The sequence below is a fragment of the Halorubrum rubrum genome (assembly GCF_024494685.1).
GTDB lineage: Archaea > Halobacteriota > Halobacteria > Halobacteriales > Haloferacaceae > Halorubrum > Halorubrum rubrum.
The window spans coordinates 164586-219894 of the sequence record NZ_JANHDM010000003.1; the positions used below are offsets into that span (position 1 = coordinate 164586).

A 55309-nucleotide genomic window follows, 5' to 3' on the forward strand; every position below is an offset into this window, starting at 1 on the left:
AGAGACGTAGTTTTCGAGGGCAACCTCCAGTTCGTCCGGCTCCGTGTCCTTCGCGTCCGCGATCGCCCCGATGAGTGAATCCAGAAGCATCGCTCGTCGTGCGCGTTCGGTTCTCGAGAGCAAGTGGATTTCGATACACTGCGGTGATCGCCGCGGTATCGACGGGCGAGCGCGTTCGCGCCGCCGGTTCCTCCCGTCGAACGGAACGAACCGGGAACGCCGGGGAACGAACGACCCGACCGGTCCCGCGAGCCGTCTCACCGCCGACGCGCCGCGACCCGCTCCTCGGCCGTCTCCGCGGAGACGATCTCGTAGAGCACCGCCCGGCCGCCGTCCGCCTTCGGCCGGAGGATCCGGCCGAGCCGCTGGGTGAACTCCCGCTCGCTGCCCGACCCCGAGAGGACGACGGCGACGTTGGCGTCGGGGACGTCGACGCCCTCGTCGAGCACGTTCGCGGCGACCACGCGGCTGTACGTCCCGTCGCGGAAGCGCTCGAGGACCTCCCGGCGCTCCTTCGCGCCCGTCTCGGCCGTGATCGCGGGGATCAGGAACCGCTCGGAGATCCGGTAGACCAGCTCGGTGTGGGCGGTGAAGACGATGACCCGGTCGTCGCGGTGGCGCTCGAGGAGGTCCCCGAGGCGTTCGAGCTTCCGGTCGGCGTTCATCATGACCTCGCGGGCCGCCGACTTCGCGAGCAGCGCCTCCCGCGCCCGCGGGTCGGTGCCCGAGCGCATCACCAGCTTCCGGTAGTCCTCGCCGGTCTCGAAGGTGATCCCCGCCTCGCGGACGTACTCGAGGAAGGTCCCCTGCTTCTCGTCGTACCGCTCGCGCTCCTCGGGGGTCAGCTCCACCTCGATCCGCCGGATGTCGTAGGACGCGAGGTGGTCGCCGGCGAGGTCGTCGACGTCGAGCGCGTAGACCCGCTCGCCCACCAGCTCCGCGACCGTCTCGTGGGCCCCGTCGGGGCGCTCGAACGTCGCCGTGAGCCCGAGCCGCGCGGGCGCGGCGAGCAGGCGGGCGACGTCCCGGTAGCCCTCGCCGCCGAGGTGGTGGACCTCGTCGAAGACGACGAGCCCGAACGCGTCGCCCACGTCCTCCGCTTTGAGGTACGCGGAGTCGTACGTCGACACCGTGATCGCCTCCCGGCGCTGCTCGCCGCCGCCGAACCGGCCGATCGGTACGTCGAACTCCGTCTCCAGCTCGCGTTGCCACTGCTCGAGGAGGTCGATCGTCGGGACGACGACGAGCGTGGGGACGCCCAGATCGACCATCGCGCGGATCGCGATCACGGTCTTGCCGGCCCCCGTCGGGAGCTCCAGGACCCCCCGGTCGTCCGCGTCGTGCCACGCCGCGAGCGCCTCGGCCTGGTACTCGCGGAGGTCGTAATCGGTAGAGAGCGCGAGTTCGGCGTCGTCGTGGCCGTCGTCGCCCGCTCTCGAGCCGGCCGGCTCCCACGCGGGAACCCGGTCGTCGACGGGGACGCCGGCGACCTCGAGGGCCCGGCGTATCGCCGCGTAGCGGTGGGCGGGGGCACGCCCCGTCCCCGATCGCGGATCGGTCTCGACGCCGGGAAGCGGGGGCAGGCCACCGCCGCGGGCGGGGGCGTCGCTGTCCGCACCGGCGGCACCGTTGTCCCCCTCCGGGTCGGCCTCGACCCGGATCGTCCCGTTCTCGTACGACAGCCGGACCGTCATCGGTCGGAGTTACCGACCGACTGATAAAGGGCCACCGCCTCGGTCCCCGCATGCGCGCGGCCGAACTCGACCCCGAACTCGCGGCGGTCGTCGACGAACTCGAGACGCTCGGGCTCCCGGAGTGGCACGACCTCTCCGTGGAGGCCGCCAGACGCCTGGAGGACGAGGTGTTCTCCGGCGAGCCGGAGCCGCCCGTCGCGAGCGTGCGGGACCTCGCGTTCGACGGGCCACACGGCGAGGTCCCCGTTCGGGTGTACCGGCCGGCGGCCGCGACCGACGCCGACGAACCGGCCGACCCCGACGCGGCGACCGACGTCGACGAACCGCCCGGTTCCGACGGATCGGCCGCCCGAACCCTCGTCTACTTCCACGGCGGCGGCTGGACGCTGGGGACGCTCGACTCCATCGACGGCCCGTGTCGCGAGCTGGCGGCGCGGACCGATTCCGTCGTCGTCTCCGTCGACTACCGGCTCGCGCCCGAGCACCCCTTCCCGACCGCCGTCGACGAGGCGGCCGCGGCGGTGGAGTGGGCCGCCGAGGTCGCGGACGCGTTCGGCGGCGACCCCGACCGGCTCGGCGTCGCCGGCACCAGCGCGGGGGCAACGCTCGCGACCGTCGCAGCGCTTCACGTCCGCGAGTTCGACGGCCCCGAGATCGCGGGCCAGTTCCTGTTGTACCCGATCGCCGGCCACGACTTCGAGACGGACTCCTACCGCGAGAACGCCGACGGACCGCTCCTCACCCGCGACGACATGAAGTGGTTCTACGAGCGGTACCTCCGGAGCCCGGTCGACGCCGCCAACCCCTTCGCGGTCCCGCTGCGGGCCGACGATCTGGGTGGGCTCCCGCCGGCGACGGTCGTCACCGCCGGCTTCGACCCGCTCCGGGACGACGGGCTCGCGCTCGCCGAGCGGTTCGCCGAGGAGGGCACGCCGGTCGAGAGCCGGCACTACCCGGCGATGGCGCACGGATTCTGTAGCCTCACGGACCGGGTCGCGGTCGCCGAGGAGGCGCTCTCGGCGGTCGCGGGCGACGTCAGGGAGCGGCTGTAGTCGGGGAAGCCTACGAGCGTTCCGATCGCCGCCCGGACCGTTCCTAGAACAGCGCCTCGCTCGCGTCGAGGACGTGCGCCGGGCCGCCGACTTCCCAGACGTCGGTGTCGATCCCGATCTCGGCGATCCGCGACTCCACCTCGTCGACGTGTTCCGCGCGGGTGTTGACGTACACCGACGCGCCGGTGTCGGTGGAGAAGTAGACGTCGACGCCCGACTCGCGGAGCTCGCGCACCGCGTTGAACACCGCGATCGTCTCCGGTTGCCAGTACACCCAGCCGGCGGGGCCGGTCATCGTCGTCGCCGTCAGCGACAGCGAGTCGTGCTCGGCGGTCCCGTAGATCCGGTCGAAATCGCCCTCTCGGAGGGCGTCGGTCATCTCCACGAGCTGGTCCTGGACGTGGGCGACGCGCGCGTCCATCATGTGGCTCGCGGCCGCCTCGCGGTGGGCCTCCTCGGTCTCCTTGTAGGCGGGGACGTGGGCGGCCACGATCCGGAGGTCCTCCTCGGGGTCGAAGCCGTCGTCGCCGACGCCGACGTCGAGCCGGCGCGAGCGACAGTCCGCGTCGTTGAGTCCGGTCGCGAGAAGCGAGTACGCGCCCGTCACGGCGCGGGCCGCGGAGGAGGAGCCGAGCCGGGCGACCGTCGAGACCTCGGGCAGGTCGAGGTCGAGTCCCGCAGCCTCGACGAGCGCGAGCGCGGCGGCCGCGAACCCGGACGACGAGGAGCCGAAGCCGATGTTCGACGGGAAGGAGTTCTCGCTCTCCAGCCGCACGGCGGCGTCGGTGTCCGCGCGCTCGCGGACCTCGTCGACGACCGCGGCGATCCGCTCGGCCGCGCGCCCCTCGACCGCCTCGCCGCCGATGACGTAGGTGTCCTCCGGGGCGTCCGGCTCCCACTCCACGGTGGTCGTGGTGGCGGTGGGGGCGGTACAGAGGCTGATGCTGTCGTGGTACGGGTAACGACGCCGCTCGTCGCGCATCCCGTGATACTTGACGAGCCCCTGGATCGGGTGGGCGCGCGCGGTGGCCTTGCCGGTCATACCTCGGAAAGCGGCCGGCGAGGGATTAGTCGTTGCGATGACCGGGAGGAAGCTCCTGAGGAAGAATACGTACGACGGTCAGTCCGAATTCCGAACCAAGAGGTAGATCACGACCACCAACAGCATCACGTCCAGCCCCGCGACCAGCGTCAGCGGAGTGCCGAACCCCCACTGCCACGCCCACTCGCTTCCCCGAGTCTTCGCGTCCCCGTAGATCCACCGCCCGAGCGTCGCCCAGAGGACGAGAAGCGCCGCGAGAAGGAACAGTTCGTCGCGGACGACGGTGACGCCCCAGAACCGATACGTCGGCAACCCTGCAACGGAGGGAGCGAGGACCATTGACGGGTTCGCCTTCGCGTCCCGTTTATAAAAAAAACCGACATCGGAAACCGACCGGAATCGGACGCACCGCGGCGCGTCGTGGTCACTTCCGACCCCGCGACGGCGACGGGATCGAGGGGAACCCTTTTTGACGGGTCGGCGGGTACTCCGCCTCATGACCGAGTACACCGTCGAGTTCGTCGGCACCGGCGAGACGATCGAGGTGTCCGACACGGAGACGATCCTCCAGCCCTGTATCGAGGAGGGGATCGCCCAGGAGTACTCCTGCCGGGTCGGCATGTGTCTCGCCTGTTCCGCGGAGATACTCGAGGGCGAGGTGACCCAACCGGCCGCCCGCGGACTCACCGACGAGGAGGCCGAGGAGTTCGCGCTCACCTGTATGGCGCGCCCGCAGTCCGACCTCAAACTCGACCGCGGGAGGTACCCGCCGAGCATCGAGGAGGACGCGGACGCGGGATCGGGCGGGCCGACCGCGACGGCCGACGACGACTGATCCGCAGACGACGACTGATCCGCAGACGACGACCGACCCCGGCTCCCGCTACGGCTCGGCTCGCCCTCGGCCGCTCACAGGTCCCGCGAGCGGCCCAGGTGGAGCAGCTCCCCGCCGCAGTCACAGCGCCCCGCGGTCTCCGAGCGCGAACCGCATTCGAAACATTCGTACACTTCCTCTCCCGCGTCCGTGGTTTTCGGTCTCATAGTACGCCAGAGCATGCCGAAGCGGATAGGCGTACACCTTATATCCATAGTATTGTTTGATCGGATACGAGGTGTTCCGATCGACGAACGGTCGGATCCGCGCCGGTCCGCCCCCTCGTCGACCGCGATACGCACTTCCTCGTCGGCCAACTCGGCCCTCGCGTGGCGCGTCGCCTTCTCGCCCCACTCGTAGAGGTGATACCGGCCGGCGGTCGTCTCCGGGATCCTCTCGAATTCTCTCGGCGTGACCGCGTCCATCGAGGTCGCCGGGGTGTCGACGCCCAATAGCCGAACCGTGTCCGTCTCCCCGTTCGGGAACTCGACTTCGATCGTGTCGCCGTCGACCACTCGGGTGACGGTCCACTCGGTCCCCGTCTCCGGACCGTGGGGCTCGGTCGCGGGTTCGTTCGAGTCGGGAACCGGCGAGGACCGGTCGTCGACGACGGTTCCGGCACAACCCAGAAGTATCCGATCAACGAGGTCGTCGGGATCGACACCACTGACCGGGAGAAAGTAGTAGGCTGCCCGATAAACGGGGGGATGGTGAGCGAAATCCGCTCTGGCGATAGCACGCTACATACATCGACCATCACCAATGGAAAGACTCAGAATCGACCCGAACACATACACGTCGGAGTCTAAGAGCACACGCAACATAATGGACCCTCAGCGTTACATCACTACCCTTCCGACGTTCATTGCCCTGGACAGCTACACAGTTCTCGCTGGCCAGAGACAGGGAGCGAGCGTCCAGCTCGACGAGACGTATTTCTCCGGGCAGTTACAAGCCTTTGAGGCATTTGACGGCGATACCCCTGAATCCTCGAACTCAAGTCGCGGACAACGGTCGCGAGATCTCCGAGAATCGAGACGCGCGTACAGAAGCATCAAGGTCGACGTGGATACACTCACGGAGGACGGTCTGTGGACTGCATCGACACAGTTTCGCCGAGAGTTACAGCGCATTCCCGAAATGAGTTATCTCGAGCGCCAGTTCCCGGGACAGTGTTTCGTCGTCCCGGAATGGCTTCGAACTGAAGGTCACCTCCACTATGGGGCACGCGTCTATTTCTTCCAGGACGACGACTCCACGACTCCGAAGGACGTGATACAGGAAAATATCGACGGGATTCTGAGTGACTCGTTCTCAAAATTCGAACGATATCAGGGACGGTTACACGGCTATCCGGACTGCTGTATCGACTTTTACCACGAACGCTCGTCGAACGCTCCCTCGCCCGAATGGCGTTCGATCGAACCATTCGCTGACCGAATCAACGAAGCTGCTCTCGGAAATGACCTCTCTGTATCAATCGACGATATGTTGCCACAGTTCTCAAGTTGGGATGATCGGTATGCGTTCTTCGCCCGGGAATTCTTTCCCGAGCTAGGTTGTGAGACTGCGCTGACGCAAGGGGAAGTGATCTTTGACAGCCTATCTTCTGAGTACCCCACTGCCCTTATCGAAGACTACTTCCGACTCAACTTCGGCTATAATTACCTGATAGCTCGGGCAGTCCATACTGGCGGTACTCACCGACCAGTTCCCGGAGAACTCGGAAAGGAGCACCTCATGTTCTATCTACCGCTACGAGAATTGTTGACAACTCCTCGATATTCTTGACATCCTCCCCGCCCTGAAGGACGGGGTTTTAGCCTCGCAACTTCGATAATCCCGATGCCAGAATATGCGTGGAGTGAGCGAAGACGGACAAATCCACAGCGGATGAGATGCTCCGTTGTTCCTCCGCTGATTCCCGACAGACGAGAAATTTGGAGGGGGGGTATATCCATCTGGCCATGCTATTACAATCCGAAGATGACCCGTTCACCTCTCACCAGGGCGGATAGACGAACTGTTCTCAAAGCACTTGGCGCCCTTTCGACCGTCGGAATAACTGGATTGGCCGGTTGTGCAGGCGATGGTAACGGGGACGGAAACGGTGCTGATACACTTCCGGGTAGTGACTATCCGGCCGTCGACGAGTGGATGACCGAGACGGACGTCGGTGATGCGGCGAAGAATTACGATGGGGAGATCGTGGATCTCCGCGAGGAGAGCGATGTGTCGATAGACGTCGGAGCCGGGGACGACGGGTTAGCGTACGGGCCATCCGCGGTAGCCGTTTCGGCCGGAACCGAGATCCGGTGGGAGTGGACCGGCGAGGGCGGGGCACACAACGTCGAGGCCGAAGCGGACGAACAGATCGGCGAAACCGACTACGAGTTCAGCTCCGGAGAGGCAGAGACGGGCGACGACATCGAGTACACCCACACCTTCGACGAGGAGGGAATCGCCCTGTACCACTGCGAGCCCCACCTCTCGTTGGGAATGAAGGGCTCGGTCGTGATTGAGGAGGAGGAGTGATCCGTCGGGCCTCCTCACTCGGCGTAGAGGATCCACGTAGCGAAATTGACATCCTCCCCGCCCTGAAGGGCGGGGTTTTAGCCGTGAATCTCCCATAACGTTCCTAAGGGAGGCGTAGCCGACCGTAAGCCGGAGGAGGGATTTGAACCCTCGGCCTATTCCTTACGAAGGAATCGCTCTGCCAGCTGAGCTACTCCGGCGCGCATCCGTCCATACCTCGATGACGAAAATAAGGGTTCCGAAACGGAGCCGTCGGGGGGAGCGTCGTTGCGCAGATCGACCTCGACCGGCCCGATCGGGCCCGAATCGAGTCGTTCCGATCCGTACAGCTATTTGAGTCATCTCTACCGGATCGTTTCATAGAACTCCATATCTTGGTATCTGTATAAGGAAAAAGCATAAATACTCGGTTGGACTTCCATCGGATGCCGAAAGACATCGGCCGCCTCGACGGCGGCGGGGTTCGGTCCCTCGACGGTGTCTGCCCGATCGGAGCCCGTATCGGGCGGCGACGACCGTGTCGGCAAGCGTGGCGCCGCGCGCCACCGGCTAGTCCCCACGAGTCGCCGGCGACCGGTCATCGGCTGTCAGCAACGACCGCGGTCGACGTGTGATCCACGTCTTCGACGTGCCAAGCGCGAGGTCGCCTCTGGCCCCGACGGTCCACGGCCGCGGACTCTCGTCATGTGACGGGCCGTAGCCGTCCGCCCCGACCGCCGCTCGGGGTCGACGGCGTTCTCCACGCGGATCGGAACCCGACGCCGAACCGATCGTTTCCTCATCCGAGCAGCCGCCGGACCGCGTCGACCGCGGCCGACAGGCCGCTCCAGCCGGCACCGACGAGACCCGCGAGGCGGACCTCCGCGGGGGCGACGCCGAGCCGACGCGCGAGCGGACCGGGGCGCGCGGTCGACCCGAGCACGAGGACGGTCCGCCCCCGGACGCGGATCTCGGTCGTGAGACCGGTCGCGAGCAGAAACCGCGTCGGGCCGGTCGTCTCCAGCCCGTTCGGAAGGCGACGGGCTAGCCGGAGCGCCGCCAACGCCGTCGGTACCTCCACGAAGACGCGGTCGCCGGTCGCCCGGACCTCCATCCGGACGCCGTCGATCGCGAGGCTGAGGTCGTCGGTGGTGATCGAGAGCGGGGCCGACGCGTCACTCCCGTTCACGGGTCGTGACCCGAACGGTGCCGTCGAGCCGCCAGCTGGCGTGCTCGACGTCGTCTCCGGTACCGCTCGGGACGTCGACGGTCATGTCGTCGAACTCGTAGATTATCTCCGCGTTTCGGCCGGTGAGGCGGTCGTACAGCCCGATCGCCAGATCCGGCCAGCTCGTCGTCTCGTCGATCCGTTCTTCGGGGTCTTCTGCGTCGCTCATGAGATCGAAGGTACGTGCTCGATCGACATATAATTATAGATTTTTGAAATTTCACGTGACGGACGGGCCCGATCACGGTTCGTTTTTTATCGCTCCCGCACCAGACGACGTATGCGTCTCACGCCCGCCACGATCGAGCACCGCACACGACGACAGGAACGTCCCGCGGACGACGGCCGGGGGGCCGTGAATCGATGAACCAGGTCGTCGTCCTCGCGCTGGTGGGCGCGATCGCGTGGGGATTCTGGGCGCTGTTCGCCGACGTGGCGACCCGGTCGATGCCACCCGAAGTCGCGATGATAGTCTCCTACTCGGTCGCCATCGCCGTCGCCGGAGTCTACGTCTGGTATCGCGGGACGGCGTTCCTGGGCAACGACCCGACCGCGCTCTGGTTCGCGGGGCTCGCCGGCGTCGCCTCCGGCGTCGGGGCGGTCGCCTACTACGCGGCACTCCAGGTCGGCTCCGCGGGGATCGCGACGACGATCACGGCGATGTACTTCGTCGTCGCCGCGGCGCTCGGCTTCCTCGTCTTCGGCAACGCGCCGGAGATCAGCGACCTGGCGGGGATCGCCGCGGCCGTCGTCGCGGTCGCGCTGATCGCGTACTGATCGGCCTTTGTCTCGCCGGACGTCGCCGGCCCGAACCCCGGACCGCCCTCACGTCCGGGTCAGCCGGACGTCGAGACAGACGTTGTACTCGTGGGGCGCGTACGACCGGACGACACGCTCGGTCTCGACGGCGACGTCGTAGGCGTCGCCCGCGGCCGCGCGGATCGCCCGCTCGCCGGGGCCGAACGGGTCGTCCTCGTGTTGGATGTCGTAGTAGTGGACCACGCAGTCGTCGCCCGCGAGCGACACGGCGGTGTCGAGAAACGCGTCGGCGGAGTGCGGGAGGTTCATCACGAGGCGGTCGGCCGACTCGGCGTACGCCGCGGTCGTCTCCCGGACGTCGCCGGCGACCGCGGTCACCCGGTCGGTCACCCCGTTGCGCTCGGCGTTCTCCTCGAGGTACGCGATCGCCGTCTCGTTGAGGTCGCAGGCGACGACGTCCGCGCCGCGAGTCGCCATCGGGACCGCGTACGGGCCGACGCCCGCGAACATGTCGACGACCGACTCGCCGGGGTCGACCCGCTCGATCACCCGGTGGCGCTCGGTGGCGAGCCGCGGGGAGAAGTACACCTCGGCGACGTCGAGCGCGAACTCGTGGCCGTACTCGCGGTGGACCGTCTCGGTGCCGTTTCCCGCGAGCACGTCCCACGCGCGGACGCGAAGCTCCCCCTCGATCGGCGACGCGCGGTTGAGGACGGTCGCGCAGGGGAGGTCGGAGGCCATCACGGCGTCGGCGATCTCGCGGGTGCGCTCGTCGTCGTCCTCGTCGAGGATGACGATGTCGCCGAGCCGCTCCAGCGACGGCTCGTAGCCGAGCAGGTCCGCGGGCGTCCGCGGCCGGTCACGCTCGGCCGCATCGCGCTCGACGATCCGGTCGGCGAGGTCGGCGGGGACGGCCGACGGGTCGACCACGGGGACGTAGATGGTCCCGTCGTCGACGGCGATCTCGTGGTCGCCGTCGAGGAGGTCGGCGTCGGCGAGCCGCGCGCGGACGGCCTCGCCGCGCTCGCGCTCGACGGCGACGCAGGGGACGCTCATTGCCGGACGGAGGAGGCCAGTCGGATAAAGCGTGACGCTTCGCGAGGGCGGACGCGGCGGAGGGACTACGCCGTGGCGTCCGCCACCGCGGCCAGCAGGTCCTCGCCGTCGACGTCGTCGGGGACCGTCACGACGCGCTCCGCCGCGTCCGCGATCCGACCGCGGGCGTCCGTCCGGTCGCGGTCGGTCCCGTTCCCGCCGACCACGACCGTGACGTCGGCGCTCGCGGCCAGTTCGCGCGCCGCCGCCAGCGGCTCGTCGGTGACCCCGGCGAAGGGCGGGACGGTCACGACCCGCGCGCCCGCTCCCGCATTCGCGGCGGCGACGGCGGCCGCGTCGCCCTCGGGAACGACGCCGAGCGAGACCGCGTGGCCGGCGGCCGCGAGCCGCGCCACGACCCGCGCCGCGTCCGGGCCCGTGCCGACGACGTGGACTCGGCGGGGATCGGCGTCCGACCGCGGGAAGGCGGTGACCGCGGGCGTCCCGGTCGCCAGATTGCGGCCGACGAACGCCTCCGCGTCGAACGCGTCGCGGACCGCCTCGGCGTCGAGCACGTCCGCGGGCGGACCGTCGGCGCGGACCCGGCCGCCGGCGAGGACGACGATCCGGTCGCAGTAGCGGGCCGCCATGTCGAGGTCGTGGATCGCCGCGACCGCGGCGCGGCCGTCGTCCGCGATGTCGCGGACGAGCTCCATCGTCGCCACGGCGTGGTTGACGTCGAGGCTCGCGGTCGGCTCGTCGAGCAGCAGCGTCGGCGTCTCCTGGGCGAGCGCCCGCGCGAGGAGGACGCGCTGGCGCTCGCCGCCCGACACCTCGGTTATCGACCGGTCGGCGAACCGCTCGACGCCGGCGGCGGCCATCGCCTCGTCGACCGCGGCCGCGTCCTCGGCGCCGTGGCCGTCGAACCGCCCGAGGTACGGGGTTCGCCCCATCTCGACGACGTGGCGCACCCGGAAGTCGAAGGAGAGCCCCGTCTCCTGTGGCACGCTCGCCACGCGGCGGGCGACCTCGCGGGCGGAGAGTCCCGACGTGGCGTCGCCGTCGAGGCGAACCGTCCCGTCGTCGGGCTCGATCGCTCCCGTCATCGCCCGAAGAACGGTCGTCTTCCCCGCGCCGTTCGGGCCGACGAGGGCGACGAGCGTCCCCGGCTCGACGGTCAGATCGACGCCGGAGACCGCCTCGAGATCGCCGAACGAGACGGCCAGGTCACGGACGGCGACGGGCGGGTCGCCTGAGGGGAAACGACCGGCGGCGTCGGCGGAGGCGGCGTCCCCGCTCACAGCTCGTACACCTCGCGGTTCATCAGCAGGTAGACGAAGAAGGGCGCGCCGACGGCGGCGGTGACGACGCCGACCGGGAGCTCCGCGGAGCCGGAGCGGGCGGCCGTGTCGGCGGCGACGAGGAAGGCCCCGCCCGAGAGCGCGGCGGTCGGGAGCAGCACGCGGTGGTCGGGACCGACGACGAGCCGGAGCATGTGCGGGACGATCAGCCCGACGAACCCGATTATCCCCGCGAACGCGACCCCCGCGGCCGTGATCAGCGCGCTCGTCGCGAGCAGTATCCGCTTCGTGCGCTCGACGTCGATCCCGACCCCGCGAGCCTCCTCCTCGCCCAGCAGCAGGACGTTGAGATCGCGGGAGTACGCCAGAAGCACCGCGAAGAGCGGCGGGACGACGAGCGCGGTGACCCCGACCTCGCTCCAGGCGGCCCCGGAGAGGTGCCCCATCAGCCACGCGACGATCCGCCGGAGCGACTCGCCGGCCTGTAACTGGAGGTACGAGATGACCGCGCCGAGGAACGTCTGGACGGCGACGCCCGCCAAGAGCAGCGTCGCGACCGGCGTCCGGCCGTGTCGCGTCGCGATGGCGTACACGCCGAACGCCGCGATCAGCGCGCCGACGAACGCGAACAGGCTCACGCCGGTCCCGTAGGAGACGCCGACGTCGACCGCGCCGAGAAGCGGGAGCGTCAGCGTCGTCGACAGCGCGGTCGGGAAGACGATGAACGCCACCGCGCCGACCGCCGCGCCCGAGGAGACGCCGATGATCGACGGGTCGGCCATCGGATTTCGGAAGAAGCCCTGCATCACGGTGCCCGCGGCCGCGAGCGAGAATCCCACGAGCGCCGCGAGCAGGATCCGCGGAAGCCTGACGAGCAACACGATCCGCCGATGGACGTCGTCGACGGGAAAGGCGAACGGCGACCGGTAGGCGAACTCGACGCCGGGCAGCGCAAGCGGGCCCGCGCCCGTCGCGCCGAACTCCACGCCCGCGGGCACGACCGCCGCGTTCAAGACGATCTTCGTCACCTCCGCGGGCGGGATCTGGACCGGCCCGATCCCGGCGCTGACGACGACGACGACCGCCAGTACGGCCGCTAGCGCGGTCGACCACGCCGTGGCCCGACGCCGGACTCGCATTCGATAGGCAACAAAACTTGTAGTAGGTAAATACTTATTGAACCGGGCGCGTCGATACACCGATGCGAGACAGCTTCGCGGTCGCGGTCGCCCTGCTCGTGACGACGGCCCTCGTGGGCGGCGTCGCGGGCGGAGCGGCGGGCGCACAGCCGACGAGCGGGATCGGAGACGCCCCGGAGGTTCGCCAGACGGACGGCTCCGACGAGTGTTCGTTCCCGCTCACCGTGACCGACGCGACGGGAGAGGAGATCACCCTCGAGGAGCCGCCGGAGCGGATCACGACGACGAATCCGTCGGCCGCACAGACGCTGTGGGAGATCGGCGCGCGCGACCGCGTCGTCGGCGTGACCCAGTACGCGGCGTACCTCGACGGGGCCGGAGAGAGAACGAACGTCTCCGCGGAGGGACTCGGCGTCGACACCGAGAAGGTCGTCGGAACCGATCCGGACCTGGTGTTGGCTCCGAACGCCTCCGCCGACGACGTGGAGCCGCTCCGGAACGCCGGGATCACGGTGTATCACTTCCCGGAGGCGACCGACGTCGAGGACATCGCCGGGAAGACGACGACCGCCGGCCGGCTGGTCGGCGAGTGCGAGGCCGCCGCCGAGACCAACGCGGAGATGAACGCCGCGGTCGAGGAGACCCGCGACCGGACCGCGGACATCGACCGCCCGGCCGCGCTCTACCCGCTGGGGAGCGGGTACGTCGCCGCCGGGGACACCTTCATCGACGAGCTCATGACGATCGGCGGGGTCGAGAACGTCGCCGCCGCCGACCACGAGGGGTACCCGCAGCTCTCGGCGGAGGTCGTCCTCGAGATGGACCCCGAACTCATCCTCGTCAACGGCCCCGACGCGCCGATCGTGAACGAGGAGCCGTACGCGAGCACGACCGCCGGACGGGAGGGGAACACGGTCGTGGTGGAGGTCCAGTGGCTGAACCAGCCTGCACCGCGCAGCGTGATCGAGGCGACCACGACGATCGCGGACGCCGTCGAGGAGTACAACGCGGCACAGGAGAGCGATGACGGGAACGGGACCGCCGACGCCGACGACGGATCGGCGGAGACCGACGACGGCGTTCCCGGCTTCGGCGTCGTCGCCGCGGTCCTCGCCGTACTCGCGACGCTCGCCGTCGGCACGACTCGTCGGCGGCCGTAGATCGCCGTGACTCGTCGGCGGCCGTAGACGGGGATCGGTTCGCGGAGCCGCGCCTCTCGATCGCCTCAGATCCCCTGTCCCATCAGGTGGCTCCGCAACACGTCGGGCGTCTTGAGTCCGGCGTCGGTGTTGAGGAGGACGACCGTCTCCTCGCCGTCGAAGTACCCGTCCTCCGCGAGTCCCCACGCGCCGGCGGGCGCGGCCCCGCCGGCCGCACCCATCTCGATCACCTCGTTCTGGGCGACGGCGACCGCGCTCGCGAGGACGTCCTCGTCGTCGACGGTCACCGCGGTCCCGCCGCTCTCCTCGATCGCCTCCAGGGCCGCGCGGCCGCCCGCGGGATCGGGGATCTCCAGTTCGCCACAGATGGTGTCGGGCGTCGACCACGGCTCCGGCTCGTCGAGCCCGCGGTCGAGCGCGGCCGCGATCGGGGCACAACCGCTCGCCTGGGCCGCGACCAGCCGGGGAGGCGCGTCGATCGCGCCGATCCGCGCGAGCTCGGCGAAGCCCTTGTACACGCCCGCGAGCACCTCGCCGGTGCCGGTCGGGACGACGACGACGTCGGGCGCGCCGCCGAGGTCGTCGACGAGCTCGAACGCGACCGTCTTCACCCCCTCGTGGCGGTAGGGGGTCGCGAACTCGTTCAGGTCGGTGTACTCGGTCTCCAGCTGGTCGTCGACGGCGGCGGCCGCGTCGGGGTAGCGACCCCCCACGACTCGCATGTCGCCGCCGTGGACGTTCGTCATCGCCTTGTTCGAGAACGCGCAGCGCGAGGGGACGAACGCGTACGAGCGCAGGCCCGCACGCCCGGCGTACGCCGCCATCGACTGCCCGGCGTTGCCGGGGCTCGCGCACGCGAGCGGCTCGACGTCACGGTCGCCCGCGACTCCCGCGACCGCCGTGAGCGCGACGGAGAGCCCCCGGTCGAGGACGGTCCCCGTCGGGTTCCGCCCCTCGTCTTTGACGTAGACGGATTCGACGTCGAGTTCCTCGGCCAGCCGATCGGTCGGGACGAGCGGCGTCGATCCCTCGCTCCCCGAGAGCGCGGCGGAGGCGGGAAACGGCAGGAGCGCGTCGAACCGCCAGTGGCCCGGCGCGGGGGTCCGGCCGGAGTCGTCCCCGCCGACCGAGGCCGCGTGCGCCCCGAACGGCGCGTCGGGATCGACCGACTCGTAGTCGTAGGTCGCCTCGACGCGGCCCGTCTCGTCCGGGAGCTCCGCCGGGTCCGCCGTCTCGTACACCCGACCGGACGCGCGACTCTCCAGCCCGCGGAACGTCTCCGTCGTCTCCATACGCGACCTTGCGGCGGGCCCGACTAATCGCTTCGCTTCCCGAGCGGCCGGCAAACGGTCACCGGCACGGGACGTGGCGTTCGCTCCGTCGCGCGGCCGCTTATTACCCGCCGGCCCGATGCCGAACGTATGGACGCAGAAGCCATCGTCGTCGGCGGCGGACTCGCCGGGCTCGTCTCGGCGGCCCGGATCGCGGAGGCGGGCGCGGACGTGACGCTCCTCGAACGCCGGCCGCGCGTCGGCGGCCGGGTTCGCTCCCGCGAGGTCGAGGGCTTCACGCTCGACCGGGGGTTTCAGGTGCTGTTCACGAGCTACCCGGCCGTGGCGCGCGAGCTCGACACGGACGCGCTCGATCTCCGGCGGTTCTCGCCCGGCGCGACGATCTGTCGGCCGGGATCGCGGGCCGTCCTCTCGGACCCGCTCCGCGAGCCGACCGCCGCGATCGAGTCCGCGCTCAACCGCGAGGTCCCCTTCTCCGATAAGCTCCGAACGCTCGCGCTCCGGTACGACCTCTCGAAGCGCGCGAACGACGAGTTCTTCGCGGACGACGGTCCCGACGCGTCGATACGCGACTACCTCGCGGACTGGGGCTTCTCGAGCGACTACGTCGCGAACTTCGTCGAGCCCTTCTACGGCGGGATCACGCTCGACCGGTCGCTGTCGACCTCGAAGGCCGTCTTCGAGTACACCTTCCGCGCGATGAGCCGCGGGACGATCGCGATCCCCGCCGGGGGGATGGCGGCGATCCCCGACCAGCTGGCCGAGCGCGCCAGGGACGCCGGCGTCGAGGTCCGCACCGGCGAGGACGTCGAGGCGATCGACGTCGGCTCCGGCGGGCGGTTCCGGCTCGGAGCCGGGGGGACCGCCGACGGCGCGCGCGTCGAACTCGCTGACGGTGAAACGCTCGACGCGGAGTGCGTCGTCGTCGCGACCACGCCGCCCGAGGCCCGGCGGCTGACCGGCGTCGGGTCGATCCCCGAGTCCGGCGTCCCCAACGTCACCGCGTGGTTCGCGCTCCCCGAGCGGTCGTCGTTCGCGACCGGGCGGCGGATCCTTCTCAACGCGGCCGGCGGGTCGCCGAACGCGGTCGTGCCGATCTCGGAGGTCGCAACCGAGTACGCGCCCCGGAACCGCCCGCTGCTCGCGGCGACGTTCCTCGGCGAGGCGGCGCTGGAGCGCGACGCCGACGACCTCCGTGAGAGCACCCGAGAGGCGCTCTCGGCGTGGTACCCCGAGCGCGGATTCGAGAGCCTCGAGACCGTCGCCGTCGATCGGATCCCCTTCGCGCAGTTCGCCCAGCCGCCGGGCGTCCACGCGACCCTTCCAGACCCGGACGATCCCGAGGGATCGGTGGTGCTCGCGGGCGAGTACACCGAGTGGTCGTCGATCCAGGGCGCGTTAGAAAGCGGGCGGGCCGCGGCGGAGACGGCGAGCGAGTACCTCTAGTCGCCCGGCTGGTCGTCCACGGGCTCGTCCGTGCCGTCGCCCGAGTCCTCGTCCGGCAGCGTGAGCACGTTCTCGCGACCCAGCCGGAACCCCTCCAACTCGCCCTCGTCGCGGAGCCCGGTCACCACCTGGCTCGTCTTGGCGGCCGTCCAGTCGAGCTCCTCGGCGACCCGCTTCTGTTTCATCCGACCTCCCTCGCGCTCGAGGAGCCGGAGCACCTGCTCCTCGTTGCTCAGAAGCTCCGCGTCGACCGGCGGCGCGTCCGCGTCGATCGAGTCGTCGGTGTCGGGTTCGTCGGTGTCCTCGGGTTCGCCGGGAGCGTCGTCCGCGACCGCCTCCGCCGGGGGTTCGTCGGCCGCGGCAGTCCCGACGGTCTCCGACTCGACCGGCGTCGCCTCCGCCGCCGCGGACGACGACTCCCGATCGCGTCGGGAGTACGCCGCGATTCCACCGAGGACGACGAGGAGACCGACCGCGACGAGGATCGGGAGCCCGCTCGGGACCGAGTCCACCACGGAGTCGGGACCCGCCGCGATGCGCGGCTCGCCCCCGGCGAAGTCGACCGGGCCGACCCAGACGACCGATCCGTCTCGCGTCTCCGCGGGTTCGGGCGAGGCCGACTCCAGGTCGTGGGAGTCCGGCCACGAGACGATGAGCGAGCTCTCCTCGTCGAGGAACATGCCGTCGACCGCGTCGCCGGCAGCGATCCGTCCGTCCTCGACGGTCGCAAACCCGCCCCAGCGGAACCGGTAGGTGACGACCCCGTACTCCTGGGGGATCTCCCGACGCTCCGCAGTCACCGACACGTTCGAGACGCTCATCTCTCGGCCCGTGGCCGACGAGGACTCGTTTACCGTCGTCTCCATTCGCCCCCGGAACCGATCGGAGTAGGCGTCGGGATTCGCTTCGAGGTCGGTCCGGAACTCCTCGAAGGCCCGTTCCTCGTCGCTCGTCGAGAGCCGGACCCGGTACTCGATCGTCCAGACCGCGTCGCCGTCGGCGTCGACGTCGACGGTGATCAACACGTCGTCGGGGTCGATCTCCTCCTGTTGGGCGAAGGGGTCCCCGGCGACCCCCGCGGCGCCGCCGGACGCGCAGACGAGCAGGCCGCCGACGAGGAGACCGACGACGAGGAGAGGACTGACGAGACGCCAGTCGAGCGTCGAGAGCGCCGTCGTTCGCTGCACGGCCGACACGACGCGGGGTCGGGCTAAATCGCTTCTCATGTCCGTGGTCGGCTCCGGTCGTCCGGCACCGACGCGAGCACGCTACGGGCCACCGCTCCGGTCGCCGCCGCTCGGTCCGTCCCCCGCACCCGAGCCCGGATCGGCCCCGGAGTCCGAACCGGAACCGCTCCCGGCGTCATCGTCGTCGCCGTCGCTCCCGGACGTTCCGTCGCCGCCCGGCTCGTCGTCGCCGTTCCCGTCGGTGACGTTCCCCCCGGTGCCCGTCCCGTCGTGGTCCGGTTCATCGCGTGTCGAGCCGTCGGCGGCGGACCCGTTCCGCGGTCCGGAGGCGTTGGCTCCGGGCTCGGAGGCGTCAGTTCCCGAAGGACCGCCTTCGGGGAGGTCGTCGATCGGACCGCCGCCGTCCGGACCGTCACTGCCGGGACCGCCCGGAGCGCCGACCCCGGATCCGGGCGGACCGCGGCGGTCGGGACCCATCGGCGCGCCGGTCCGGTTTCCACCTATCTCTCGGGCGATGGCGGCGGTCTCGGGACCGCTCAGTTCGCTCGCGCTCTCACGCAGGGTCCGGATCCGGTCGGCGTCGACGCCCCGCTCGACGAGCGTCTCCTCGGGCAGGCCCGCCGCGACCGCGGCGCTCCGGTTCGTCGTCCGATTCACCGTCGCCACGTGCGCCCCGATCGTCGCCGTTCGGGCGGCGTACGCGCCGGAACTCACGTTCCCCGCCTCCCGGCGTTCTCGAAGATCCCGTCTCCGCTCTCGCAGCTCCGTAAGCTGCTCCTCGTTCCGCTCGAGCTGCGCCGCGATCACGGCCGCGCGCTCCTCGTCGGTCTCCGCCTCCGCGAGCCGGATCTCGAAGGACCGCGAGGACACCTCGCCGTCGACCTCGGCCCCCTGGACGCCGACGACGCCGGAGAGCCGTTCGCCGGGGCTGAGGTCGTCCGCGGTGGATCCGCCGGAGGCGTTCGTGGCGCTCGTGTCGTTCGTGGCGTTCTCCGATCCGACCTGTGCGACCTCGTCGGTTCCCTCGCCGGCACCCGCGCCGTCGCCGGCACCCGCGCCGTCGCCGATCGCGGGCGGCGCACCGGGCTCGCCGGTCACCGCGGCTCCGAGCGGGACCATCGCGATCAGCCCCGCGACCGCCAGGGCTGCGACGAGCAACGTGATCCGTCGAGTCATACCTTCCGATCGGCGACCGACGCCTAAATACACCCGCACCCTTCGTTCCGGATCAAGCCCGATCAAGCCCGATTAAACCGGATGACGGCGTCGTGTCGGTTGAGCTGCCGGCTCGCGTGGACGTCGAGCGGAAACCGAGGCGGCCTGCTCAGTACGACTTCGCGAAGTACGCCGTCCGCTCGGCCGGGCCGCCACAGATCGCGCACGTCTCCCCGTGGCCCGCGCCGCCGTCGCTGCCGTCGTCGAGGTCGTCGTCGACGCCGTCGCCGACGAGCGGGTCGTCGTTCTCGAAGGGGACCATGACGATCTCCGCGGCCATCGGCTCCTTGATCGGTTCCTCGCAGGCCTCGTCGCCGCACCACGGCGTCTTCACGTAGCCGCCGTGCTGGCCGAGCGTGCCGAGGATCCCGGCGCGGTCGTCCGCCTCCCGAACCTCGCCGTCGAGGGTGTCCTCGGCGGCCGCGTACAGCTTCGCGTACACCGTATCGAGGTGGTCGCGGACGGTCTCGGCGACGCCCTCGCGGTCCTCGACGCGCTCTTCGCCGTCGGGACGGTGGTTCAGCGTCAGTTCGTCGTCTTCGACCTCGTAGGGGCCGATCTCGATCCGAAGGGGAACGCCGTTGAGCTCGTGTTCGTTGAACTTGAATCCGGGGTTGCGCTCGTCGCGGTCGTCGAGTTCGACGCGGATCCCCGCCGCCTCGAGGTCGTCGGCGACGCCCTCGGCGTACGCGAGCACGTCGTCTTTCGTGTCCTCCTGCCAGATGGGGACGACGACGACCTGGGTCGGCGCAACCGTCGGCGGGAGCACGAGCCCCTGTTCGTCCGAGTGGGTCATGATCAGCGCGCCGAGCGCGCGCCAGGAGAGCCCCCACGAGGTCGTGTGGGCCGTACGCTCGTCCTCCTCGGCGTCGGAGAAGGTGATGTCGAACGCCTCCGCGAACGACTGTCCGAGGTGGTGGGAGGTCGCGCCCTGGACGGACTTCCCGTCGGGCATGAGCGCCTCGACGGTCGTCGTCGTGTCCGCGCCGGGGAACGCGTCGTGATCGGGCTTCTGGCCCTTGAGGACCGGGATCGCGAGGAAGTCCTCGTAGACGGACTCGTACTGGTCGAGCCGCGTCATCGTCTCGTTCCAGGCGTCCTCGCTCGTCGCGTGGGCGGTGTGGCCCTCCTGCCAGAGGAACTCCTTCGTCCGGAAGAACGGCTTCGTCTCGGTCGCCTCCCACCGGACGACCGAACACCACTGGTTCACCCGCAGCGGGAGGTCGCGGTGGCTCCGCACCCACTGGCTGATGTACGGCGTGATGATCGACTCGGAGGTCGGTCGCACCGCGAGCCGCTCCTCGAGCTCCTTCGTACCCGCCTCGGTCACCCACGCCACCTCGGGGTCGAACCCCTCGACGATGTCCTTCTCGCGTTCGAGGTAGGACTCGGGGATGAACATCGGGAAGTAGGCGTTCCGGACCCCGGTGTCCTTGAACTTCGCGTCGAGGAACCCCTGGAGCCGCTCCCAGACTGCGTACGCTCGCGGCCGCGTGACGATGAAGCCGCTCATGCCCTCGGGGCCGTAGTCGGCCAACCCCGCCTTCCGCACGACCTCGGCGTACCACTCGCCGGTGTTGTGTGACTTTGACTCGGTGATGCCGAGCTCCTGGTCGTCGTCGCTCATTGTTCCTCACAGGGCGGGTCGCAGGCTTAAAAGGTCCGAAGGCGCGTGCGGATGCGGGGCGGGACGACCCTCCCGGTCGCCGCGGTCGGCCGATCCCGCTCGCCGGCGACCGGATCGGAGAAAGGTTAACTCCCCCGTAGGCCCTACGCTCCGGCATGGACCTGTCGGGGATCCGCCGTCACGCGTCACGGTCGCTCGCGGGCCGTCGCGAGGCGGCCGTACTGGCCCCGGTGATCGAACGCGACGGGGACGCCCACCTGCTGTTCACGAAGCGTGCCGAACACCTCGGGGAGCACCCCGGCCAGATGAGCTTCCCCGGCGGCGGCCGCGAGCCGGTCGACCGAACCCTCACCGACACCGCGCTCCGCGAGGCGAGAGAGGAGGTCGGCATGCGTCCCGACGAGGTCGACGTCGTCGGCCGCATCGACGACACGCGGACCAGCAGCGCCTACGCGGTCCGGCCCTTCGTCGGGGTCGCGCCCGACCGGGAGTACGTCCCCGACGAGTCGGAGGTCGCCGAAGTCGCCGTTCTCTCGGTCGCGGACCTCACGGACCCCGCGAACTACGAGTCGGAACGGCGGATCGGTCACCCGGAGTACGGGGACCACCGCGTCCACTACTTCCACGTCGACGGCTACACCGTCTGGGGCGTGACGGGTCGGATGGTCGTCCAGCTGCTCGAGCGCACCACGGACTGGCGCGCGCCGCCCGACCCCGACCGCGTCGTCGGCCCCGAAGCCGACTTCCCGATCTGAGCGGGAGAGGACGGGACGCTCCGGTCGGCCCGACCGCGAACGGCTGGATTCAAGTCCGCCGACCCGGAACCGGAGGGCATGCAACCCGGAGATCGCGTCCGCGTCGACCGCGGGGACGTTACGAACGAGGGCATCCTGTTGCCCTCGACGACGCGCGACCACCTCGTCGTCAAGCTCGACGGCGGGTACAACGTCGGTATCGACCGCGAGGCGGCCGACGTGGAGGTGCTGGAGTCGGGCGCGCGCGACGTCGACGACGCCGGCGACGCCGCGGGCGAGGCGAGCGAGATCACCTTCGACGACGACCTCCCGACGGTGGCGCTCATCTCCACCGGCGGAACCATCGCCTCGACCGTCGACTACCGCACGGGCGCGGTCACGGCCCGGTTCGACGCCGAGGACGTGTTGCGGGCGGTCCCCGACCTGGCGGGCCGCGCGAACTATCGCGGCCGCGTCGTCGCCAACATCCTCTCGGAGAACATGGAGCCGCGGATCTGGCGGGACCTCGCCGAGGCGGTCCGCGAGGAGGTCGAAGCCGGGGTCGACGGCGTCGTCGTGATGCACGGAACCGACACGATGCAGTACTCCGCCTCGGCGCTCGCGTTCACGCTCGACGTCCCCGTCCCGGTCGTGTTCACGGGGAGCCAGCGCTCCGCGGACCGCCCCTCCTCGGACAACGTGATGAACGCCGTCTGCGCCGTGGAGGCCGCGAAGGCGGACCACGCCGAGACGCTGGTGTGTATGCACGCGAGCCCCTCCGACGACGTCTGCGCGCTCCACCGCGGCACCCGCGTCCGGAAGAACCACACCTCCCGGCGCGACGCCTTCGAGACGGTGGGCGCGGAGCCGCTCGGGCTCGTCGACTACGAGGCCGCCACCGAGGCGGGAGCCGACGGCGACGTCGCCGAGGAGGCGATCGCCTGGAACCGCGACCCCGTCCCGCGGGGTGACGGGGAGGGTGAAGCGGACGAGAGGACGGGGGCAGACCCCGCCATCGCGGCCGACTTCGAGCCGGCCGTCGAGCTCGTCAAGTTCACGCCGGGGATGGACCCCGCGGCGTGGGACTACCTGGCGGGGAAAGCCGGCGTCGTGATCGAGGGGACCGGGCTCGGCCACGTCCACACCGACCTCATCCCGCGGGTCGAGTCGCTCGTCGCGGACGGGACGGTCGTCGTCATGACGAGCCAGTGTCTCGAGGGCCGGGTGTGCGACCGCGTCTACGACACCGGCCGGGACCTCCTCGACGCCGGCGTGATCGAGGCGGGCGACACCCTTCCCGGCACCGCGAAGGTGAAGCTCATGTGGGCGCTCGCGAACCTCGACGACCCCGCGGCGGCCATGCGCCGCGACCTCGCGGGCGAACTCACCGAGGAGTCGCGGCCCTGGCGGTGAGCGGCGAGCCATGAATCGGGTCGCGGTGCGGGCGGCGCGCCCCGCCGACGTCGACGCGGTCGTCGCCTTCACCGGCGACACGTGGGGCGACCGCTCCGACGACTACGTCCCGCGGGTGTTCGCCGACTGGGTCGCGGCCGACGACGACGCGCGGCGGACGCTCGTCGCGACGGTCGCCGCGGACGACCCGGCGCTGCCCGAGGACGACGCCACGCTCGTGACCGGCGACGGGACCGGCACGGCGGCCCCCGGCGAACCCGAGGCGGTCGTCGGCTGTATCCAGGGCGTCCGCCTCTCCGAGTGGGAGGCGTGGGCCCAGGGGATCCGCGTCCACCCCGCCGCCCGCGGGCTCGGCGCGGGCAGCCGGCTCACCCGAGCCGTCCTCCGGTGGGCGCGCGACGCAGGCGCGACCGTCTGCCGCAACATGGTGTTCTCCTGGAACGTCGCCGGCCTCGGCCAGTCGCGGGCCGCGGGGTTCGAGCCGACGACGGCGTTCCGGTTCGCCCATCCGGAACCCGCGTCGGAGGCGGATCGCGACGCCCCCGCGATCGCGGCCGTCGACGACCCGGACCCCGACGCGGCGTGGGCGTTCTGGCGGGGCAGCGACGCCCGCGCCCACCTCGACGGGCTCGCGCTCGACCCGGCCGAGTCGTGGGCGTGTTCGGAGCTCACCAGGGAGCGGCTGGCCGCGGCGGCCGCGGAGGGACGCCTGATCGCGGTCGCCGACGGCGGGGTCGCGGGCGTCGCCGTCCACGCGCGGATCACGGCCGACGAGTCGATACGCGCCGGCGACGACGCCGGCGGAACCGGCCGCGACGACGGCGATGGGGCCGACGCCGGCGGAACCGGCGACGACGGCGATGGGCCCGACGCCGACGAGGCCGACGGCGACCGTGAGGCCGACCGGACGGCGGTCTACGGCGTCGCGGCGTGGCGGGACGCGGCCGCCGCCGGCGAGCTGTTCGGGGCCATCGCCCGCGACGCGGCCGGGCGCGACGCCACGGCCACCCGCGTGCTCGTCCCCGAGACCGTCGAACACGTCAGCGACGCCGCCGTCAACCGCGTGCGCGTCGCGGCGGAGCCGGACTTCGTGACGACCGCGGACCTCACGGACCCGGCCGTGAACGGCGACCGAGTCGCGTGACCCCGGATCTGACGACTCGCCCGTTCGTTTCCCGTCGTTCTCGGGACCGCTAGGCTCTTTGTACTCGCACCCACATTCCGCGTATGGACCCGGCTTCCCTCGCGTCCGGGACGACCCTCCAGCTCGCGACGCTTCGGTCGGTCCTCTACTACGGCGCGGTGTACGGGATCGTCCTCGCGGTCGCGGTCTGGATCTACCGGGACGCGAAGGCGCGCGGCAGCGACCGGGCGCTGGCGTGGTTCCTCGCGACGCTCGTGTTCACCATCCTCCCGGTGGTAGCGTACATGTACCTCCACCGCGACGCGGGGCCGGCGGGGACGGACGGGCCGAACGGGCCCGACGGGTCGGAGTGACGCGACCGGTCCCGCCCGTCGAGTATCACCGCCGATAGCCGAACCCGAACGCCTAATTCCCCCCGTCCCGGCCGTGTCGACATGTTCGCGACCCTGCCGGACGCGCTCCGACTGATCGTCGTCCCCGTCTTCTGTTGGGCGGCGGTCCGGGACGTCTGGACCCGGCGGCTCCCCAACCGGATCTGGCCGCCGCTGTACGCGTTCGGCGCGTTGCTGCTGCTCTGGGACGCCGCCCTGCTGTTTCGGTTCGCAGGCCTCGACGGGCGGCTGTTCCTCGTGCGGGCCGCCGTCAGCCTGCTGTTCGTCGCGCCGCTCGGCTACGCGTTCTGGTACCTCGGCGCGTTCGGCGGGGCCGACGCCAAGGCCCTCATCGCGCTCGCGATCGTCTTCCCGACGTTTCCAAGCTACGAGGTCGCCGGCCTCTCGCTCCCGCTCGTCGAGACCGCACTCGGCGTCTTCTCGCTCACGATCCTCACGAACACGGTCCTCCTCGGGCTGGCGTACCCGGTCGGGCTGGCCGTCGTCAACCTCGCGAGCGGCCGCGTCTCGCCGACCATGTTCCTCGCCCGACCGGTGGCGACCGACTCGCTTCCCGACCGGCACGGCCGGCTGTTCGAGGACGCGGAGGGGACGACCCGGAACGGGCTCGACCTGGACGCCCTCCGGATGTACCTCCGGTGGCGGGGGACGACGCTCGCGGAGCTCCGAGACGACCCCGACCGCCTCCGTGACCCCGAGAGCGTCGGGGAGACGTTCGATCCGACCGACGGCGGAACCCACGTCGGCCCCGCGACCGACGGCGGCGAGGTGATCGGGAGCGACGGGGAGGCGGAAGGTGACGATGAGGAGGGAGGCGAGGACGGGGAGGAACGCGGCGGGGAGCGCGCCGACTTCGACGACCCGTGGGCCGCGACGCGGTTCCTCGCCGAGATCGACCACGGCGCGTACGGGACCGACGCCGAGACGCTCCGCGGGGGACTGGAGGTCGTCGTCGCCCGCGAGACGGTCCGCGTCTCGCCGGGGATGCCGTTCGTCGTGCCGATGGCGGCGGGGCTGGTCGTCTCCGTCGCCTACGGTGACGCGCTGTTCGCGCTGCTCGGCGCGGTCGGACTGGTGTGAGTCGAGAACGACGCATCGTCCGGACCGACGACCCGATCAGGCCTCGATCGGCAGGTCGCCGACGGTCGAGACCCGCGTGCCGATCGGCCGTTTGACGAACTCGCCGAGTTCGACGCCGAACAGCCGGCTCACGCCGCGCTGGGCGGCGACGTCGAGCAGCCGCTGGTCGATCCGGCCGTCGAGCACGACGGCGTGGGGGGGCTCGGACGCGCCCTCGACCGCGTCGAACGCGCCGTCGGCCTCGACCTCCTCGAGGATCCCGAGGTCGTCGTCGAGCAGCCTCGCGAGCCCGCTCTCGCGGTCGACGACCTCCTGGACGTGCTCCTCGAGCGACCGAGGCTCGTCGTCGACGAGCTTCGCGTTCTTCGGAGACGCCCCGTCGTCCGCATCGTTCGGCGAGTCGACCGGATCGGCCGGGGCGGAGACGTCCGTGGACGCGGCGGCGGGGTCGTCGACGGTGGGGTCGTCGGACTCGCTGTCGCTCTCGGGGTCAGCGCCGGCGGTCGAAGCGTCGGCGTCGCTCGAAGCGTCGGCGTCGTCGGCGCGGTCCTCGTCGGCCCCCGCCTCGGTGGTGGTCCCCGACCCGTCGTCGGCGTCGGCGGTCGAGGGTTCGGGGTCCGCGTCGGGGTCGGTCTCCTCCGGCTCGATCGCCGCGTTCTCGTCGGTCGGATCGGCGGTCGGGGCGCTGCCGGCCGCCTCCCGGAGATTCGGCGCGTCGGCGAGCGTCTCGTAGGGGACCTTCCCGCGGAGCGCCTCGAAGACGGCCCCGCGGTCGAGGTCCTCGACGGACTCGCCGGGCGGTGCGAACGCGACGTAGTCGACCTCGCCGACCTGCGCGAGCTCGCGGAGGATGAGCTCGCCGCCGCGGTCGCCGTCGAGGAACGCGGTGACCGTCCGCGACCGGGTCAGCTCCACGACCGCCTCGGGGACGTTCGTCCCCTCGACGGCGACCGCGTTCTTGATCCCGCACTCGAGCAGCGTCGAGACGTCCGCGCGACCCTCGACGACGATCACGGCGTCGGAGTCGCCGACGCGCGGCCCGGCGGGGAGCCCCTCGTAGTCGACGATCCCCTCGACGCGGGCGGCGTCGCGGACCTCCTCCAGCACGTCGTCGCTGGCGAGGCTCGTCTCCTCGAATCCGCTCGCGACGAGCTCCTTCGCCCGCTCGACGACCTCACGACGCTTGGCCGCGCGCACGTCCTCGATGCTCGTCACCTCGACGGCGGCCCCGCAGGGACCGATGCGGTCGATGGTCTCGAGCGAGGCCGCGAGGATCGCGGTCTCGACCTTGTCGAGGCTCGAGGCGACGGTCACCTCGCCGAAGGACTGGCCGTTCTCCGACCGTATCTCCACGTCGATCCGGCCCACCTTCGAGGACTCCTGGAGGTCCCGTAAGTCGAGCTCGTCGCCGAGGAGCCCCTCGGTCTGCCCGAACACCGCGCCGACGACGTCGCTCCGCTCGACGACGCCGTCGGCCGCGATGGTGGCCCGGATCAGGTATTTGGCTGTGTCGTTCATGTGATGGGTGATGGTGATGTGAACGGACGGCGAGTCGCCGCCCCGTTTCGGGTAGGATCGGTCCGGAAAAATACCTGTCGGCCTACGGACCGTCGACGACGATGGTGAGACGAGTGGACGGATCGGCGCGAATCGTCGCGGCGGCTGGGGGAATTAACCGAATGGGTCTCCTACGTGTCCTCACCGATGCGAGTTCGGAGAGACCTCGTCTGGATCCCGGTGTTCGCGGTGCTGGTCGCCTTTTCGGTCCCGTGGCCGCTGTGGGGCGTCGACCGCGTCGTCGCCGGGCTGCCGGCGTGGATCTGGTGGCACGTCGGCTGGCTCGGACTGTGTTCGATCGCGTTTCGGTCGTTCGTCCGGAGCGGCGCGTGGGAGCGAGGGATGGGGCTCGACGCCCCCGGAGGGACGGGCGGAACCGAGGCGTCGACCCGCGGGGGTGACCGCCGGTGACCGTTTCGATCGGCCTCGGCGTCGTCGTCGGCTACCTGCTGGTCGCGCTGGCGGTCGGGCTCTTCGCCTACCGGCTCACTGAGACGACCGCGGAGGACTACTACCTCGCGAACCGGTCGATCGGCACGGTCGTGCTGCTCTTTACCACGTTCGCCACGCTGCTTTCGGCGTTCACCTTCTTCGGCGGGCCGAACCTCGCGTACGCGGCCGGCCCGGAGTGGCTGATCGTGATGGGGACGCTCGACGGCGTGTTGTTCGCGGTGTTGTGGTACGTCATCGGCTACAAACAGTGGCTGATCGGCGACCGCCGCGGGTACGTCACGCTCGGGGAGATGCTCGGCGACCGCTTCGGTTCCCCGGCGCTCCGCGCGCTCGTCGCCGGGATCAGCCTCCTGTGGCTGTTCCCGTACGTCATGCTCCAACAGATGGGTGCCGGCGAGGCGCTCGTCGGGCTGACCGGCGGCGCGGTACCCTACTGGGGCGGCGCGGCGCTGATCACCGCGTTCATGATCGCGTACGTGACGCTCGCGGGGCTGCGGGGCGTGGCGTGGACCGACACGATCCAGGGCCTCTTCATGCTCTCCGTCGTCTGGGTCGCCGCCGTCTGGGTCGTCTCGGCGGTGGGCGGCGTCGGCGCGGCGACCGGGTCGATGGTCGCCGCGCGCCCCGAGTTCGGGAGCTTCGGCGGCGGGCTGTACACCCCTGGGTTCATCGTCTCCACGGCGATCACCATCGCGTTCGGCGTGACGATGTTCCCGCAGATCAACCAGCGCTTCTTCGTCGCGGAGTCCGAAACGGTGCTCAAGCGGTCGTTCGCGCTGTGGCCCGTCCTCGTGTTGCTCCTCTTCGTTCCCGCGTTCCTGCTCGGCGCGTGGGCCGTCGGGATGCCGGTCGACGTACCCGAGGGCGCGAACGTGCTCCCGGTCGTGTTGAACGAGTACACGCCGACCTGGTTCGCCGCGCTCGTGATCGCGGGCGCGATGGCCGCGATGATGTCCTCCTCGGACTCGATGCTGCTCTCGGGGTCGTCGTACTTCACCCGCGACCTCTACCGGCCGTTCGTGGCCCCAGGCGCCTCCGCGCGCCGCGAGGCGTGGGTCGCCCGAGCCGGCGTCGTCGTCTTCGCCACGCTCGCGTTCCTCGCGAGCCTCCTCCGGCCCGGAACGCTGATCGAGGTCGGCGACACCGCCTTCTCCGGGTTCGCGCTGCTGTCGCTGCCCACCGTCTGTGCGCTCTACTGGGACCGCACCACCCGCGACGGGATGGTCGTCGGGATCGTCGTCCCGCAGGCTGCCTATCTGCTCGTGGTGTTGTCGTCGGTGCTCCCCGTCGTCCTGACGCTCCCGCGGACCGTCGCGCTCGCGGGCTCCGGGGGGTGGGACGTCGCGCTCGGACTGATGGTCCTCTCCGCGGTCCTCACCGTCGGCGTCTCGCTTCTCACCGCGCCGACCGCCGAGAGCGACGCCTCCCGGTTCGCGGTCGCGGGCGACTGAGGCACGCGCCGCCGACCGAGCCGAACGGCTCCGCGACCGACGAGCGAGCCCTCAGGTTTCTCCGGAAGGCGTGCGCCTTTAGGCGTGCCCGGCGACCGGGAGCGCAATGACACGACGGTGGAACGTGCTTCTGCCCCCGACCATCGACCCGGTCGGCCCGGAGTCGCTCGCCGACGTCGCCGACTGTACGAGCCGCGCCGACTACGCCGACGAGGAGGCGCTGTTGGCCGACGTCGACCGGTACGACGCGATCATCACGCGGACGCAGCCGGTCTCGGCGGAGCTGATCGGGGCCGCCGACCGACTGAAAGTGGTCGCCAAACACGGGGCCGGCGTCGACAACGTCGACGTCGAGGCCGCGACGGACCGCGGGATTCTCGTCGCGAACACGCCGGGCGAGAACGCGAACTCGGTGGCCGAACACGCCGTGACGCTGCTTCTGGCCGCGAAGCGGAACGTCGTCCGCGCGGACCGGGCGACCCGGAAGGGCGACTGGCGACGGGCGGACTTCCGCGGCCGCGACCTGTTCGGTCGGACGCTGGGGCTGTTCGGCGCGGGCAACGCGGGCCGGCGGGTGGCGACGCTGCTTTCGGGGTTCGGCGTCTCCTGTGTGGCGTACGACCCGTACGTCGACCCCGCCGACCTCCCCGAGAACGTCTCGCTCGTCGACGAGCCGACGGATCTGTTCGAACGCGCCGACGACGTCAGCGTCCACGCGCCGCTCACCGACGAGACGTACCACGCGGTCGGGGCCGCGGAGATCGGCGCGCTCCCCGCGGACGCCGTCCTCGTGAACACGGCCCGCGGCGGCGTCGTCGACGAGGACGCGCTCGTCGCCGCCCTCCGGGAGGAGACGATCGCCGGCGCGGGCGTCGACGTGTACGAGACCGAGCCCCCGGAGCCCGACGACCCGCTTCTCGAGTGCGACTCCGCCGTGTTCACCCAGCACAACGCGGGCGTCTCCGTCGACGCGCTCGAGAACATGAGCCGGGCGGCCGCCGGCGTCGTCCGGACCGTCCACGCGGGCGGCGTTCCGGAGACGACGCTGAACCCCGAGGCCGTCGAATAGATTATATCCGAAGACGCACACAGCCGGACCGTGGTCGCCCTCCATCGGCCCTCGGGAACGAACCGGTCCGAGGCGGTCGCCGTCGCGGTCGCGAACCTGCTGCCGCTCGTCGGCGTCGTCGCGCTCGGCTGGAACGCCGCGGCGCTCGTGACCCTCTACTGGTTCGAACTCGGCATCGCCGCGCTCTTCGCCGTCGTCCGCGGGCTCTTCGCCGGTCGCCCGAGCGACCTCGACGCCGACGCGCTGGTGTTCGGGGCGCTGGCGTCGAAACCCCTCGCGCTGTCGGTCCCGCGGACCGACGTTCGGATCCATCTCTCCTCCGTCCTCTCGCTTCTCGTCGTCGCGCCGATCCTCGCGGCGACGTGGGTCGTCCTCGGCGGCGTCGTGTTGGGGTTCGTCGGGGCCGACTCGCTCTCGTCGGCCGCCCTCGAGACGGTCACGATCGCGGTGGGCGTCGTCCTCCTCTCGGAGGCCGGAACGACCGCCGTCGACTACTTCTACCGCGGCGGCTACCGCGAGGAGAGCGCGGGGACGGCCGTCTCGGGCGTCTTCTTCCGGCTCGCGACGGTGCTCGTCGGCGGGATCATGACGGTGACCGTCGTCGCGGAGGCCGTCGGCGTCGACGGCGACGCGACCGCGACGGAGGCGGCCGACCCGGTCGTGTTCGGCGTGCCGGTCCTCGTCGGCGCGGTGTGCGTCAAGTTCGCGTTCGACCTCGCGGGGCTGTACGGCGACCGGCTCGCCGCGATCGACGAGTCCGCGGACGGGATCCTCGGCTGGTCGCGCGACCCGCCCGCCCGCGACCCGATCGAGGACGACCTCGCGAACGCCGGCAGCCGGGTCCGACCCTCGCTCGGCGGACGGCTGTTCGGCGAGCCGGTCTCGCCCGTCGAGCACCCGGGCCCGTGGTACCTCTCGGTCCTCGCCCTCCTCGTCGCCCTCCTCTTCTCGCTCGGGCGTGCGTGGGGGATCGTCGCCGGGCTCGTCGTCCTCGCGGTCGCGATCCCCCCCGTCGCGACCGCGTGCGACTCGTTGATCCGGTACGGCCCCGTCGAGTACCGCGTCGCCGGCGAAGGGGTCGCGGGCGGTCCCGCACTCGTGGGATACGACCGGGTCTGCGGGGCCGCGCTGTGGCGGATAGAGCCGTGGGACGAGGAGTCGCTGCGGATCGAACGCGATCCCCTCGACGAGCGGTTCGACACGTCGACGGTCGCGGTCGAACTGCGCGACCGCGATCTCCGGCTCCCCCGGCTCGGCGAGTCGGACGCCGACCGCGTCCTCGACGTCTTCGACCGCCGGCCCGAGCGCCCCGAGCGATCCGACGGGTGAGCGCGCCGGTCCGAACCGAACGGTGATCTCGATATCGATTTTCGTGTACGGTGTTTCCCGTATTCGTGGATAACCTATATAACGACCACAGCCGTGGGTGGACGTATGACGGCAGGACCACCGATCGAGGAGATCCACTTCGATGACGCGCCGAACGTCGACGCGGTTCCCGGTCCGAAGGGTCGGGAGCTGCTCGAGAAACAGGAACGCATCGACAGCAGCGCGGTCAAGTATCCCGGCGACATTCCGATCGCGTTCGACTCGGGGAAGGGCGCGACGGTCCGCGACGTCGACGGCAACACCTACATCGACATGTTCGCCGGCATCGGCGTGTTGAACGTCGGCCACTCGAACCCGTACGTGCTGGAGGCGGTCAGAGAACAGACCGAGAAGCTCGTTCACACCGTCGACTTCCCGACCGAGGCGCGCCTCGACCTGATCGAGAAGCTCGACGAGATCGCCCCGGCCGGCCTCCGGGGCGAGAACCGGGTCGTCTTCGGCGGCCCGACCGGCAGCGACGCGGTCGAGGCCGCGATCAAGCTCGCGAAGTACAACACCGGCGGCGACGGCCTGATCGCGTTCCGGGGGAGCTACCACGGCGCGACCTCCGGCGCGATGGCGCTCACCGCGAACAAGGGGTTCAAGGACGACTATACCCCCCTGATCCCGGACGTGGTCCACGCGAAGTACCCGTCGCCGTTCATCGACCGCCACGAGTCGGGCGACGCCGCCGCGGTCTGTCCCGTCGCCGACGGCGAGTGCTGTGAGTCCGTCTCGTGTGCCCGCGCGCTGAAGGAGGTCCAGGAGATCATCGAGGACCCCTACGGCGGGCTCGCGAACCCCGCCGGCATCTTCGTCGAGCCGATCCAGGGCGAGGGCGGCGTCATCGTCCCGCCGGAGGGCTTCCTGAAGGGGCTCCGCGAGATCGCCACCGAGAACGACATCCCGCTGATGTTCGACGAGATCCAGAGCGGGCTCGGCCGCTCGGGGCAGTGGTGGGCGAGCGAGTGGCACGGCGTCACGCCCGACATCATGACGACCGCGAAGGCCCTCGGCGGCGTCGGCTTCCCGCTGTCGGCGACGATCTACCACGAGGACCTCGACACGTGGGACGCCGGCGGCCACGCCGGCACCTACCGGGGGCACACCGTCGCGATGCGCGCCGGGACCCGCGCGATCGAGTACATCCAGGAGCACGACCTCCTGGCGCACGCCCGCGACCTCGGCGAACACGTCCGCGGCCGGCTCCGGACCGCGGGGGAGGGGAACGACCGCCTCGGCGAGGTCCGTGGCCGCGGCCTGTTCATCGGCGCGGAGTTCGTCGACGAGGACGGGAACCCCGACGGCGACGCGGTCGAGGCGATCCAGCAGTACTGCTTCGAACACGGCGTCCTGGTCTGGACGGCCGGCCGCCACGGCAACGTCCTCCGCCTGTTGCCGCCGCTCGTGTTGACCCGCGACCTGGCCGACACCGCGCTCGACGTGATCGTCGACGCGATCGACCACGTCACGGCCGAGACGGCCGCGTCGCGGTAACACGGCGCCCGGCACCGCGCCGGCCTCGAGACGGCCGGAGACGCCCCGGTCGCACGGCCTCTCGAGTAAACCACTTATATTCTCTCGGGATGTACAACCGCAGAACCAATGTCTCACGACGTGCGGAACCGACTCTCGTCCGTTCGGCGGGCGTTACACAGGCACCCGGAGCCCGGCTGGTGTGAGTTCCGCACGACCGCCCGGATCGTCGAGGAGCTGCGCCGGATCGGCGTCGACGATCTGGCGATCGGGCGGGAGGCGCTTGCCTCGGACCATCGCATGGCGGTCCCGCCGGCCGAGACGCTCGCCGAGTGGCGCGAGCGAGCGGCCGAGGCGGGCGTCGACCCCGCGGTGCTCGAGTCGACCGCCGACGGCCACACCGGAGCCGTCGCGACCGTTCGGAGCGGCGAGGGGCCGACGGTCGGGCTGCGGGTCGACATGGACGGCGTCTCGATCCCCGAGTCGTCGTCGGCCGGCCACCGGCCCGCCGACGAGGGGTTCCGATCGGAGACCGAGGGGTACATGCACGCCTGCGGCCACGACGCGCACGCCGCGATCGCGCTCGGCGTGCTCGAGGCGGTGAAGGCGAGCGACTTCGAGGGAACGTTCCGGGTCTTCTTCCAGCCCGCCGAGGAGGTCGCCGGGGGCGGAAAGCCGCTGGCCGAGGGCGGATTGGTCGACGACGTCGACGAGCTGCTCGCGTTCCACCTCGGACTCGGGAGACCGACGGGCACGGTCGTCGCGAACGCGACCCGGCCGCTCGCGATGGCACACATCAACGCGACCTTCGAGGGGGCGAGCGCGCACGCCGGCAAGGAGCCGAGCGGCGGGACGAACGCGATGCAGGCGATGACGACGGCGGTCCAGAACGCCTACGGGATCGCCCGCCACGGCGACGGGCTCACCCGCGTGAACTTCGGGCGCGTCGAGGGCGGGAGCGCGAGCAACGTGATCGCTGAAGAGATCACCCTCGACGGCGAGGTCCGCGGCGAGACCACGGCGCTGATGGAGTACATGCGGACCGAGCTCGAGCGGATCCTGTACGCGGCCGCGGAGCTTCACGAGTGTGACGTGGTCATCCGCCGGATCAGCGAGTCGATCCGGGTCGACGGCGACCCGACGCTCGCGGACCTCGTCGCGGGCGTGGCCCGGACCGTCCCCTCGATCGACGAGGTGGTCCCCGAGGCCCCGCTGGAGGCGAGCGAGGACGTGACGTTCCTGATGGACCGCGTTCACCGAAACGGCGGGCGGTCGCTGTACCTGATCGTCGGCGCTGACCACCCGACCAGCCACCACACGCCGACGTTCGACCTCGACGAGCGGGCGCTCGACGTCGGGGTCGAGCTCCTGACCGAGGTCGTCTCGGCGCTGGGTGCCGACCGGTCGTAGCGGTCCGAACGCGGCGGTGAACGGCCTCGGGCGCGGCGGAACGCCGATCTCGGCGCGTCGAAGCACTTCACCGACCACAACCATTAATCCGCTGAGCCACCCGTTTCGGGTATGTCCGAAGACGAGCTACCCCCGTCGCTCGAAACGGCGGCGGACGCCGACCGACCTCGCGGGATCTTGACTCCCTCGGACCGCGACTTCCTCCTCGGTCGCAAGACCGACTACACCGAGCACTCCAGGAAACAGAAGCGAAACCGGATCCGCCGACGGGTTCGCAACGCGGTCCTCGATTTCAGCATCCTCTACGAGTGTCTGGAGGACCGCGACCGGAAGACCGTCTTCGACCCCGACGACGAGGACCGCGAGGCGTACACGCGGGGAATAACCGACATGCTCGCGTTCCTCCATCTGGGGACGATGGGATACGTCACCCCGTTCAAGGACATGCTCTCGCAGGGTGTCGCGAAGTCCGAACAGCGGCTCGCGGGGTCGGACTACCGGATGGTCACCGTCGAGTTCAACGTCGACCCCGTCGGCCAGATCGACGTCGACGAGGTGATAGCGAAGATCGAGGCCGACGAGTTCGAGCGGATAACCGACGAGGAGCTGCGCGCGTTCGTCCGCCTGCTGTCGATGTCCGAGGAGTTCACCCCCGACGACGTTCGCGACGGGCTCAAAGCGCGCGTCGACGAGTTCGTCGCGGAGATCCGCGAGAGCGAGGAGCGGCGAGACAGGGCCGTCGAGGAGCTGACGACGCGGGACGGGCGCTGAGCGTCGGTGTCGGTCGGATCGGTCTCGCGTCCGGGGGTCGGTCGCGTGACGGGGAGCCACCTGAACTTTTATCGCCCGGCCGTCGTAGGGATCGGTATGAAACACGCACAGGGGCAACTCCTCTCGATCGACCTGACGGACAGGACGGTCACGACGGAGCCGATCGACGACGTACTCTCGGAGTTCATCGGAGGACGCGGGCTCAACACCCGCCTCGCCTACGAGCGGATCCCGTTCGACGCCGACCCGCTCGGCCCGGAGAACCGGATCTACTTCTCGACGGGACCGATGCAGTACTCCACGACGTCGTACACCGGACGCATGGCGGCGACGAGCGTCTCGCCGCTCACGAACGGGATGTTCTCCTCGAACGCGGGCGGGTTCCTCTCGCGGAACTTCACCGGGGCGGGCTACGCCGCGGTCGAACTCGTCGGCGCGAGCGACGACCTGCTCGCGCTCCACGTGCGCGAGGCCGACGAGGACGGCACGCCGACCGTCGAGTTCGAGGAGGTCCCGGAGCTCGAGCAGGCGGAGGTGCCGGCGGTGTCGGAACACTTCGAGGCGGAACGCGACCTGGAGCCGGAACATCTGGCGTGTATCGGGCCTGCCGGCGAGAACGCGGTCCGGTTCGCGTCGATCATGACCTCCGAGACGCGCGCGTTCGGGCGGGGCGGACTGGGTTCCGTCCTCGGCGCGAAGGGCGTGAAGGCGCTCACCTTCGACGGCGACGCCGACGCCGAGATCGAGCTCGACTGGCCCGCCGAGGCCGGTGAGATCCACCGGGAGGCGGCGACCTCCGACTCGATCATGAAACGACAGGGAACGACGAGCGTGACCGAGCTGTCGAACGCGATGGAGGCGCTCCCCACCTACTACTTCTCAGAGCAGTCCTTCGAGGGCGTCGAGGGCATCTCCGGTGACCGCGTCGAGGAGAAGAAGTACAAGAAGGGGACCTGCTCGAACTGCGCGTTCGCGTGTAAGCTGCCGACCCGCGACGAGGAGCGCGGCATCGAAACGGAGGGTCCCGAGTTCGAGACGGTGATGGCGTTCGGCAGCAACGCCGGCGTCGACGAGATGGTGGACGTGATGGCGGCGAACCAGCTGTGTGACGAGCTCGGCATGGACACCATCTCCTGTGGGAACGTGGTCTCGATGTTCCTCGAGAGCGAGGACGAGTTCGGCAACGCCGAGCTCGTCCGCTCCGTGGTCGAGCAGATCGCCTACCGCGAGGGCGTCGGCGACAAGCTCGCGGCGGGGATCCACCGGGCCCACGAGGAGTTCGGCGCGGAGGACTGGACGGTGAAGGGCATGACCTTCTCGGCGCACGACGGCCGGTCGCTCAACGGCCAGGGGCTCGCGTTCGCGACCGCGAACCGCGGGGCCGACCACATGTACGCCGAGTTCTACCCGTACGAGTACCCGCTCGTGAGCAAGGAGGAGGCCTTCGAACCGAGCGGGCTCGACGGGAAGCCGCCGAAGATCGTCGAGAAGGAGAACCGCAACGCGATCCTCGACTCCGCGGTCATCTGTAAGTTCTCGCGCGGGGTCGTCACCGACGACCGGCTCGCGACGCTTCTCGACGCCGACTACGAGGACCTCATCGCCACCGGGGGGCGGGTCGTCGAGATGGAGCGCGCGTTCAACAACGCCCGCGGCTTCGACCGCGGCGACGACACGCTCCCGTACGCCGACCAGATCGAGGGGTTCGAGGAGGGGCTCTCCGAGTACTACGCGGTCCGCGGCTGGAACGACGACGGAACCGTTCCGGAGTACGACGACGTGGTCGGTCCGGCCACCGGGACGGCTGACGACTGATCACTCCGCGCGTTCCGGGACGGCGGTCGCGGAGTCGACGTCGCGGAACTCGAAACGTGCGCCGCCCTCGTCGCCGTCGACGAGCGAGACGGACCACCCGTGTGCGTCGGCCACCTCCGAGACGATCTTCAGCCCGAACCCGGTGCCGTCGGGGTCGGTCGAGACGCCCGCGCAGAACGCGTCCTGGCGGAACTCCTCGGGAATTCCCGGTCCGTCGTCGACGAGGTAGAACCCCGGTTCGCCCTCGAGGGCACCGACCTCGATCGTGACCGCGTCGCCGCCGTGCGTGACGGCGTTGGCGATCAGGTTCTCGAGCGCCTGCCGCAGCCGGCTCCGGTCCGCCCGGAACCGGAGGTCATCGCCGACGACGAGCGAGGCGTCCGCGGTGTCGACGTTCGCCCAACACTCCTCGACGAGCGCCGAGAGCGTCACCGACTCCGTCTCGTCGATCGCCTCGCCCCGTCTGGCGAGCGCCAGCAGGTCCTCGACGAGCGCGTCCATCCGGTCGAGCGACCGGGCGACGGTGTCGATCTCCGGGAACTCCTCGCCCTCCTCTCCGATCCGGTCCCGGATCATGTCGAGGTTCCCGCGCGCGACGTTGAGCGGGTTCCGCAGGTCGTGTGAGACCACCCCGGCGAACTCCTCGAGCCGGTCGCGTTCCCGAGCGACCTCGTCCTCGCGCACCCGGAGCTGGCGTTCGCGTTCGATCCGGACGAACACCATGGTCACGGTGGCCGCCCAGAGGCGCGCGACGGCCAGCTCCGACTCGTCGAAGGCGTCGCGCTCCGTGGAGCCGACGTCGATCACGCCGTATCGACCGAGCGGCACCACGAGTTCGCTCCGGATCGGCGAGTCGGGATTGTACCGGTCCGGCTCCGCGTGCGTGTCGGCGACGTACTCCGGATCGCCGGACTCGAACACCTCCCAGGAGATGCTCGGATCGTCCTCGGTGAACCGCGGGTGGTCGCCGACGAGTTCGTCGGCCGCGTCGGTCCACGCGGCCGGTTCGAGGGCGTTCGTCTCCTCGTCGTACAGCCAGATCGCCGCGATCGGGTGACCGAGAACGTCCTCGACGTACTCGACGGCCATCTCCGCCGCGACGACTCGGTCGGTCGTCTTCAGCAGGTCCTGTGTCGCCTCGTGGAGCGCCTCCAGCGTCCGCGTCCGCCGGTGGAGTTGGACCTGCTTCTCGTGGAGTTGGACCTGCTTCTCGCGCCGTTCCCGGACGTCGACCATCGTGACGACGAGGTACGTCTCGCCGTCCTGCTCGAAGGGTCCGAGGCTGATCATCAGCGGAACCTCGCTCCCGTCGGCGTGGCGAGCGACGAGCTCGAGGCCCGCCGCCATCGACCGCGGCTCGGGGTCGGTCACGTACCGCTCGAGGTCGTCACCGGGGCCGCCGCCGGACGGGTCGGACAGGAGCGCCTCCACGTCGGATCCCTCCAGATCGGCGGGATCGTAGCCGAGAACGTCCTCGATTCGGGCGTTGCCGGCGCGGACGACGCCGTCGGTGTCGACGACGATGACCGGGTTTGGAAGCCCGTCGAGCGCCTCGGGGAATCGATCCATGGCTACTCCTCTGGCTCGTGAACGTGACCGCACTCCGGACAGCGGACCTCCTCGCCGCGGAGGTTCGCCGAGGAGGTTCGGACCTCGCGCATCACCTCGCCGATCCGGTCTTCGGCGTCCAGTTCGTCCGCGACCGCGAGGTCGACGCCCTCGACCTCCAGGAGGAACTTCGCGACCTCCGTCACCTCGTACATCATCTCGTCTAAGTCCTCCGCGGTGAAGAACCCGGACATCGCCCCGTAGAGGAACGTCGCTCCCGCCTTCGTCACCTTCTCCTCGAAGGAGTAGCGCGCCTGGTTGACCGCCTGGGGAGTGTAGGTGTCGGTCATGAAGGGGACCAGTTCCGGGAGGTTCTCGCCGATCTTCGTCATCTCGACGCCCGTCTCGGTGCGGAAGTCGGCACAGAGCCGCGCGATGGCCCACTCGCGGGCCGTGACGTACGTCCGGTCGCGGAGGAACTCGTTGACGCGCTCGTATCGCGCGCCGTCCATCTTCTTGAATCGCTCGTACTTTCGCACGTCGCGGGGGACGTCCTCGGCGTCGTCGTGGGAGTCCGTGTCCGCCGCGTCGTCGGAGCCGGCGTCCGCGTCGTCGGAGCCGGCGTTCGCGTCGGCATCGTCGCCGTGAGCACCCGGATCGGCGGTAGCATCGGTGTCGGATCCGGCGGTGACTCCGTTCCCGTCGCCGCGGCCGCCCGGATCGGCCGAGTCGGCCGCCCCGTCGTCGGTCTGGGCGTCGGCGGAGGAGCCGGAAGGATCGGTCATGTTCGACCACACTCGACGGGCGGATGAAAGGGTTGTGGGTGGGCGTCGGGGCGGCGTCCCGGACGCGGGGTCGCGGGACCGGGTCGCGGACGCGTGTCGTCCCGCACGGCGAACGCTTTTGAAACCGGCGCGCGAGGTGAGGAGCATGAAGGTGCTCTGTGGGATCGGCGGAAGCGACGACTCGCTTCGGGCGCTCGAACGGACGGTCGATCGGGCGGCGGTCGCCGGCGACGAACTCACGGTCGCAGTCGTGGAGAACCCGGACTCCGACGCCGCCGTCGAGGAGGTCACGAGACGAGCCGAGGAGGCGATACGCGACGCCGGGATCGACGCCGAGATCCGACGCGTCGAGGGCGATCCGGGGAGCCAACTCGTGGACATCGCCGAGCGGGAGGGGTTCGACGAGATCGTCCTCGGCGGGGGACAGACCAGCCCGATGGGGAAGATAACGATCGGCCCGATCGCCGAGTTCGTCCTGTTGAACAGCATGACGTCGGTCACGCTGGTCAGATGAACGACCGCCGATACCCGGAGGCGGCCGCCGACCGGTTCGAGCCGCCTCCGATCGCGTTCACCGACCGCGAGGGGCGCGAGGTCGAGATACGCGCCTACGACGGATCCGAGGGGACCGACGAGGCGCTGGTGTCGATGTACACCGCCTTCGACCCGTCGGACCGGGCACAGGGGATCCCGCCGGGCGGGGAAAAGCGGGTCCGCGAGTGGCTCGAGGCCATCCTCACCGACGACTGTCTCAACGTCGTCGCCTGGTGTGGCGACGAGGTGGCGGGCCACGCGACGCTCGTCCCCGACGGCGACGCCTACGAGCTCGCGATCTTCGTCCACCAGACGTACCAGGAGGCCGGGGTCGGGACGCGTCTCATCAGCGGCCTGCTCGGCCACGGACAGGCCGAGGGCGTGGAGAAGGTGTGGCTCACCGTCGAGCGGTGGAACCGCGCGGCGGTGTCGCTGTACGAGAAGATCGGCTTCGAGACCTCCAACGCCGAGAGCTTCGAGTTGGAGATGGCGCTCCGGTTGAACGAGTCGGAAGACGAGGAGTGACGCCGGGGCGGAGCGAGGGGAGATCGGTCTCGTCGGCTCGGGAAGCCATCCTTTTGGTTCGGGGCGCGGATCGGTTCGCATGGACTACCGACGACTGGGGTCGACGGGAACGCGGGTCTCGGAGCTCTGTTTCGGCACGTGGCGGTTCGGGCGGAAGACCGGAGGCGTCCTCGAGACGGACGAGGAGCAGGCACACCGGCTCCTCGACGCGTTCGCCGACCGCGGCGGCAACTTCGTCGACACCGCGAACGTCTACGGCGACCCGAACGGGACGAGTGAGGAGTATATCGGAAACTGGCTCGCGGAGCGCGACCGCGAGAAGTACGTGCTCGCCTCGAAGGTGTACTTCGGCTTCGACGACTCCCACCCGAACGGCTCCGGGCTCTCGCGGACCCACATCCGGAACCAGATCGAGGGGACGCTCGACCGGCTCGGCACCGACTACCTCGATCTGTACTACATCCACCGGTGGGACGAGGGGACGCCGATCGAGGAGACGCTGTCGGCGCTGGACGGGCTCGTCGAGTCGGGGCGGGTGAACTACCTCGGCGCGTCGACGATGGCGGCCTGGCAGCTCACGAAGGCGCTCTGGGAGTCCGACGTGAACGACTACGAGCGCTTCGAGGTGACCCAGCCGCTGTTTCACGCCGGCTACTACGAGGACGTCGAGGAGTACCTCGCGGTCGCGGCCGACCAGGATCTGGCGGTGTGCCCGTACTCGCCGCTCGCCGGCGGCTTCCTCACGGGCAAGTACACCCGCGCGGACCCGGACGACCCGAAGTCGGTGCGGGCCCCCGACGGCTCCCGCGGGAGCTTCGACGAGCGGTTCGAGCGTTTCTACCTCTCCGAGCGCGGCTGGAAGGTGCTCGAGGAGGTCCGCGCGGTCGCCGACGAGGTCGACGCCACCCCCGCGCAGGTGGCGCTTCGCTGGCTCATGGACCAGGAGTCGTTCACCTGCGTCCCCATCGTCGGCGCGCGAACGGTCGACCAACTGGAGGAGAACCTCGGGGCCGCCGAGGTGTCGATCACGGCGGACCGACACGACCGGATCACGGACGCCCGGTACGACGAGGACGGCCGGCGGTGGGGTCACTGATCGGCCGCGGACGTCGATCCGCTCGATCGGCGGGTCGTTTTTATACTGTTGCCGCGAATCCGAGTCCATGAGCGAGGATGACACGGCGGGAGCGATGTCGGCCGAGGAGTTCCGTTCGCTGACCGACGGGCTGGTCCGGCAGAGCTCCGGCGGCGGCACGACGGTGTACAAGAACGCGGCCGGCGTCGGCTGTCCGAACCCGAAGTGTGACCTGGGCGTGTTCCAGACGCTGTTCGTCAGCGACCACGGCTGGCAGCGGATCGGCGCGACCAGGGACGGGATCGAACTCTGTATCTGTAACACCGAGGACCGGCGACTGGTGTTCATCCACGACGAGTGAGCGTCCGGCGAGCGCCTCGGCGCGGATCGCCTCGCCACAGATCGCCCGTCGCGGATCGCTTCGCTGCGGACCGCCCCGTCGCGAAGCCCCCCGACGCGGACCGCCCCGATTCAAGGGCGTCGACGCCGAGGGGTCGGTATGACCGACGAGACGACCGAGCGGACGGCGGACGAGGAGGAGACGGATGGGCGGAGAACGGACGAGCCGACGACGGGCGACGGGGACGCGGTCCGGCGGAACACTCCCGGTCGCGGGATCGCGCCAGACGCGGACCCGATCGAGGCGAGCGCGCCCGAGGAGTTCGGGCTCGTCCAGGCCTGGTGGGGCGACGGGAAGGGGAAGACGACCGCCGCGTTCGGGATGGGCGCTCGCGCGGTCGGCCACGGCCACCGCGTTCACATGCTCCAGTTCATGAAGGGCGGTGCGGACTCCGTGGAGGCCGTCCGCGGCGAGTACAACGCGATCCGGGCGCTGCCAGGCTTCTCCTTCGAGAACACCGGCCACTACGGCTGGCACGGGATGGCGGACGGCTCCGCGGACGACGACCACGAGCGGGACGCGCGGGCGGGGCTCGACCGCGCCCGCGGTCTCGTCGACGCCGCGGCCGACGCCGACCTCGACGCCCCGATCCCGCTCGACGCCGAGCCCGACGCCGGCGTCCACATGCTGATCCTCGACGAGGTCCTCTACGCCGCCGACCGCGGTCTGATCGAACCCGAGGAGGTGCTCGACCTGATCGACCGGAAGCCCGACGGGCTCGAACTCGTGCTCACGGGGAGCCACGAGCGGCCGGCGTACCTCGAGGACGCCGCGGACCTGATCACCCATGTCGGCAAGGAGAAACACCCGATCGACGCGGGCCAGCGCGCCCGCAAGGGGACGGAGTACTGATGGTCGACGGATCGGACGGGAGCGGAGGCCGGGCCGGCGGTGACGGAGCCGACCCCGGCTCCGAGGACGCGGAAGCCGAGCCCGCGACGGCGCTTCACGACCATCTCGTCGCAACCGAGACGCTTCCGGTCGAGCGGGAGGCCGGCTGGTATCTCGGGGAGGCACAGGCGCTCGCGGCCGAACTCACAGCCGGCGATCTCGAGGAGTCGATTGCCGTCGACCGCGCCGCCGAGATCCGGGAACTGCTCGCGGCGATCGACGGGACCGGCGACGACGAGGCGGACGATCACGTCGCGGCCGCCCGCGAACTCGCCGCGCGGATCGCGGAGCGGCCGGGATCCGACACGGGTCACGTCTCCGACGTCGGCGGGTGATTCGGGGAATGACCGACGACCCCCACGCCGCCGCCCGCACGCTCCTCGTCGCGGGCACCGCCTCACACGTCGGCAAGTCCACGGTCGCCGCCGGGCTCTGTCGCCACCTCGCGGACGCGGGCGTCGCCGTCGCGCCGTACAAGGCCCAGAACATGTCGAACAACGCGCGGGCCGTCCCCGTCTCGCCCGGCGCGGGCGTCGACGCGGCGTTCGGCGAGGTGGGGATCTCCCAGTACGTCCAGGCGCGGGCCGCCCGCGTCGGCCCCGAGACGGACCACAACCCGGTCCTCCTCAAGCCCCGCGGCGAGGGCGAGAGCCAGCTGGTGGTGAACGGTCGGGCGGTCGCACACGCCTCGGCGGCGGACTACTACGGCGGCCGGTGGGCGGAGGCCCGCCAGGCCGCGGCGGCCGCCCACCGCCGGCTCGCCGCCGCTCACGACGTGATCGTCGCGGAGGGGGCGGGCTCGATCGCCGAGATCAACCTCCACGACCGCGACCTCGCGAACGTGGAGACGGCGCGGCTCTTCGAGGACCGAGATCCGTCGGAGGAGACGGAGCCGTCTGGAGGCGCGGAGATACTCCTCGTCGCCGACATCGAGCGCGGCGGCGTCTTCGCCGCGCTGGTCGGCACGCTCGAACTGCTTCCCGCGGACCTGCGCGACCGCGTCGTCGGCGCGGCCATCACCAAGTTCCGCGGCGATCGGAGCCTGCTCGATCCGGGCATCGACGCCTTCGAGGAGCGGACCGGCGTCCCCGTCCTCGGCGTGATCCCCCACGACGACCCCGGACTCCCCGAGGAGGACAGCGTCGCGCTCCCCGATCCGGGCGAGCGGGCGATCCTCGGCGCGGACGACGGCGTCCCGCCGGCCGAGGCGGTCACCGTCGCCGTCCCCCGACTCCCGCGGATCTCGAACGCGACCGACGTGGAGCCGCTCGCGACCGAGCCGGGCGTCCGCGTCGCGTTCGTGCCGCTCGATTCCTCCCTCGCGGACGCCGACGCGGTCGTGATCCCCGGCACGAAGAACACCGTCGACGACCTCCGCGCCTGTCGAGACGCGGGGTTCGACGACGCGCTCCGCGCGTTCGACGGGCCCGTCGTCGGGCTCTGTGGCGGCTACCAACTGCTCGGCGAGCGGATCACGAACGCGGCCGTCGAGAGCGCGGACCCGGACGCGCCCGACGTCGTGGAGGGATTCGGACTGCTCCCGGTCGAGACCGCCTTCTCCGCGGAAAAGCGGGTCGTCGCGGCCGATCTCCGACTGGATCCGAACGCGATCGACCTCGTGGATCCGGTCGGTGGAGCGAAAGCGGGCGGCGGAGCGAAAGCGAGCGGTGGGGGCGACCTCGACGTCGCCGGCTACGAGATCCACATGGGCGAGACGCGGCGGGTCGATCCGGTGGGGGAGGAGAGGGGGGAGAACGTCCCGGACGCCTCGTCGACGACGACCCTCGCCACGCCCTTCTCGGACCCCGACGGCGACCGGGCCGGCGTCGAGCTCGGCGCGGCCGCGGGCGACGTCCTCGGGACCTACCTCCACGGGCTCTTCGAGAACGAGGCCGTTCGGCGGAGCGTTCTCGCCCGCGTTCGCGAGAGCGCGGGTCTCGCGAACGGCGGCGCGGGAGCGACGGTCGCCGACGCCCCGGACGCGGATCCGCGTGCTCGCACTCCCGTCGACCGGGCGGCCGACCTGCTCCGCGAACACGTGGACCTCGCCGCGCTGGGGCTTCCGACGGACCGGCCGTGACGCGGCGGGTCCCGGTAGGTATTTGGCCCGCCTCGCGCAAACTCGCGTGAATGCTCAGCGACGTGATGGAGGACTACCTCAAGGCGATCTACGTCCTCCAGGCCGAAGAGGGCGCGCCCGTCTCGACGTCCGCCATCGCCGAGTACCTCGAGAAGACCCCGCCGACCGTGACCGACATGCTCGGCAAGCTGGCCGACCGCGGACTCGTCGACCGCGAGCCGTATCACGGGGTCGAACTCACCGCGGAGGGCGAGGCGGTCGCCCTCGAGATCGTCAGACACCACCGGCTCCTCGAGGCGTTCCTCGCCGACCAGTTGGACTACGACTGGAGCGACGTCCACGCGGAGGCGGACGCGTTAGAACACCACATCTCCGAGGAGTTCGAACGGCGCGTCTCCGCCACGCTCGGCGACCCCGACGTCGACCCCCACGGCGACCCGATCCCCGGTGCGGACCTCGAACCCATCGACGAGGGGACCGGCCCGCGGCTCTCCGATCACCCCGAGGGCGACCGCGTCGTCGTGACGCGGGTCTCCGACCGCGACGACGACGAGCTCGAGTACCTCGCCGACGCCGGGATCACCCCCGGAACGACGGTCGAGATCGTCGACGTCGCGCCGTTCGGGATGGTGACCGTCCGGACGCCGGAGGGCGAACAGAGCCTCCCGGCGGAGGTCGCCCGCTCGATCCGCGTGGAGGAGGCCGCGGAACCCGCGGAGTCGTCGTAGCGGCGGTCCCGTCGCGGATCCGGACGTCGTCGGCGAAGGGCGTCCTCGGCCGCGAGGTTTTTCACGCGAACCGTCCTCTACGCTGACGTGAACACGGTCGCAACGCTCCTCGTCGGCGTGGTCTTCGGGCTCGCGCTCGCGGCCCCGCCGGGCCCGATGAACGCGGTCATCGCCGAGGAGGCGGTCCTCCGCGGGTGGTCGGCCGGCACCCGCGCGGGCCTCGGCGCGGCGACCGCCGACTTCCTGTTTTTCGTCCTCGCGTACCTCGGCGTCGTCTCGTTCGTCCAGTCCGTTCCGCGGCTCCAGACCGCCATGATCGGCGTCGGCGGCTGTCTGATGTGCTACTTCGCGGTCGGAACGGCCCGCGACGCGCGCGCCTCCTTCCGGCCCACCGCGGGCGCGGACCCCATGGTCGAGGACGGGAAGGGGTTCCAAAAGGCGCTGGCGCTGGCGCTGACGAACCCGTTCCAGGTGCTGTTCTGGCTCACGGTCGGCGTCGGGATGTTGCGCCCCGGCGAGCTCGACGTCCTCGCCCCGCTGCCGGTCGTCGGCGGCGAGATCGCGGGCGTGCTCGTCGTTTCGACCGGGTCGCCGGCGCTCCTCGGCGGGTTCTTCCTCGGCGTGTTGAGCTGGGTGACGCTGTTTCCCGTGAGCCTCGCCGCGGCCGAGAAGCGCATTCAGGCGATCGGTCCGGTCGTCGCCGTCGGCTCGGCGCTCGTGCTCGGCGGGTTCGGCGTCTACTTCCTGTACGACGCCGCGACGACGGTCCTCACCTGGTGACGGGTGACGTCGCTCTCGTGGCCGTACTCGTCGGCATGGACAACGGCTTTCACCCGCCGGCGTGAGCGACTCGTATGTTCGAGAAGTCCACGTGGATCAAGCTCCCGCGGAACGTGCTCGTGGGCCACGGCGTCGTCGACGACCTCGGGACGGCGGTCGGCGAGTTATACCTCACCGGACGGCCGCTGATCGTCACCAGTCCGACGCCGAACGAGATCGCCGGCGACCGGGTGCGCGCGCAGTTCGGAGACCCCGCGACCGCCGTCGTCGACGAGGCCTCCTTCGACGCGGTCGAGGAGCTGAAAGCGACCGCGGAGGCGGTGGATCCGGGCTACCTGATCGCCTTAGGCGGCGGCAAGCCGATCGACACCGCGAAGATGGCGGCCGACCACCTCGACGTGGGCTTCGTCTCCGTGCCCACCGTCGCCTCTCACGACGGCATCGTCTCCGGTCGCTCATCGATCCCCGAGGGCGACACGCGCCACTCGGTGGCCGCCGACCCGCCGCTCGCGGTCGTCGCCGACACCGAACTGCTCGCGGAGGCCCCGTGGCGGCTCACCACCGCGGGCTGTGCGGACATCATCTCGAACTACACCGCCGTGAAGGACTGGCGACTCGCCAGACGCCTGCGGAACGTCGAGTACAGCGAGTACGCGGGCGCGCTCTCGGAGATGACCGCAGAGCTGCTCGTCGAGAACGCCGACATGATCCGGCCGGGGTTAGAGGAGTCGTCGTGGGTGGTCGTGAAGGCGCTCGTCTCCTCCGGCGTCGCGATGTCGATCGCGGGCTCCTCGCGGCCCGCCTCCGGCGCGGAACACCTCATCTCCCACCAGCTCGACCGGATCGCGCCCGGCAAGGCGCTCCACGGCCACCAGGTCGGCGTCGCCTCGATCCTGACCGAGTACCTCCACAGCGGCGAGAACGGCGAGTGGGCCGCGATCCGCGACGCGCTCGCCGAACTCGACGCGCCGACCACCGCCGCGGAGCTCGGGATCGACGACGAGGAACTGATCGCCGCACTCACGAGCGCCCACGAGATCCGCGACCGCTACACGATCCTCCAGGGCGGGATCAACGAGGAGGCCGCGATCGAGGTCGCGACCGCGACCGGCGTGATCTGAGTCGGAACCCGAAGACGGATTAGCGTCCCGGCCCGATACGATCGCATGTCAGCCGCCAGCGTGCGCGCCCGCCTCGCGGAGCCGGCCGGCGCGCTCACCGTCCTCCTCACGGTCGTCGGGTACGCCGCCGTCGGCGGCGTCTTCCTCGTTCCGGGGTTCCAGGCGCTGTTTCCGGACCTGACCCGCGGGACGGTCGACCTACTCGCCCACGCGATCGCCGCCGTCAACACCGTGACGATCACCACCCTCTCGCTCGGGTGGTACTGGATCCGCAACGACGAGGTGAAAAAGCACGCCGCCGCGATGACGACCTCCTTCGTGCTCATTCTCGTCTTCCTCGGGATGTACCTCCCGAAGGTCGCTGGCGGCGGCACGAAGTACTTCGTCGGTCCCGACCCGGCCTACTACGCGTACCTGATCATGCTCGCGGTCCACATCGTGCTCTCCGTGGTCTCCGTGCCGGTCGTCCTCTACGCGCTGCTGCTCGGGCTCACCCACACCGAACGCGAACTCAGGAACGAGGTTCCGCACGCGCGGGTCGGCCGGATCGCCGCGAGCGCGTGGCTCCTCTCGCTGGTCCTCGGCGTCGTCACGTACCTCCTCTTGAACCACGTCTACGACTCGACGTTCGAGGCGGCCGTCCTCCTCCCGCTCGTCCCGGTCGTCTAACCGGCTCGGACTGCCCGACGCGGCCGCCCCCGTCAGTACGGCCAGTCGCCGATGATCTTCATGCCCTCGGCGAGGTCCTCCTCCTCCAGTTGGGCGGCGATCGCTTCGGGCTCGCGCCGGTCGATCTCGGTGTCGTCGTCGGCCAGGTCGACGACGAGCTCCGTCAGCAGGATCGCCTGCTCGCGCAGGTTCCGGACCTCCAGCTTGTCGAGCGTGTCGGCGAATGTGTGACCCCAGCCGCGGCCCTCGTCGCCGGTCTCGCTCATCACGTGGTAGCCGGGAACGCCCCACTGGACGTACGGCCAGTGATCGCTGTGTGGGCCCAACCGCGGGACGGTGCCCGCGGGGTGGTCGAAGCGGTCGGCGACGGCCTCCGCGGCGTCGTCGAGGTCGTCGAAGCCGTGCGTGTAGAACTTCAGCGTCCGGCCGCGACCCACGCCGTCGTTGTTCACGATCGCCTTGACCGCGTCGTGGTCGCGCTCGGCCGCGTCGTGGCTCGATCCCACCAGCCCGACCTCCTCCGCGCCGTACACGAGACAGTGGACCCGCGTGTCGAGCTCCGCCTCGCGCGCGGCGAGCGCCTTCGCGACCTCGAGAACGATCGCCGTCCCCGCGCCGTTGTCGCCCGCGCCCTCGGCGATGTCGTGGGCGTCGACGTGGCTCGTCAGAAGGACGGCCTCCTCGGTGTCGGGACCGAGGTCGGCGTGGACGTTGTGGCTGGTCGCGTCGCCGGCGTCCGCGTCGACCTCGACGGTCACCTCCGCTCCCTCGAATCGTCGGGAAAGCCGGGAGCCGACCTCCTTGGAGACGCCCACGGCGGGGACGTCGCCGATCGGAGCCTCCGCGGTCCCGACGCTTCCGGTGGGTGGGAGACACCCCTCGACGTGGTTCCGGAAGACGAACGCAGCCGCGCCCCCCTCGACGGCGTAGTAGTACTTCTCCCGCCGGTGGATGAACCGGTCGTAGTAGTCGGGGACGTTCGAGGCGGCCATCACGACCTTCCCCTCGATCGCCTCGCGCTCGAAGTCCTCCGGGAGGCCGTAGCCCAGGTCGACCAGTTCGCCCGTGACTTCTCCGGACGGACTTCGCGGCAGCGCGATGCTGTCCTGTGTCGTGTCGCCGGCGTGAACCGCCGACGATCCGCGCGTCCACCCTTGGATGTCGAACGACTCCAGTCGTGCGTCCCGCGCGCCCACCGACTCGAGCGCGTCGCGCGTGCGCTCCGCGGCGCGGCGTTCGCCGTCGCTGCCGGCCATCCGGTTTCCGATGTCGACGAGCGTCTCGAGGTGATCCCATCCCGCGTCGCTTGCGAACGTCTCGCCGATCCACGTTGTCATGGCTCACCGATGTGAGCGCCGCCGCTTGAGGGTTCGGGAAGCGGAGAACCCGCTCGATACGCCGACGTCCGACGGCGGTCCGGCGGCGCCGATCGGAACCGGGGGTTTTTCTATCGTGCCGGCGGACCCCTCGCGTATGGGAGATCCGGTGTCCCGCGTCGCCGTCGTCGGCGTGGACGAGTCCGTCGCCGACCGCGTGGAGCGTGCCGTCCGCGCGGCCGGCGGCCGGACCGTCGAGCCCGCCGCCGCCGACGCGGTCGTCGCCGTGGGCGACGAGGCGATCCGGGACGCCCTCCTCGCTTCCGCGCCGCCGGACCGCCGCGTCCTCTCGCCCTCGTCCCGCGTCGACTCCCCGCCGCAGGACCGCGTCGACGCGCCCGTCCTCCCCGTCCTCGAGGGACGGCACGGGGTCGATCCGTCGGCCATCCGAGACGCGGTCCGCGAGCTCCTCGACGGGGACGCCCGACGCGTCGAACAGCCCGTCCTCGCCGTCGAGATCGATGGGGAGACGGTTCACCGGTCCGCCTTCGACGTCGGGTTCGTCACCGACGAGCCGGCGCGTATCTCGGAGTACGCGGTCGACCTCGCGGACGACCGCGAAGTGGCGTTCCGCGCCGACGGTGTCGTCGTCGCGACGCCGCTCGGGAGTGACGGTTACGCCAACGCCGCCGGCGGGCCGTTGCTCGAATCCGGGGGCGGGATCGCGGTCGTCCCGATCGCGCCGTTCACGACCCGGAGCGACACGTGGGTCGTTCGAGAGGGCGTGACGGTCTCCATCCGCCGCGACGCCGAGACGGTCTCGATCGTCGTCGACGGCGAGCGCCGGGGGGTCGTGACGCCCGGACGGCCGGTTCGAATCGAGGTCGTCGACCGGGTCGAGACGCTGCAGCTTCCCCGTCGATCCCGGTCGAAACCGAGCGCTGATCGGAAAGGTTCTAATAACTCGTGAACGGAGGGATCGGTATGGATCCACTGCAGTTCCTCGTTCCGTTCGGCTGGCTGTCGGCCGTCGGTCCGGCGTTGCCGTACGCGATCCTCGTGATGGCGCTCGCGAACATGGCGACTCGGCACCTCGCACACGGACGGCACGTGGAGCAGGCGGAGGAGGGAGACGCGGTCGAACAGTACGGCCCGCACGTGTTCACGAACTTCGGACTCGCCCTGTTGAGCTTCCTGTTCGCGGTCCACGCGCCGACAAGCGGGACCATCCTCACGTTCCTGGTCGTGACGATGATCATCGCGGACCTCTTCGAGTTCGAGGCCCGCAACGTCGAGGCCCGCAACGACATGACCGTCGAAGCCCCGAAAAGCGCCATCGTCACGTCGGGGCTCGTCCTGTTGTACGCGTCGTACTACTCGCTGTTCTTCCTCGTCGAGGGGTTCTGGAACCAGGCGATCGTCGCCTGAGCGAGCGGCCCCTTTTCACCGCCGTCGTCCTCGAAGCGGTTTATCGCGCAGCGTCGAACCGACGGCCATACGACGCCGAGTCGGAACGAGTCTGTACGCCGGACTCCGCTTCCTCGTTCTCGAACGACGCCGCTCGCGGACGCTCTCTACAGGTGACGTGACGAGCGATCGCTTGGACGGTGGCGCGCCGGTGACGAGGGTGAGGGGTGGGGCGCGGAGCGGTCGCGGTCGGATGAGACTCAACGGGGCAGTCATCGGCGGCGTTGCCGCCGGCTGCCAGAGGCGCAGGAGTCGTCACGGCTGGGCCTTTGGCGGTAGTCACCGCGCTGGCAACTGCGTACAGCCGAGCGGCTGGGGCTTTGGACGTGTTTTCCCCGGCAAGAACCACTCCTCGGTCACACCGATCGCCGTCGAAACGACCGTGCCACTTGTCCTCAAAACGTAACGGCCGTTTCGGACGAGAACAGCCTCAAAGGGACGCCTTCGACGGAGCCGTCGTCGTCCGATCCGCGAATCACACCGACCGGCGTTCACGCGGGGGGTCGTCGGGACGACGGTTCATTCGCTCGGTTCGCTCGACCCGCTCAGTTCGCGGCGTCGTCGCCGATGCTGCCCCGAAGCTCCCGGCTGATCGGGATGAGTATCCAGAAGGTGATCGGGCCGAGGATCATCAACCAGTAGAGCACGTCGCCGACGAGTACCGCGGTCTCGCCGTACACCGTGCTGACGCCCTCCGGCGCGTTCACCAGCTGAACGACCTCGTAGTACGAGGGGGTCCGGTACCACGCGCCGAAGGTGATCCAGCCGAGACCCCCGACGGCGAACAGGACCAGCCCTTTCATGAACTCGTCTGCCATTGTATCACCCTTCGTTGGAGTCCTCTTGAGGCTTTCCCATTCCCTGAGCGCGGAACCGCGTCCCGAGGACGTACACCGCCGTTCCGAGCAGTATGGAGCCGACGCCGGCGATGGCGAGAAGCGCCGTCAGCGTGTCGGCCGCGAGCCCGATCCCGACGCTATCGAGCGCGAAGACGATGAGTCGGCGCACGACGCTCACCTGAAGCGTCGCGGCGTCGACGAGGACGAACCCAACGAGATACGTCACCACGGCCGCCAGCGTCGAGAGCGCGGTGACGGTCTTGTACAGTCGGAGCGGGACGACCACCTCGCGACCGTTCGGCCCGATCCGCGGCCCGACCGGCTCGTTTCGCGGGTCCGCCTCGTCGTCGACGGCGATCGGATCGCCGGTGTCGTCGACCGCCTGGTACTCCTCGTGATCGTTCGGGTCGTCACGGTCGACGGTATCGTCGGTGTCGGGCATGGAAACGAAAACGGGAACGATGGGGGTCTTCGACCGTTACTTCGGCGGGCGGAGCATGTAGTACCGACGGTTGAGGTCGTACATGTACCCCTCCCGCATCGTCTTCAGGACGGCGTAGGTGATGATCCCGCAGAGCACCGGCAGCAGGAACGTCAGCGTGATGAGCAGGTCGAGCCCGAACGGGAAGAAGTTCTGGATGGCGAGCGCGGCGAGCGTAAGCGACAGCACGACGCCGGTCATGCCGACGGCCGCCCAGAACGGCTCCTCGACCGGCCGCCGGGCGCTTCCCTTGTTGAGGAACGGCACGAGCGCGATGGCCCCGAAGACGATGCCGTGCGCGATGATCCCGAGGAACTCGTTGCCGAGCAGGATCTTCCCGTCGAGCACCGCGAGCTCGGGGTTGAGCGGGTTGAGCTTCAACAGCCCGAACGACCAGTAGAGGTACCAGTCCGGGAGGATGATCGCCGGCGTCGAACCGGGGTTGGCCGGGTGACCGAAGTGCGGCGGCATCAGCGCCGCGATGAAGATCAACATCCCGACGAAGAAGCTCGTGATCGCGAGGTTACGGATCGTCTCGTGAGGCCACGCAGGGAAGCCGAGCACGTCGCGTTCGACGTACGTCGACTCCGCGCGCAGGTCCTCGTCCTCGCGACGCGAGCGTTCGAAGTACTGATAAGTGAGCTGGGCGAGCCCCTGGGAGTGCTCCTTGCGCTCGCTCCACGTCGGGGTCTCGTCGTCCGGCGGCACCGTCGCCGGCGGGCCGCCGTCGGCGCGCGCTTCCTCGTCGGTTCCGCCGTCCGTCATGGGTTCGTTGTCGTCGGTCATTGGCTTAGTGCGGCTCCGCGATCCCCTGCACCCAGACGATGCCGACGTGGAGCGCGATGAGCGACGTCACCACGAACGGCAACACGAAGACGTGCAGGATGTACATTCTCACGAGCGTCGCCTGTCCGAGCGTGAACCCGCCGAACAGGAGCTGTGCCGCCCACTCCCCGACGATGGGGGTCGCGAGCGCCATCTCGACGCCGATCTGTGCCGCCCAGAAGGACAGCTGCTTCCACGGGAGGACGTACCCGGAGAACCCGAAAAAGAGGGTCAATCCGATCAGGACGACCCCGAGGATCCAGTTGACCTCGCGAGGCTCCTTGTACGCGCCGGTGAAGTAGACGCGCAGCATGTGGAGGAACACCGCCGCGACCATGAACTGGGCCGCCCAGCTGTGGATCGACCGAAGCATGAACCCGAACTGGACGTCCTTGAGGATCAGGACGACCGAGTCGTACGCCGCCGTCGGGTCGCCCTGCGCGGCCGCTCCCGCCGTCGACGGGGAGTAGTAGAAGCCCAACATCGCGCCCGAGACCGCCGCGACGAGGTAGGCGATGATGGAGAGGGACCCGAGCGAGTACAGCGGGTACCAGTACCAGAACTTGTTGTCGAGGTCGTACTGTTCGGTGTGACTCTTGGGCATCTGGAGGTTCGCGCGGTAGTACATCGTCTCCAACAGCTCGAGGTAGTCGACGATGCGAAGCCGCTTGTCGACCCAGATGAGCGTGGTGAGGAACGCGGTCTCGATGGCCGTCAGATCCTGTTTCTTGAGCCACGCGTTGTGGTCCATCTCGTCGGTCTTTTTGAGGCTCATTGGTTGATCACTTCTTGTAGTACGGGTACACCGCCCGCTTGACGGTCTCCCAGGCGTCGCCGGTTTCCAGCTCCACGCCGTCCTTCTCCTCTTCGCGAACGTAGAGGTCCTCCCACTTCCGACGGCGTTTCTTGACGATCATCACGTCGGGGAGGAACTCCTTCCGGTACAACAGTAGAATGAACGCGAGATCCAAAAAGATCAGGGCCAACAGCGCGCCCATGAACATGTTTCCGGCCTCCGTCGACGCCCACGTGAACATGAGCCCGTAGACGAAGAGGAAGACGAACACGACCTCGATCACCGTGAGAAGAACGATGGCGATGGCGGCGGCGGTACTCTCTCTGGCGGGCTCGTACCGGTGGATGTCGCCGTACGAGGAGCCGCTCGAACTCATCGGCTCCCCCCGTGCCCGGTGTGTGCGGACTCGCCGTACTTCAGCATGTAGAAGGTGAACACCATGGTAAGCACGATCCCGAGGCCCGCGGAGACGCCGACCCAGTGGGCGTGGATCGGCATGCCGACGTCGGCGATGTCCTCGGGCCAGCCGGTGTTCGCCCCGCCGGTCTCGACGGTTTCGACGTCCTCGCCGACGGCGATCCCGGCGTGCATGCCGACGGCGTCGTGAGGGACGCAGTGGTAGTGGGTGATGCCGGCGTCCTCCTCGGTGGTCTCGTACTCGTAGGTCTCTCCCTCCTCGTCGACGGGATCCCCGCTGTCGAGGGAGGCCGGTCCGTCGACGGTGACGACGTTGTGAGCCCCACCGCTGCCGGACCACTCCCAGGTGATCGTCGTTCCCGTGTCGACCCACGCGAGAGTGGGATCGAACGCCAGCCCGTCGCTACCGGCGCCGACCGTGATGGTCACCTCGCTTTCACCCCGGAGGTCCTCGTAATTCCCCCCGTTTCCGTCGGCCGCGCCGCTCGGCCAGTCCGGTTGTACCTCCTGTGCGGCGGCCGTTCCGGTCACACCGGCCGAGGCCGCGGCCGCGGCGGTCGTGCCGCCGGCCGTTCGCACGAATTCCCGCCTTTTCATACAGGTTCACTCAGGACGGGGTGCGCTTAAACCCACCGACTATCGTCGATCGGTGGGCGGATAGTAAGAGGGGTTGAGACCCCCGAATTCGACCGTTTCACCGATCGTCGCTCTCCTCGTTTAGAGCCTCTCCCTCGACCGGGACGAACTCCGGTCGCTCCTCGGCCTCCCGGAGCGCGCGCAGCCGGTCGCGGTACTCCTCCGAGCGGAACCGATCGGAGAGTCTCGCGTTGGCGACCATCGCGAACAGGAAGAGTCCCACGAGCAGGAACACGATCCCCATCGCGGGACCGACGATGCTCCCGAGGTCCATCACGAGCGACGCGACGAGGAGGGCGACGCCCGCGATCACCTGAACCGCCGCGACGATCTGGATGATCAGATTGCCGAACTCGCCGGAGCCCTCGGGAACCGTCTCGGGGTGCGGAAGCGACCAGTCCTCGGGCGGGTCGGCCACGTCGTACTCCTCCATCGCCGCGAGCGCGACGAGCGGCTCCACGTCCCGGAGCACCGTCCCCCGGCCGCTCACCTCTCCGCTCGGACGGACGATCGCGTATCCCTCGTCGGAGTAGACGAGCACGCGCTCCTCGCCGTCCTCGCGGACGCGCTCTAAGAGCCCGAACACCTCTCGGCGGGCGATCCGTGACTTGAGTTCGTCCTCGACGCGATCGAGCAGACGCGGGCCGGTGATCCACGTGTCGGGATCGAAGGCGGCGTTCCACTCCTCGGCGCTCATC

At 70.1% G+C, this 55309-nt stretch carries 58 protein-coding genes and 1 tRNA gene (2 of these 59 only partly in view); 33 read left to right on the forward strand and 26 right to left on the reverse strand.

Going from position 1 to position 55309, the window contains the following annotated elements; all coding sequences use genetic code 11:
- Positions 1-90, reverse strand: partial view of a HalOD1 output domain-containing protein gene (locus tag NO889_RS05100; protein ID WP_256411189.1) — the start only. The gene continues 138 nt to the left of window position 1, outside the view; only the first 90 of its 228 coding nucleotides appear in the window; it begins with the start codon at positions 88-90; its stop codon lies off the left edge, out of view.
- Between the two features lie 167 nt (positions 91-257).
- Complete coding sequence (locus NO889_RS05105; protein WP_256411190.1) at positions 258-1694, reverse strand: DEAD/DEAH box helicase family protein; 1437 nt, start codon at positions 1692-1694, stop codon at positions 258-260.
- A 50-nt stretch (positions 1695-1744) separates the two neighbouring features.
- Between NO889_RS05105 and NO889_RS05110 the strand changes: the two genes are divergently transcribed.
- Complete coding sequence (locus tag NO889_RS05110) at positions 1745-2746, forward strand: alpha/beta hydrolase (protein WP_256411191.1); 1002 nt, start codon at positions 1745-1747, stop codon at positions 2744-2746.
- A 43-nt stretch (positions 2747-2789) separates the two neighbouring features.
- On the opposite strand, the gene mvaD is transcribed toward NO889_RS05110, so the two are convergent.
- A complete protein-coding gene (gene mvaD, locus NO889_RS05115) occupies positions 2790-3788 on the reverse strand; it encodes a phosphomevalonate decarboxylase MvaD (protein ID WP_256411192.1) in 999 nt (332 codons plus the stop codon).
- 78 nt (positions 3789-3866) lie between these two features.
- Positions 3867-4127, reverse strand: a complete 261-nt coding sequence (locus NO889_RS05120) for a hypothetical protein (protein WP_256411193.1) — start codon at positions 4125-4127, stop codon at positions 3867-3869.
- Between the two features lie 157 nt (positions 4128-4284).
- On the opposite strand from NO889_RS05120, the gene NO889_RS05125 reads away from it, so the two are divergent.
- Positions 4285-4623, forward strand: a complete 339-nt coding sequence (locus tag NO889_RS05125; RefSeq protein ID WP_256411194.1) for a 2Fe-2S iron-sulfur cluster-binding protein — start codon at positions 4285-4287, stop codon at positions 4621-4623.
- A gap of 74 nt (positions 4624-4697) precedes the next feature.
- Here the strand turns inward: NO889_RS05125 and NO889_RS16370 are convergent, their stop codons facing one another.
- Positions 4698-5177 carry a hypothetical protein gene (locus NO889_RS16370; RefSeq protein ID WP_303653050.1) on the reverse strand — a complete coding sequence of 160 codons (480 nt, stop codon included), beginning with the start codon at positions 5175-5177 and terminating at the stop codon, positions 4698-4700.
- A gap of 247 nt (positions 5178-5424) precedes the next feature.
- Between NO889_RS16370 and NO889_RS05135 the strand changes: the two genes are divergently transcribed.
- Together NO889_RS05135 and NO889_RS05140 are read left to right on the forward strand one after the other, a co-directional pair.
- The gene (locus NO889_RS05135) at positions 5425-6453 is read left to right on the forward strand and encodes a hypothetical protein (protein ID WP_256411195.1); all 1029 of its coding nucleotides are present in this window, start codon (positions 5425-5427) and stop codon (positions 6451-6453) included.
- Between the two features lie 366 nt (positions 6454-6819).
- Positions 6820-7197 (forward strand): halocyanin domain-containing protein, encoded by a 378-nt coding sequence (locus NO889_RS05140; protein ID WP_256411196.1) that lies wholly within the window; start codon positions 6820-6822, stop codon positions 7195-7197.
- A gap of 127 nt (positions 7198-7324) precedes the next feature.
- Here NO889_RS05140 and NO889_RS05145 read toward each other — a convergent pair.
- The 3 genes from NO889_RS05145 to NO889_RS05155 all read right to left on the reverse strand — a co-directional run bounded on the left by NO889_RS05145 (position 7325) and on the right by NO889_RS05155 (position 8573).
- Positions 7325-7397 (reverse strand) — tRNA-Thr (locus NO889_RS05145).
- A gap of 578 nt (positions 7398-7975) precedes the next feature.
- Positions 7976-8365 carry a peptide ABC transporter ATP-binding protein gene (locus tag NO889_RS05150; RefSeq protein ID WP_256411197.1) on the reverse strand — a complete coding sequence of 130 codons (390 nt, stop codon included), beginning with the start codon at positions 8363-8365 and terminating at the stop codon, positions 7976-7978.
- Positions 8352-8573 carry a hypothetical protein gene (locus tag NO889_RS05155; protein ID WP_256411198.1) on the reverse strand — a complete coding sequence of 74 codons (222 nt, stop codon included), beginning with the start codon at positions 8571-8573 and terminating at the stop codon, positions 8352-8354. The genes NO889_RS05150 and NO889_RS05155 overlap by 14 nt, the downstream gene beginning before the upstream one ends.
- A 194-nt stretch (positions 8574-8767) precedes the next feature.
- Here NO889_RS05155 and NO889_RS05160 point away from each other — a divergent pair, with 194 nt between their 5' ends.
- Positions 8768-9181: an EamA family transporter gene (locus tag NO889_RS05160; protein WP_256411199.1), complete on the forward strand. Its 414-nt coding sequence runs from the start codon at positions 8768-8770 to the stop codon at positions 9179-9181.
- A gap of 48 nt (positions 9182-9229) precedes the next feature.
- Here NO889_RS05160 and NO889_RS05165 read toward each other — a convergent pair whose 3' ends face one another.
- The 3 genes from NO889_RS05165 to btuC form a co-directional block, all read right to left on the reverse strand.
- A complete protein-coding gene (locus tag NO889_RS05165; RefSeq protein WP_256411200.1) occupies positions 9230-10219 on the reverse strand; it encodes a class I SAM-dependent methyltransferase in 990 nt (329 codons plus the stop codon).
- Between the two features lie 65 nt (positions 10220-10284).
- Positions 10285-11424: an ATP-binding cassette domain-containing protein gene (locus tag NO889_RS05170; RefSeq protein WP_379787391.1), complete on the reverse strand. Its 1140-nt coding sequence runs from the start codon at positions 11422-11424 to the stop codon at positions 10285-10287.
- Between the two features lie 71 nt (positions 11425-11495).
- On the reverse strand, positions 11496-12638 hold the full coding sequence (btuC, locus tag NO889_RS05175; RefSeq protein WP_256411202.1) for a vitamin B12 ABC transporter permease BtuC: 1143 nt from the start codon (positions 12636-12638) through the stop codon (positions 11496-11498).
- A gap of 62 nt (positions 12639-12700) precedes the next feature.
- Between btuC and NO889_RS05180 the strand changes: the two genes are divergently transcribed.
- Positions 12701-13798, forward strand: a complete 1098-nt coding sequence (locus NO889_RS05180; RefSeq protein ID WP_256411203.1) for a PGF-CTERM-anchored ABC transporter substrate-binding protein — start codon at positions 12701-12703, stop codon at positions 13796-13798.
- A 65-nt stretch (positions 13799-13863) separates the two neighbouring features.
- Here NO889_RS05180 and NO889_RS05185 read toward each other — a convergent pair whose 3' ends face one another.
- Positions 13864-15090 (reverse strand): threonine synthase, encoded by a 1227-nt coding sequence (locus tag NO889_RS05185; RefSeq protein WP_256411204.1) that lies wholly within the window; start codon positions 15088-15090, stop codon positions 13864-13866.
- A gap of 129 nt (positions 15091-15219) precedes the next feature.
- Here NO889_RS05185 and NO889_RS05190 point away from each other — a divergent pair, with 129 nt between their 5' ends.
- A complete protein-coding gene (locus tag NO889_RS05190) occupies positions 15220-16536 on the forward strand; it encodes an NAD(P)/FAD-dependent oxidoreductase (protein WP_256411206.1) in 1317 nt (438 codons plus the stop codon).
- On the opposite strand, the gene NO889_RS05195 is transcribed toward NO889_RS05190, so the two are convergent.
- From NO889_RS05195 to proS, 3 genes are all read right to left on the reverse strand, one after another.
- Positions 16533-17723 (reverse strand): DUF7345 domain-containing protein, encoded by a 1191-nt coding sequence (locus NO889_RS05195; protein WP_256411207.1) that lies wholly within the window; start codon positions 17721-17723, stop codon positions 16533-16535. The genes NO889_RS05190 and NO889_RS05195 overlap by 4 nt on opposite strands.
- Positions 17724-17804: 81 nt before the next feature.
- Complete coding sequence (locus NO889_RS05200) at positions 17805-18899, reverse strand: DUF7096 domain-containing protein (RefSeq protein WP_256411208.1); 1095 nt, start codon at positions 18897-18899, stop codon at positions 17805-17807.
- Between the two features lie 148 nt (positions 18900-19047).
- The gene (gene proS / locus NO889_RS05205; RefSeq protein ID WP_256411209.1) at positions 19048-20565 is read right to left on the reverse strand and encodes a proline--tRNA ligase; all 1518 of its coding nucleotides are present in this window, start codon (positions 20563-20565) and stop codon (positions 19048-19050) included.
- Between the two features lie 155 nt (positions 20566-20720).
- Between proS and NO889_RS05210 the strand changes: the two genes are divergently transcribed.
- The 5 genes from NO889_RS05210 (at position 20721) to NO889_RS05230 (ending at position 25328) form a co-directional block, all read left to right on the forward strand.
- Positions 20721-21320, forward strand: a complete 600-nt coding sequence (locus tag NO889_RS05210; protein WP_256411210.1) for an NUDIX hydrolase — start codon at positions 20721-20723, stop codon at positions 21318-21320.
- 78 nt (positions 21321-21398) lie between these two features.
- Positions 21399-22712 (forward strand): Glu-tRNA(Gln) amidotransferase subunit GatD, encoded by a 1314-nt coding sequence (gatD, locus tag NO889_RS05215; protein ID WP_256411211.1) that lies wholly within the window; start codon positions 21399-21401, stop codon positions 22710-22712.
- 10 nt (positions 22713-22722) lie between these two features.
- Entirely contained in the window at positions 22723-23856 is a 1134-nt protein-coding gene (locus NO889_RS05220) for a GNAT family N-acetyltransferase (RefSeq protein ID WP_256411212.1), read from the forward strand.
- A gap of 83 nt (positions 23857-23939) precedes the next feature.
- Positions 23940-24209, forward strand: coding sequence for a hypothetical protein (locus tag NO889_RS05225; RefSeq protein WP_256411213.1), 270 nt, complete (start codon positions 23940-23942; stop codon positions 24207-24209).
- A gap of 81 nt (positions 24210-24290) precedes the next feature.
- Entirely contained in the window at positions 24291-25328 is a 1038-nt protein-coding gene (locus NO889_RS05230) for an A24 family peptidase (RefSeq protein ID WP_256411214.1), read from the forward strand.
- Between the two features lie 36 nt (positions 25329-25364).
- Here NO889_RS05230 and dnaG read toward each other — a convergent pair whose 3' ends face one another.
- On the reverse strand, positions 25365-26846 hold the full coding sequence (dnaG, locus tag NO889_RS05235) for a DNA primase DnaG (RefSeq protein WP_256411215.1): 1482 nt from the start codon (positions 26844-26846) through the stop codon (positions 25365-25367).
- A gap of 186 nt (positions 26847-27032) precedes the next feature.
- Here dnaG and NO889_RS05240 point away from each other — a divergent pair, with 186 nt between their 5' ends.
- From NO889_RS05240 to NO889_RS05275, 8 genes are all read left to right on the forward strand, one after another.
- A complete protein-coding gene (locus tag NO889_RS05240; RefSeq protein WP_256411216.1) occupies positions 27033-27296 on the forward strand; it encodes a hypothetical protein in 264 nt (87 codons plus the stop codon).
- A complete protein-coding gene (locus NO889_RS05245; RefSeq protein ID WP_256411217.1) occupies positions 27293-28789 on the forward strand; it encodes a sodium:solute symporter family protein in 1497 nt (498 codons plus the stop codon). Before NO889_RS05240 ends, NO889_RS05245 begins: the two co-directional genes overlap by 4 nt.
- Before the next feature lie 106 nt (positions 28790-28895).
- Positions 28896-29858, forward strand: a complete 963-nt coding sequence (locus NO889_RS05250) for a hydroxyacid dehydrogenase (protein ID WP_256411218.1) — start codon at positions 28896-28898, stop codon at positions 29856-29858.
- A gap of 30 nt (positions 29859-29888) precedes the next feature.
- Positions 29889-31187, forward strand: coding sequence for a DUF6498-containing protein (locus tag NO889_RS05255; RefSeq protein ID WP_256411219.1), 1299 nt, complete (start codon positions 29889-29891; stop codon positions 31185-31187).
- A 105-nt stretch (positions 31188-31292) separates the two neighbouring features.
- Positions 31293-32723 carry an aspartate aminotransferase family protein gene (locus NO889_RS05260; protein WP_256411220.1) on the forward strand — a complete coding sequence of 477 codons (1431 nt, stop codon included), beginning with the start codon at positions 31293-31295 and terminating at the stop codon, positions 32721-32723.
- Between the two features lie 108 nt (positions 32724-32831).
- Positions 32832-34112 carry an amidohydrolase gene (locus NO889_RS05265; protein ID WP_256411221.1) on the forward strand — a complete coding sequence of 427 codons (1281 nt, stop codon included), beginning with the start codon at positions 32832-32834 and terminating at the stop codon, positions 34110-34112.
- Between the two features lie 111 nt (positions 34113-34223).
- Positions 34224-34883, forward strand: coding sequence for a DUF8102 family protein (locus NO889_RS05270; protein ID WP_256411222.1), 660 nt, complete (start codon positions 34224-34226; stop codon positions 34881-34883).
- Between the two features lie 96 nt (positions 34884-34979).
- A complete protein-coding gene (locus NO889_RS05275) occupies positions 34980-36698 on the forward strand; it encodes an aldehyde ferredoxin oxidoreductase family protein (protein ID WP_256411223.1) in 1719 nt (572 codons plus the stop codon).
- On the opposite strand, the gene NO889_RS05280 is transcribed toward NO889_RS05275, so the two are convergent.
- The gene (locus NO889_RS05280) at positions 36699-38267 is read right to left on the reverse strand and encodes an ATP-binding protein (RefSeq protein ID WP_256411225.1); all 1569 of its coding nucleotides are present in this window, start codon (positions 38265-38267) and stop codon (positions 36699-36701) included.
- A gap of 2 nt (positions 38268-38269) precedes the next feature.
- Positions 38270-39031, reverse strand: coding sequence for a DUF5806 family protein (locus NO889_RS05285; protein ID WP_256411226.1), 762 nt, complete (start codon positions 39029-39031; stop codon positions 38270-38272).
- Positions 39032-39176: 145 nt separating this feature from the next.
- On the opposite strand from NO889_RS05285, the gene NO889_RS05290 reads away from it, so the two are divergent.
- The 11 genes from NO889_RS05290 (at position 39177) to NO889_RS05340 (ending at position 47834) form a co-directional block, all read left to right on the forward strand.
- Positions 39177-39545 carry a universal stress protein gene (locus NO889_RS05290; protein WP_256411227.1) on the forward strand — a complete coding sequence of 123 codons (369 nt, stop codon included), beginning with the start codon at positions 39177-39179 and terminating at the stop codon, positions 39543-39545.
- Positions 39542-40090 carry a GNAT family N-acetyltransferase gene (locus NO889_RS05295; protein ID WP_256411228.1) on the forward strand — a complete coding sequence of 183 codons (549 nt, stop codon included), beginning with the start codon at positions 39542-39544 and terminating at the stop codon, positions 40088-40090. Before NO889_RS05290 ends, NO889_RS05295 begins: the two co-directional genes overlap by 4 nt.
- A gap of 79 nt (positions 40091-40169) precedes the next feature.
- Positions 40170-41186, forward strand: coding sequence for an aldo/keto reductase (locus NO889_RS05300; RefSeq protein ID WP_256411229.1), 1017 nt, complete (start codon positions 40170-40172; stop codon positions 41184-41186).
- A gap of 67 nt (positions 41187-41253) precedes the next feature.
- Positions 41254-41526, forward strand: coding sequence for a DUF7385 family protein (locus tag NO889_RS05305; protein WP_256411230.1), 273 nt, complete (start codon positions 41254-41256; stop codon positions 41524-41526).
- Between the two features lie 138 nt (positions 41527-41664).
- A complete protein-coding gene (locus NO889_RS05310) occupies positions 41665-42417 on the forward strand; it encodes a cob(I)yrinic acid a,c-diamide adenosyltransferase (protein ID WP_256411231.1) in 753 nt (250 codons plus the stop codon).
- Positions 42417-42791, forward strand: a complete 375-nt coding sequence (locus NO889_RS05315) for a DUF8152 family protein (RefSeq protein WP_256411232.1) — start codon at positions 42417-42419, stop codon at positions 42789-42791. Before NO889_RS05310 ends, NO889_RS05315 begins: the two co-directional genes overlap by 1 nt.
- An 8-nt stretch (positions 42792-42799) precedes the next feature.
- A complete protein-coding gene (locus NO889_RS05320) occupies positions 42800-44536 on the forward strand; it encodes a cobyric acid synthase (RefSeq protein ID WP_256411233.1) in 1737 nt (578 codons plus the stop codon).
- A gap of 50 nt (positions 44537-44586) precedes the next feature.
- On the forward strand, positions 44587-45264 hold the full coding sequence (locus NO889_RS05325) for a metal-dependent transcriptional regulator (RefSeq protein WP_256411234.1): 678 nt from the start codon (positions 44587-44589) through the stop codon (positions 45262-45264).
- Positions 45265-45351: 87 nt separating this feature from the next.
- Positions 45352-46044: a LysE family translocator gene (locus NO889_RS05330; RefSeq protein ID WP_256411235.1), complete on the forward strand. Its 693-nt coding sequence runs from the start codon at positions 45352-45354 to the stop codon at positions 46042-46044.
- A gap of 74 nt (positions 46045-46118) precedes the next feature.
- A complete protein-coding gene (locus tag NO889_RS05335; RefSeq protein WP_256411237.1) occupies positions 46119-47165 on the forward strand; it encodes an NAD(P)-dependent glycerol-1-phosphate dehydrogenase in 1047 nt (348 codons plus the stop codon).
- A gap of 45 nt (positions 47166-47210) precedes the next feature.
- Positions 47211-47834 carry a DUF420 domain-containing protein gene (locus NO889_RS05340; RefSeq protein ID WP_256411238.1) on the forward strand — a complete coding sequence of 208 codons (624 nt, stop codon included), beginning with the start codon at positions 47211-47213 and terminating at the stop codon, positions 47832-47834.
- A gap of 32 nt (positions 47835-47866) precedes the next feature.
- On the opposite strand, the gene NO889_RS05345 is transcribed toward NO889_RS05340, so the two are convergent.
- A complete protein-coding gene (locus NO889_RS05345; protein ID WP_256411239.1) occupies positions 47867-49171 on the reverse strand; it encodes a M28 family peptidase in 1305 nt (434 codons plus the stop codon).
- A gap of 136 nt (positions 49172-49307) precedes the next feature.
- Here NO889_RS05345 and NO889_RS05350 point away from each other — a divergent pair, with 136 nt between their 5' ends.
- Together NO889_RS05350 and NO889_RS05355 are read left to right on the forward strand one after the other, a co-directional pair.
- Positions 49308-50120, forward strand: a complete 813-nt coding sequence (locus NO889_RS05350; RefSeq protein WP_256411240.1) for an NAD(+)/NADH kinase — start codon at positions 49308-49310, stop codon at positions 50118-50120.
- 14 nt (positions 50121-50134) lie between these two features.
- Positions 50135-50578, forward strand: coding sequence for a DUF7313 family protein (locus tag NO889_RS05355; protein WP_256411241.1), 444 nt, complete (start codon positions 50135-50137; stop codon positions 50576-50578).
- A 584-nt stretch (positions 50579-51162) separates the two neighbouring features.
- Here NO889_RS05355 and NO889_RS05360 read toward each other — a convergent pair.
- The 7 genes from NO889_RS05360 to NO889_RS05390 form a co-directional block, all read right to left on the reverse strand.
- On the reverse strand, positions 51163-51435 hold the full coding sequence (locus NO889_RS05360; protein ID WP_256411242.1) for a DUF7314 family protein: 273 nt from the start codon (positions 51433-51435) through the stop codon (positions 51163-51165).
- Between the two features lie 4 nt (positions 51436-51439).
- Positions 51440-51898, reverse strand: coding sequence for a DUF7315 family membrane protein (locus tag NO889_RS05365; RefSeq protein ID WP_256411243.1), 459 nt, complete (start codon positions 51896-51898; stop codon positions 51440-51442).
- A 36-nt stretch (positions 51899-51934) separates the two neighbouring features.
- Positions 51935-52723: a cytochrome b family protein gene (locus NO889_RS05370; RefSeq protein WP_256411244.1), complete on the reverse strand. Its 789-nt coding sequence runs from the start codon at positions 52721-52723 to the stop codon at positions 51935-51937.
- 4 nt (positions 52724-52727) lie between these two features.
- Complete coding sequence (locus NO889_RS05375; RefSeq protein WP_256411245.1) at positions 52728-53537, reverse strand: cytochrome b; 810 nt, start codon at positions 53535-53537, stop codon at positions 52728-52730.
- A 7-nt stretch (positions 53538-53544) separates the two neighbouring features.
- Positions 53545-53934 (reverse strand): DUF7318 family protein, encoded by a 390-nt coding sequence (locus tag NO889_RS05380; protein WP_256411246.1) that lies wholly within the window; start codon positions 53932-53934, stop codon positions 53545-53547.
- Positions 53931-54572 carry a halocyanin domain-containing protein gene (locus NO889_RS05385; RefSeq protein WP_256411247.1) on the reverse strand — a complete coding sequence of 214 codons (642 nt, stop codon included), beginning with the start codon at positions 54570-54572 and terminating at the stop codon, positions 53931-53933. Before NO889_RS05385 ends, NO889_RS05380 begins: the two co-directional genes overlap by 4 nt.
- A 97-nt stretch (positions 54573-54669) precedes the next feature.
- A protein-coding gene (locus tag NO889_RS05390) for a DUF308 domain-containing protein (protein WP_256411248.1) crosses the window boundary here: on the reverse strand, positions 54670-55309 show its 3' portion. The gene runs 269 nt beyond the window's last position; only the last 640 of its 909 coding nucleotides appear in the window; the start codon falls outside the window, past its right edge — the gene reads right to left on this strand; the stop codon is at positions 54670-54672.

Bases quoted from the DNA above. Each gene is read 5' to 3' on its own strand.
- gatD (WP_256411211.1), top strand. From the start codon at position 21,399: ATGCAACCCGGAGATCGCGTCCGCGTCGACCGCGGGGACGTTACGAAC.
- NO889_RS05350 (WP_256411240.1), top strand. From the start codon at position 49,308: ATGGGAGATCCGGTGTCCCGCGTCGCCGTCGTCGGCGTGGACGAGTCC.
- NO889_RS05310 (WP_256411231.1), top strand. From the start codon at position 41,665: ATGACCGACGAGACGACCGAGCGGACGGCGGACGAGGAGGAGACGGAT.
- NO889_RS05160 (WP_256411199.1), top strand. From the start codon at position 8,768: ATGAACCAGGTCGTCGTCCTCGCGCTGGTGGGCGCGATCGCGTGGGGA.
- NO889_RS05230 (WP_256411214.1), top strand. From the start codon at position 24,291: ATGTTCGCGACCCTGCCGGACGCGCTCCGACTGATCGTCGTCCCCGTC.
- NO889_RS05270 (WP_256411222.1), top strand. From the start codon at position 34,224: ATGTCCGAAGACGAGCTACCCCCGTCGCTCGAAACGGCGGCGGACGCC.
- proS (WP_256411209.1), bottom strand. From the start codon at position 20,565: ATGAGCGACGACGACCAGGAGCTCGGCATCACCGAGTCAAAGTCACAC.
- btuC (WP_256411202.1), bottom strand. From the start codon at position 12,638: ATGCGAGTCCGGCGTCGGGCCACGGCGTGGTCGACCGCGCTAGCGGCC.
- NO889_RS05365 (WP_256411243.1), bottom strand. From the start codon at position 51,898: ATGCCCGACACCGACGATACCGTCGACCGTGACGACCCGAACGATCAC.
- NO889_RS05190 (WP_256411206.1), top strand. From the start codon at position 15,220: ATGGACGCAGAAGCCATCGTCGTCGGCGGCGGACTCGCCGGGCTCGTC.
- NO889_RS05140 (WP_256411196.1), top strand. From the start codon at position 6,820: ATGACCGAGACGGACGTCGGTGATGCGGCGAAGAATTACGATGGGGAG.
- NO889_RS05185 (WP_256411204.1), bottom strand. From the start codon at position 15,090: ATGGAGACGACGGAGACGTTCCGCGGGCTGGAGAGTCGCGCGTCCGGT.
- NO889_RS05120 (WP_256411193.1), bottom strand. From the start codon at position 4,127: ATGGTCCTCGCTCCCTCCGTTGCAGGGTTGCCGACGTATCGGTTCTGG.
- NO889_RS05155 (WP_256411198.1), bottom strand. From the start codon at position 8,573: ATGAGCGACGCAGAAGACCCCGAAGAACGGATCGACGAGACGACGAGC.
- NO889_RS05285 (WP_256411226.1), bottom strand. From the start codon at position 39,031: ATGACCGATCCTTCCGGCTCCTCCGCCGACGCCCAGACCGACGACGGG.
- mvaD (WP_256411192.1), bottom strand. From the start codon at position 3,788: ATGACCGGCAAGGCCACCGCGCGCGCCCACCCGATCCAGGGGCTCGTC.
- NO889_RS05240 (WP_256411216.1), top strand. From the start codon at position 27,033: ATGCGAGTTCGGAGAGACCTCGTCTGGATCCCGGTGTTCGCGGTGCTG.
- NO889_RS05295 (WP_256411228.1), top strand. From the start codon at position 39,542: ATGAACGACCGCCGATACCCGGAGGCGGCCGCCGACCGGTTCGAGCCG.
- NO889_RS05200 (WP_256411208.1), bottom strand. From the start codon at position 18,899: ATGACTCGACGGATCACGTTGCTCGTCGCAGCCCTGGCGGTCGCGGGG.
- NO889_RS05290 (WP_256411227.1), top strand. From the start codon at position 39,177: ATGAAGGTGCTCTGTGGGATCGGCGGAAGCGACGACTCGCTTCGGGCG.
- NO889_RS05260 (WP_256411220.1), top strand. From the start codon at position 31,293: ATGACGGCAGGACCACCGATCGAGGAGATCCACTTCGATGACGCGCCG.
- NO889_RS05370 (WP_256411244.1), bottom strand. From the start codon at position 52,723: ATGACCGACGACAACGAACCCATGACGGACGGCGGAACCGACGAGGAA.
- NO889_RS05375 (WP_256411245.1), bottom strand. From the start codon at position 53,537: ATGAGCCTCAAAAAGACCGACGAGATGGACCACAACGCGTGGCTCAAG.
- NO889_RS05105 (WP_256411190.1), bottom strand. From the start codon at position 1,694: ATGACGGTCCGGCTGTCGTACGAGAACGGGACGATCCGGGTCGAGGCC.
- NO889_RS05225 (WP_256411213.1), top strand. From the start codon at position 23,940: ATGGACCCGGCTTCCCTCGCGTCCGGGACGACCCTCCAGCTCGCGACG.
- NO889_RS05320 (WP_256411233.1), top strand. From the start codon at position 42,800: ATGACCGACGACCCCCACGCCGCCGCCCGCACGCTCCTCGTCGCGGGC.
- NO889_RS05250 (WP_256411218.1), top strand. From the start codon at position 28,896: ATGACACGACGGTGGAACGTGCTTCTGCCCCCGACCATCGACCCGGTC.
- NO889_RS05345 (WP_256411239.1), bottom strand. From the start codon at position 49,171: ATGACAACGTGGATCGGCGAGACGTTCGCAAGCGACGCGGGATGGGAT.
- NO889_RS05125 (WP_256411194.1), top strand. From the start codon at position 4,285: ATGACCGAGTACACCGTCGAGTTCGTCGGCACCGGCGAGACGATCGAG.
- NO889_RS05280 (WP_256411225.1), bottom strand. From the start codon at position 38,267: ATGGATCGATTCCCCGAGGCGCTCGACGGGCTTCCAAACCCGGTCATC.
- NO889_RS05385 (WP_256411247.1), bottom strand. From the start codon at position 54,572: ATGAAAAGGCGGGAATTCGTGCGAACGGCCGGCGGCACGACCGCCGCG.
- NO889_RS05165 (WP_256411200.1), bottom strand. From the start codon at position 10,219: ATGAGCGTCCCCTGCGTCGCCGTCGAGCGCGAGCGCGGCGAGGCCGTC.
- NO889_RS05180 (WP_256411203.1), top strand. From the start codon at position 12,701: ATGCGAGACAGCTTCGCGGTCGCGGTCGCCCTGCTCGTGACGACGGCC.
- NO889_RS05305 (WP_256411230.1), top strand. From the start codon at position 41,254: ATGAGCGAGGATGACACGGCGGGAGCGATGTCGGCCGAGGAGTTCCGT.
- NO889_RS05265 (WP_256411221.1), top strand. From the start codon at position 32,832: ATGTCTCACGACGTGCGGAACCGACTCTCGTCCGTTCGGCGGGCGTTA.
- NO889_RS05220 (WP_256411212.1), top strand. From the start codon at position 22,723: ATGAATCGGGTCGCGGTGCGGGCGGCGCGCCCCGCCGACGTCGACGCG.
- NO889_RS05340 (WP_256411238.1), top strand. From the start codon at position 47,211: ATGTCAGCCGCCAGCGTGCGCGCCCGCCTCGCGGAGCCGGCCGGCGCG.
- NO889_RS05335 (WP_256411237.1), top strand. From the start codon at position 46,119: ATGTTCGAGAAGTCCACGTGGATCAAGCTCCCGCGGAACGTGCTCGTG.
- NO889_RS05325 (WP_256411234.1), top strand. From the start codon at position 44,587: ATGCTCAGCGACGTGATGGAGGACTACCTCAAGGCGATCTACGTCCTC.
- dnaG (WP_256411215.1), bottom strand. From the start codon at position 26,846: ATGAACGACACAGCCAAATACCTGATCCGGGCCACCATCGCGGCCGAC.
- NO889_RS05360 (WP_256411242.1), bottom strand. From the start codon at position 51,435: ATGGCAGACGAGTTCATGAAAGGGCTGGTCCTGTTCGCCGTCGGGGGT.
- NO889_RS05300 (WP_256411229.1), top strand. From the start codon at position 40,170: ATGGACTACCGACGACTGGGGTCGACGGGAACGCGGGTCTCGGAGCTC.
- NO889_RS05110 (WP_256411191.1), top strand. From the start codon at position 1,745: ATGCGCGCGGCCGAACTCGACCCCGAACTCGCGGCGGTCGTCGACGAA.
- NO889_RS05315 (WP_256411232.1), top strand. From the start codon at position 42,417: ATGGTCGACGGATCGGACGGGAGCGGAGGCCGGGCCGGCGGTGACGGA.
- NO889_RS05210 (WP_256411210.1), top strand. From the start codon at position 20,721: ATGGACCTGTCGGGGATCCGCCGTCACGCGTCACGGTCGCTCGCGGGC.
- NO889_RS05380 (WP_256411246.1), bottom strand. From the start codon at position 53,934: ATGAGTTCGAGCGGCTCCTCGTACGGCGACATCCACCGGTACGAGCCC.
- NO889_RS05135 (WP_256411195.1), top strand. From the start codon at position 5,425: ATGGAAAGACTCAGAATCGACCCGAACACATACACGTCGGAGTCTAAG.
- NO889_RS05275 (WP_256411223.1), top strand. From the start codon at position 34,980: ATGAAACACGCACAGGGGCAACTCCTCTCGATCGACCTGACGGACAGG.
- NO889_RS05355 (WP_256411241.1), top strand. From the start codon at position 50,135: ATGGATCCACTGCAGTTCCTCGTTCCGTTCGGCTGGCTGTCGGCCGTC.